We start from the raw sequence: 43,268 nt of genomic DNA on the forward strand, positions 1-43,268 counted from the left end.
CGCGCCCAGGATGGCGAAGGCCACCCGTTCCTTGCGCGACTGGGTTGAACCATGAGCCATTCTCAGCACCCTAGCGCCATCGTCGATGAGGGCGCGCAGATTGGCGAAGGCTCGCGCGTCTGGCACTTCGTGCATGTCTGTGGCGGCGCGCGCATCGGGCAGGGCGTGTCCTTGGGGCAAAACGTCTTCGTCGGCAACAAGGTCGTCATCGGCGACAACTGCAAGATCCAGAACAACGTCTCGGTCTATGACGGCGTCACCCTGGAAGAGGGTGTGTTCTGTGGCCCAAGCATGGTCTTCACCAACGTCTACAACCCGCGCTCGCTGATCGAACGTAAGAGCGAATACCGCGACACCCTGGTGAAGAAGGGAGCCACGCTCGGCGCTAACTGCACCATCATTTGCGGCGTGACCATCGGCGAGTTCGCCTTCGTCGGCGCCGGCGCGGTGATCAACAAGGACATTCCCGCTTATGCCCTGGTGGTCGGCGTGCCGGCGCGACATATTGGTTGGATGAGCGAATTCGGTGAACAGCTGGAGCTGCCTCTGCAAGGTGAGGGCAGTGCGCCCTGCATCCACACTGGGGCGCGTTACGTGCTGCGTGGCAGCATTTTGAGCAAGGAGAGCGTGGCGTGATCGAGTTCATCGACCTTAAGGCCCAGCAGGCGTTGATCAAGGAAAAAATCGACGCCGGCATCCAGTGCGTGCTGGATCACGGTCAATACATCCTGGGCCCGGAAGTAGGCGAGCTGGAAGAAAAGCTCGCGGCCTTCGTCGGCGCTAAATACTGTATTAGCGTTGCCAATGGCACTGATGCCTTGCAGATTGCGCAGATGGCATTGGGTATCGGGCCGGGGGATGAGGTCATCACGCCCGGTTTCACCTATATAGCCACTGCCGAAACCGTCGCGCTACTTGGTGCCAAGCCGGTTTACGTGGATGTGGATCCGCACACCTACAACTTGGATCCGGAGCTGCTCGAAGCAGCTATCACGCCACGTACTAAGGCGATCATCCCGGTATCGCTGTACGGTCAGTGCGCTGATTTCGACGCTATCAATGCCATTGCCGCGCGGCATGGCATCCCAGTCATTGAGGACGCCGCGCAGAGCTTCGGTGCCACCTATAAAGGCAAGCGCTCCTGCAACCTGACGACCATCGCCTGCACCAGCTTCTTCCCCAGCAAACCGCTAGGTTGTTACGGCGACGGCGGGGCGATCTTCACCAATGACGAAGAGCTGGCGAAAGTGCTGCGGCAGATCGCACGCCATGGCCAGGACCGCCGCTACCACCACATCCGCGTCGGCGTGAACAGTCGGCTGGACACTTTGCAGGCTGCCATTTTGCTGCCCAAGTTGGAGATATTTCCGTGTGAGCTGGAGCAGCGGCAGCAAGTGGCACAGCAATACCAGCGTTTGCTTGAGGCGGCCGGCATTGCGACTCCTTTTGTGGCAACGCATAACGTCAGTGCCTGGGCGCAATTTACGGTACAGGTGGATGAGCGCGATGTCGTTCAGGAAACGCTAAAGACTGCCGGTATACCAACGGCCGTGCACTATCCAATACCTTTGAACAAGCAGCCCGCCGTGGCTGATGCTCATGCGTTTCTGCCGGTCGGCGATGCTATTGCTCAGCGTGTAATGAGCCTGCCGATGCATCCATACATGAGTGTGGGTGACATAGAGAAGATTGCAGAGTCTCTGTCCTGCATATAGTTAAGGCGGTCAATGTTCGCTAGCCATAAAAATTTCTTGAACTGCTAAAGCGGAGATGCCGTGTGGGATCTATAGGTTATCGTCCTGATATTCAAGGGCTTCGCGCTATAGCAGTATTGTCTGTAATTGTATTTCATTTCAATTCATCTTGGCTTCCAGGTGGGTTTGTAGGTGTTGATATATTCCTGGTTATTTCAGGTTTTCTAATTTTTAATATACTGCTGAATGAGATAAGTAGATCAGATTGTGATTTTGCTCAAGTTTTCAAGCGCTTCTACTTGAGCCGTTTCAAGCGTATTGTGCCTGCCTATTTTGTAATGCTTGTTATTGTTTCTTGGGTTGCGGCAGTTTTTTTCTTGCCGCAGGACATGGGTGATTACAGAAAGAGCTTGAGTAGGGCGGCATACTTTAATAGTAATAACTACTTCTCTGAGTTCGGTGATTATTTCTCTTCAGCTATTTACGAACAGCCGTTATTACATACGTGGTCTCTGGCAGTAGAGGTTCAGTTTTATATTTTAGTGCCGCTGTTGGTTTTGTTTTTTTCTGCTAGAAGCCTTAAATGGTTGCTTGTTGCATTTCTTGTGTTTTTTACAGCGGTTGCAGAATATCGCCTCCGGATTCTTGGTGTTGAGCAAGAAACTTACTATAGCCTCTATTCTAGACTTCCTGAGTTTTTCGCTGGAGGCCTAGTTGCGTTGTACGTAAATTTTAAAGCAAGGGGTAGTAAGTGGTTCGGTTCTGCAGGGCTTCTGCTGATTTGCTTTGCACTCGTTTTCATGCCATTTCTAGGCCCGTTTCCAGGTATTTTGGCTCTTCTGCCTGCGTTGGCGGTTTCGCTGGTATTGCTCTTTCCATTGGAGGGTGCAGTTAAACTAGTCCTAGTTAATCCGTTGATGGAGTGGGTGGGGAAGCTTTCTTATTCTCTATATTTATGGCATTGGCCTATATTGGCTATATTGCGATATTACACGGGGGATGAGGTGCTTGATCTGTCGTTCTCATTAATCTTTTTGATTCTTACATTGTTAATGTCTATTGCTTCATATTGGTTGGTCGAGAAGTCTTTTCGTGAAAGTTCCTCTGGTTCGAACCATATTTATGCCTATGGCGCATTGTTTATTGTAGCGCTAGTGGTAGGCAAAAACGTAAAGCATCTTAATGAGTTGTTCTCACCTGAACTGGGTGTTGAATATAAACGATATGCAGATCAGGCCGTTATTTGTCATGGGAGCATGACAGGTGACTGTGCAGTTGGTGATTTGAAAAGCAATAATCAAGTATTAGTTATTGGGGACTCCCATGCAGCAATGTTGAATGTTTTTTTTGATTATTTGGGAGAGGAACTGAGTTTCAAGGCTAAGGTCGTAAGTGCCAGTAGCTGTGTGCCGATACTTAATTTTGACTATAAGCGTATCGACGAATTTTCTCGATATGATTGTCGTTCACAAATCGAAAGCGTTAAAAATTTAGTTCGAGAGTCCTCGGTTATATTCCTTGCTGCAAAATGGTCTTGGCATTTGGAGTCTTCGAGCTTTGAATATGCATTGAGCAGTTTTTTGCAAAAACAGAGCCAGATGGGTAAAAAAATCTATCTAATCGCCCAGGTGCCGCTACTCTCGCAAAATCCATTGAGAGCGTTGCGGTTCAAAGAGCTTGGTTTACCTTATGGCATTGAGGTTGATACCAGTTATCAGTTAGGTAATGAAGAACTGAGATTTTATGCTGAAAAATATGCGGGTATATATTTTTTAAAATTTGAAAATTCGGGTTTTTTCTCAAAGGTGCCTTTTTATAAAGGTGATCTAATATATCTTGATAAAGATCACCTGAATCAGGTGGGTGCTGAGAATTATGCACGTGTGGTGCTTCCTTACTTCAAACAGGCGTTGCATCGATGAAGTAAGTGCTTTTGTTTTAAAAAAAGTTAGAGAGTGTTGGTTTCATAGGCTCTAGTATCAGTGAGTAAGCTGCTTTTGGTAGCATGTCAGGATATTATGAAAATTATTAGTGAGCTATTTAGGCGAATTCTTCCCAAAAGTGCTTTTGCAAAAAGTGTAATGACGCTGATGACCGGTACGGGCTTGGCTCAGTTGTTGCCTGTTATTCTGTCCCCCATTGTTACTAGACTTTACACGCCGCAAGAGTTTGGAACATTTGCCTTATATGTATCAATATGTGCGATTTTGGCAGTTTTCGTGACGGGTAAGTATGAGTTGGCAATAGTTGTTCCAAAAAATAGCGGTGAGGCAATCAATCTTGTCGCAGTTACATTTTTTTTAAGTTTTACTGTAAGTGTTTTTCTACTTTGTGTTGTATTGGCCTGGGGGCAGGGGGTCGCTCAGCTTCTCGGCCATCCTGAATTTAGTTCATGGCTCTATCTTGTGCCGTTTGCGACTTTTATTTTGGGTTGCTACTACGCACTAAATTTCTGGACAAATCGTAGATCCAATTACACAAGCATGGCGATTAGTCGAGTGGTGCAGAGTGGGGCCGGTAGCGCTATGCAGCTTGCTGCCGGGGTTTCCAAGGTCGGACTATTGGGTTTGATCCTCGGGCAATTACTTGGGCAGCTGCTCTCGACCTTATACCTTGCGGTATCGCTGCCGCGCGAAGATCGCAATTTGTTTCGGCGTATCACATTCAAGCGCATGAAGTGCGTTGCGCGCAGACATATTGGCTATCCAAAATTTATGGTGCCAGGCCAGGCGATGAGCGTAGGTGCTACCGAGATGCCCTTGATAATGCTGACAGTTTTTTTTGGTGCAGGTGTCGCTGGGCTTTATTCGTTGGCTCAGCGCATTATGGCGGCTCCCTTAAGCCTTGTGGCGAATGCTATTGGTGATGTTTATCGTCAGCAAGCGGCAACTCAGTACGCGAATAATGGGGAATGCTTAGATGTTTTTATTGGTTCGCTCAAGCGTTTAGTGATCTTTGCTTTTCTGCCGATGCTGCCAGTTTTGTTTTTCGGCCCCTGGATTTTCGCTTTCGTGTTTGGCGATGCATGGCGTGCGGCGGGTGAAATAGCATCACTGTTATCTGTTCTTGTATTCTTTCAAACATTATCTTCCCCATTGAGCAGCACGGTATTGCTCCCAGGCTGGTTGCGTCTGGATTCTGTGTGGCAGTTTGCACGACTGTGTACTGCTGCGCTGGTTTTTTATATCAGTGACTATGCCGGGGTTAATTATAGCGTCGCTATTGGTGCGCATGTGGGGGCATTTTCATGTCTGTACTTGCTGCATTCTTATTTTCAATACCGGGCTGCGAAAGGTCGATTGTAATTAGATCTTCTGAGGAAAAGTATGATCGTTCGATTTAGTTGGCGCCTTTGGGTGGCCATTATTGCGTCTGTTGCTGCGGTGGCCTTCGTTGCAGAAATGGTTAATGTTGATCAAAAAGCGCATACGCAAAACTTGGTCTGGTTAAAGACAGATAGCTTAAAGTTAGACCGTGATTTCTCCAGTCTTCTGGTGCAGTTGCCCGGTTCGGATGAGAAAAGAGTTGGAGTCAAGATTTATGATGAGAATAATTGGCAAGTCTACCGAGCTTATCCGAGTGGACATCTGGATGTTTTCTTCAATAATGCAGAAGGTCGTACCCAGCGTTTGAGCCTATCGGCGGGATGGCGGCGCGATTCCTATCCTATGTTGATGATGTCGGTGCCGGGGCGTCTGTTTTTTGTCGGTTACGATGTCGTGCGCAATGTGCCGTCTGGACGCAGTCTTTCTGTTACTCAGCCAGGCTTTGATGTATACGAGCTTACCCAGGATACGCAGGGCGAGCCGCGTGTGTTGGCCGCAGGAGTGGATCTTGGCGGTGGGCTAGATTCTATTGTTTATGGGCGTGTACTGGGGGAGAAGATCACGCTCTGTGCTGAAAAGAAATGTGCGGATATTAATTCTCGCGATAAGGTCAAGCAGTGGTCCCTTGATGAGCTCAGTGGTTATGAGTTTGTGGAGGTTGCATTTGGAACTGATTCGGCCTACGCGCTGGTTCGCCAGCAGTGGGACGACCGCGTGAATGGCGAACTTACTGCAGATAATTCGAAACTGTTTCTAGCGACCCTTTCTGAAAAGGGAGCTGTTTTAGAGCCTTTAGCTACCAATGGCATTCCATACGCTCTTCTTGTTGGCGAAAACAACGCTTCATGGAAAGTAGCCAGCTCGCCAAGCGAGTTGAGTGAGCTGCTGCTGTATGAGTTTTCGCGGATGCCTAGCGGTGGTTTGATCAGCTTCGGTGACAATAACCTGGAAGGGCGTGTTGCTTGGAATCAGGTGTACTACCTCAATGGGCTGATTTCTTTAGCGCAAGATGGACTGGGAATTTCTTCTCCGGAACTAGTAGCCTACGCACGCCAGCGGGTTCGCGCGGAAGTCGATCTAATTGCCCGATTGGCTGAGAGTGATTATCCAGGTTATCGGGTAAAGCGTTATTCAATTGATCGAGAACCATTGCTATTTTCTTTGCATCTTGGTCGCATTGCCGATTTGCTCGCGCGAGCTGAACGTGCGGGTTTGGGATCTTCGGCTGTAACAAGTGCGCTGGCAAAGATCAGGAAGGAGCTGCTTTCTTTTGAGCATACAGTCGAGCATCCAGTTGCTTGTGAGTTAGCAGAAGTGAGTAATTGTCGAACTCTTTCATACCGTCAAGGATATCCATTCTGGGCTGACGGAGTAAATGTTCCGTTCAACTACGTATCAGGTTATGTTGGCGGTTTGTTGGCGGTTACCGAGGATACGGTTAGTTATAATTTTGCCGTTGATCTTATGAAGCCACTGCAGGTGGTGGAGAAATTTTCCGAATTACCGCAGAAATGGCGCTATTGGGCATTCGATGGGCAGGTGGGTTGGAGCTATTCGACAGGCAAGTCGCTAAATACGACAGATTGGGTGGGTAATCATGCGGGGTTAGATGTTGCGCATATTACGTATCGAAGTATGGATGCCGCTAGTTTAGTAACCCTGTATCAGCGCCGACCAGATGTGGCTGATGCAGTACTGGTTGCTCACATGAAGCAGTTGGTTTCTACAGGAATGCTCCTTCCGTCAGTGAATGAAGCGCTTTATGTTGCGGGTTCGGTTTCGCTTCTTGATGTGAATGTTGCCAAACGGTTTTCTAGAAGTGCTCAGGCCTGGCAGATCCAGTCGCAGGTATGGGCGCTATCTGATTTGGTAGGCATTGACAGGCGATAGTGCTCTTATGGAAAATAATATTATGAATTCCGTAATCTTGAGTCAGTTGGTGATCGAGACTCCTTCTCTCTCCATGTTCTTTCTATTCAATGTATTTTGCACATTTCTAGTCGCTGCGCTCTGTTTGTTAAGATTCTTGAAGTCTGAATATGTTCTGGCGAGGTTGTCATTCTGCTTTGCGCTATTCATTTTTGTGTTCTACCAGGTGCCCTTGGTGTTGTTCTCTGCGCAAGTTGAGGCTTCACTTCAGTATTATTGGTTTTATGCGTTTACAGTTAATGCTGGGAGTGTGCTTCTAGTTTTGTGGGGTGTCTTCAGTCGTCGATTGGATGTCAATCAAGATGTGGTTTTTTATTCTGTGCAGCAATTGCGTATTTATTTATTAACGCTTTTTATTGGTTGTGTTTGTTTAGTTGTCTATCTTTCGGGTGTCCCCTGGACTTGCACCGGCCTGTTTGCGCTGATGTTCGACCCCTGGCTTACATTGCTTGCTCGAGAGTTCGGTGTGAAACTGATCGGTTCAGGCTTTTCGACTTATCTGTTAGGGGCTTATGCAAACGCGGTTGCGCCAATTTTGGTGCTGCTTTCTGTCTGGTTGATCAGGGAGGCTTTACTCCAGCGTCGAGTGCTGAATGGTATTGTCGGAATGCTGGGGGGGGTGTTCGCAATAACTGCTGTACTTGTGAGTGGCACCAAAGGGCTTTTAATACCTTCAATGCTTATGCTGGTTGTGGGTTGTTACTTCTGGTGTAGAACTTGGTCTTCTCGCATTGTTACCATTGTCTTTGCTGTAGTCTTTGTAATATCTACTCTTGTGTCCTTCGAGCTGCTGAAAGAGCGTGGTACTAATGTGGGTGGCGCATACGATTTTGCTGCTTGTTCGGTAGAGGTCGGAACCTGTCACCAGAGTCGCGAGTTGTTGGAATCTATGACTGCTCGTGACTATTCGCTGGGATTGCCGGGCGCTTTTGTCAAGCCGCTTCAGGCGCGGCTAGATTGCTTGTGCGCTGGCGGAGACGACACAAGTTGCCCATCAGCTGTCTTGAATGGCTCAATTATGGAGCGAGTTGATAAGCATGAGCGGTCATTGACTTTCATCAGCGCGATATTCAACCGCATGTTGGTAGTGCCCTTCCAAGTCTCGATATGGAACTTTATGTATGCCGAGTCCGAGCAGGTTGATGGCCTGAAAACGCTACCTTTTGCTAGGCGTTTGCTGGGGGAGTCACTCAATATGCCGGAACTGGTTTATCAGAAGTATGGTTCTGTTTACTCTGGTGGTGACAGGACTAGCACGAGTACTGCGCCCACAAGTTTTTTCCTTGCCTACCCTGCTTATCTAGGATTTGGTGGGTTTTTACTCGCTCTGGCACTCGTCATTGCACTTGATCTATTCCTCGCGAAGTTGGCGCGCGTTGTCTGTATGTCATTAGTGCCTCTGTTAGTAGGTGCTGTTTTAATCATGTGCATGAATTTTATGACTTCAGATTTTATAACTGTACTTATTTCTCACGGTGGGGTGGCTGGAATAATAATGCTGCTGATCCATGCGCTATTGCTCAAGAGAGTTTCATGAAGAATCGTCCGCAGATAAAGAAGGTCCTGCATTTAACCCATACGGACATAGAGTTCGACTCTCGAATCCTCAAAGAAATGGGCGCATTGGCCACCGCTGGTTATACAGTCAGTGGTATTGGTGTCGTCCTGGATGAGGGGGCGCAGAAGACCGCAGTTCCCTTTGAGGCGAACATCACGGCGCTCAATCTGCGCTCGCGTAAGCTGACTTTTCTGCCTCGCACCTTGCGGCATGTCGTCACGCTGTTGGAGCTGGTCGGCAAGATGCTGCCACGTGCGGTTCGCGAGCGCCCCGATGTTATTCACTGTCACGACACCTTGGTACTCCCGCTTGGTTGCATCGTCAAATGTCTGACTGGCGCCAAGCTGGTCTACGACGCTCATGAGCTAGAGTCCAACCGCAATGGGTTGACTAAGCTGCAAGGTGCTTTGACGTTACACATGGAAAAACTCCTTTGGCGTTTTGTTGATGCTTTGATCGTGGTGAGTCCATCCATTGAGCGTTGGTACCAAGAGAACATTGGCCCAAAACGCTCGGCGGTGATTCTAAATGCGCCCTTGTTTTTTGATGCGCGACACCAGGATGAAGATTATTTGCGAAAGACGTTTTCCATACCGGTCGAGAGCAAGATTTTCATTTATGTGGGTATCCTCGGTCACGGTCGAGGTATTGATCTGCTGACCGAGGCTTTCAAAGATCCTCAGGTTTCGTCGCATGTGGTGTTCCTCGGTTACGGGGAATTGAGCGAGGAACTTAAGCGTCTAGCCGCTCAGCAACCGAACCTGCATGTGCATGACGCCGTACCGCACTCTCAGGTTGTGCCTATCGCGCAATCTGCAGACTTTGGCCTGTGCCTGGTTCGGGATGTCTCGCTCAGTGACTATTACTGTCTGCCGAACAAGCTCTTCGAATATTGCTTCGCAGGTGTTCCGGTGTTGGCCTCAGACTTTCCTGATATTCGCGCATTGCTCGCAGAGTATGGCGTAGGCGAATGCTGTAAACTCCAGGCCCACGATGTTCGCGACGCCATCTTGAGGCTTGAACGCTCGCAATCAACATTCAAGTTCGCGGATCTGGCACCGTTGAGCTGGCAGGCGCAGGAACTGAAGTTGGTGGAGCTGTACCAGCAGAGCCTGTCGGCGACCAATCACTGAAATTTTGGGGGCATGCTAGTTGTGCGTCATGCCCAGACGGATATATGCAGATTTGGGAAGGGCTGGTGCTCCGGTGCAAATTCGGTGGTTTCCAGCAGCCCCTCATAGGGCTTGGTGTTCGCCCAGACTACGACCCGCTGTGTCGGTAGCGGGAAAACCTAATTGATACGGGCTGTGTTATGTGCGGAATTTTTGGTTTTATTGCCAGGGAAAAAGTTAACAAAGAAAGTTTGATGACGTTGGCTCTACATGCTAGACAGCGTGGGCGTGATTCCAGCGGTCTGATCTATGCGGATCGTTCGGGTTATCAAGTCAAACGAGCCGACTACGACATCAAAAAGCTGATCTCCCAGGTCAAACCTTTTGAGTCTGCTTTCGTCTTTGGTCATAGCCGTTTGATCACTAACGGTCTTTCCGACAACCAGCCGGTTGTTCGTGGCGATATTTGTGTTATCCACAACGGCATCATCGTGAATGATGCTGAGGTGTGGAATCACATCAAGCCCACCCGTGCTCTCGAAATCGATAGTGAGGTGATTGCTGCCATCACCGAGCAACACCTGGATGAGTCGGGTGACGATCTCGATGGATTGGCGCAAAAAGTGCTGAATTTGTGTGTGGGGGTTGTTGCCTGTGCCATTGTTATTCCCCGTTTAGGCAAGGCACTACTGTTCTCAAACAATGGCAGCCTCTATGTTGGTACAGCTCAGGAGGGGGTCTGTTTTTCTTCGGAAATGTTTCCGCTTAGTCAGATTGGCTGCTCGGATATCAAGCAAGTCAAGCAAGACGCCGTTGTCTTGGATTTACCTATTTCCTCAGAGGTCAGTGTTTCCGACGATAATCAGCGTGTTCACAACCTGATTCCGCCTTTTCAATTTATTTCGTCTGAAGAAAAGCAACTGCTCTATCCTCAGCCGAACCTGCGTCGTTGCACCCGCTGCATTCTGCCGGAGACGATGCCGTTCATCGCTTTCGATGCGGACGGTGTGTGCAACTACTGCCACACCTACACCCCGCGCAATGTACCGAAGCCAAAGGAAGAACTGTTCAATCTCGTAGAGGGCTACCGTCGCGCCGGTGCTACCGACTGTATCGTGCCGTTCTCTGGCGGCCGTGATAGCTGCTACGGGCTGCATCTGATTGTTAAAGAGCTGAAGATGAATGCGGTCACCTATACCTATGACTGGGGGATGGTGACCGATCTTGGTCGGCGCAATATCAGCCGGATGAGCGCTGAGCTGGGTGTGGAAAACATCATCGTTGCCGACGATATCGCCAAGAAGCGCAGGAATATTGCCGTCAACCTCAAAGCTTGGTTGAAGGCTCCGCATCTAGGGATGATCAGTATCCTGACTTCCGGTGATAAGCACTTCTTCCGCCATATCGAGACGGTGAAAAAGCAGACTGGAGTGAGCCTGAACCTCTGGGGGGTTAACCCACTGGAAGTGACTCACTTTAAAGCCGGCTTTCTTGGTGTGCCGCCGGACTTCGAAGAGAAACGCGTGTATATGCACGGCTGGCAAAAGCAGATGGAATATCAGAGCTTGCGTTTCAAGGCGATGCTCAAGAGTCCCGGCTATTTTAATAGCTCGCTGTGGGACACCTTGTCGGGTGAGTACTACCGTAGTTTTACTGAGAAGAAGGACTACTACCACATCTTTGATTACTGGCGCTGGGACGAGAAGACCATCGATGACACGCTGATCAACGATTATGGTTGGGAGCTTGCAGTCGATACCAGCACCACTTGGCGTATCGGTGACGGTACTGCAGGTCTGTACAACTATATCTATTACCTCGTTGCCGGTTTCTCTGAGCACGACACTTTCCGCAGCAACCAGGTTCGTGAAGGTGAGATTACTCGCGAGCGAGCACTCGAACTAGTGCGTGAGGAAAACCGCCCGCGTTACCAGAATATTCGTTGGTACCTCGATGCACTCGGAATGGACTTCACCGAGGTGATCAAGATCGTCAATTCCATCCCGCGGCTCTACAACGATTGACGGGGTGGCGGAGCATATGAACAAGACGATCTGGTATGTAACGAAGTACTTTTCCCCCAAGACCAGTACCAGCCCAGGGGGCCGAGGCTGGTTCCTGGTGGATGAGATGAGCCGTGCCGGGCATCAGGTTGTTGTGATCAGTTCGGATTCCAATAATCTGGTGGACCTTCCTGTGCTTCGTGAAAGGGTAACGGTGCTGGATGAGGGCAGGGTCAAAATCGTTTGGCTGAAAACGATGAAGTACTCGGTCGCCAAATCACTACGTCGGATCTTGAGTTGGTTCCACTTCGAGTGGAATCTGTTCTGGCTCAACAAGAGCAAGCTGGAGCGCCCTGACGTTGTGATTGTCTCCAGCTTGTCATTGTTGACCATCCTCAACGGGTTGTTGTTGCGATTCAAATACCAGTGCCGTTTGGTGTTTGAAGTGCGCGACATTTGGCCGCTTACCATCGTCGAGGAGGGTGGCTTCAGTAACAACAATCCGTTTGTCAAAGGCTTGTCGTGGCTGGAGCGATTCGCCTACAGGAAGGCGGATGCAATCGTCGGAACTATGCCAAATCTATCCGCACATGTTCGTGCAGAGCTCGGTTATGACCGGCCAGTGTTTTGCATTCCCATGGGCGTGAGTCCAGAGCACCTTAACGACGTTGCTGAGCTTCCTAGGGAATATGTTGAACGCTACCTGTCCAGTAACAAGTTCAAAGTTGTGCACGCGGGGACCATCGGCATCACCAATGCCCTCGATGTGTTTTTTGCAACAGCAGAGGCCATGCGGGAGCAGGCAGATGTCGAATTTGTCATCGTCGGCGACGGTGCGCTGAAGGAAAGCTACGAGAAGCGGTATGGTGGCCTTCCCAACCTTGTTTTCGCGCCAAAGGTTCCGCGAAATATGGTGCACGCGGTGCTCGCAAAAGGAGACCTCCTGTACTTCTCGGTTCATGACTCGAAGGTCTGGGATTACGGACAGTCGCTGAACAAGGTCATCGATTACATGCTGGCCGCCAAGCCAGTGGTGGCCTCTTATAATGGATACCCGTCGATGATCAATGAGGCGGGTTGTGGCGTCTTCATCCCGGCCAACAGTGTCGATGCCCTGGTTTCCGCGATTTTTGAGATGAAATCGCGTAGCCAGGAGGAGCGCGAGCAAATGGGCGCTAGAGGCCGCGAATGGCTGTTGCAGAATCGTAGCTATTCGAAGCTGGCCACTGATTATCTTTCGATATTGTTCCAAGCTAACCCTAAGTAGGTCGGGTTTGTTGATATTAGGTGTGGGTTAGTTTGGGGGAAATAAAGGATATATAAAACTTAAGTGCTGTTATCTGGTTTTTCCAAAAAATTTGCATGTGTCATAGTATTTCTCATGGTTGGTAGGCCCCTCCCTCACCCCGAGGTGGCTCTAGTTTATGGTGGTAAGCCTTTACTGGCTTTAAGTGTAAGTGCATTTGGTGGCAGTATGTAGGGGATGTGTATAAAATATTTTTATACTGTTTTTTGATTTGTTTTTAAGCGAGTGGAATGGGTTAGATGATCGACTTGAATGTTAGGGGTGATAGTAAAAATAATTCGATGCTGTTGGGTTTCATTCTTTCATTCGGGTTTGTCGGTGAATGGGTTGGCATATATGGCTGGCTGCTCTGTATGTTAGCATTCGTATACGTCATTTTTTTTGCTAGGAACGATTTGTGCGTTCATCGTTCGGGGTCGTTACTTTGCTTATTCATACTAACCATTATAGTCTGGTATTTAGTTTCTCTTTTTTATTCAAGTAGTGATTTTAAATATGATGTATATAAGTCTCTGGCTGTTTCGTTCTATTTTCTTATGGTCCTTTTTTTGGCGCTTTGCTACACGAAACTTTCAAGGCGTGCTCTGATACTTGGTTTTTTATACCCGCTTGTCTTGCTGGGTGGGGTTGTTGCAGTAATTGGGTTGGTTAAATTTTTTTTGCTGGAGAACGGTTTCCTTATAGGTGTTTTGTTAGATAAGTTTTGGTCTCAAGGTTATCCTTCAGGTACCGCACTGCGTTCAGATTATAATATGAATTCGCTGCTATTATTGGTGGCTAGCATCGCTTGCGTTAGATTGTACTTTTATAAATCAAGCTCTTGGGTTTTTGCTTTTCTAGTCTTTATGCTCAGTGCAGGGCTTCTGTCTGGTTCGCGGCGGTTTATGCTTATGGCGATGTTGATTCCAGTTTACTGGATGGCTCTCATTTGGATTGAGCGCGGGAGATCTTCGGGTCGAATGCTTTCTTCGTTTGGAATTTTGTTATTGGTTGGCATCTTCACATATGCCCTTGTGGGTTTTGTGTCGAGTGCGGAAAAATTTAAACAAGTAAGAGCAGGGGAGGCATGGCAAGTTTTATCAGTGCAAGGCTTTAAGTTAAGGAGTGTTGAGTTATCTGCTGAGGATTCCCTTGTTCTCAAAGAGCCTTGGCGCACATATCCGGAAGTGTTGGCAAATACTATGTCAGCTCAAGAGCAGTATGGTTTTGAAAGCCGTATAGTTCGTTGGGTTTTTGCATGGGATTTAATAAAGGATGCTATTTGGTTTGGTAGCGGTTTTTCCTATCATGAAAAATTTTCTTGTAAATTTGTGGCGTGCAAGCATGTGGATTATCCCCACTCTCCTATTTTAAGCGCGTGGCTTGCTGGTGGAGTTGGACTGTTCTTTTTAGTTTGTGTCTTTTACTCTTTGCTTGGAATGCTACCTGTCTGGCGCTGGTATGTTGGGCTTAAATTTGCTGTTACGCCTATTGTCTTGATGATAGTGCCCTTTTCACTTTTGTCAGGCGATACGCTTTTTTCAATTCCCGCTTTTGTGGGGAGTTCTTTCATCGCTCTCCTTGTGATTCTCCATAAAAGTTGACTTTGGTAGGTGAGGTGGGAGTATGTTTAAGCGTTTTTTCGATGTGCTGGTTTCTTTTGTAACTCTTCTATTGCTGCTTCCTGTGTTTGTTTTTTTAATGATATTGGTTAGGGTGTTTTTGGGGGAGCCAATTTTTTTTCGACAAGTAAGACCAGGGCTTTCTGGTCGGCTGTTTCAAATGATTAAGTTCCGCTCCATGCGTGATATTTTCGATGCCGATGGGAAACCATTGTCAGATGGTGATCGAATGACAAAGTTGGGAAGTTTTTTGCGTACGAGTAGTTTAGACGAGCTGCCGGGGCTGTGGAACGTGCTTAAAGGCGACATGAGTCTGGTCGGGCCGAGGCCATTGTTGGTGGAATATCTCCCTCTCTACGACGAGCGCCAGAACCGCCGACATGAAGTGCGCCCCGGTATTACCGGCTGGGCTCAGGTCAACGGCCGCAATTCCCTGAGCTGGGAGGAAAAGTTCGAACTTGATGTTTGGTATGTGGACAATCGCTCGTTTTGGTTGGATATAAAGATTCTGCTGCTTACGGTCAAAAAGGTACTGTTACGTGATGGCATCAGCGCCGAAGGCGAGGTGACCATGCCTAAGTTCACGGGGAGCAAGAAGTGAGACGTTTGGCCATCCTGGGTGCCAGCGGGCATGGCAAGGTTGTGGCCGACACGGCCGAGGTCTGTGGCTGGCAATCGGTTGTGTTTTTCGATGATGCCTGGCCGGCGAAAGCGCGAAATGGGGCATGGCCAGTAGAGGGGAGCACCGCAGACCTGCTGACGCGCTTGGCGGACTTCGATGCTGTTCTGGTTGCGATTGGTGACAATCGCATTCGACTGGAAAAGCTGGCGATATTAAAAGCTGCCGAAGCTCGTTTCGCTCGCCTGGTACACCCTGCGGCGACGGTCAGCCGACACGCTGTCATTGAAGACGCTACGGTGATATTCGCGGGGGTCGTAGTCAATGCCTTTGCCACAGTGGGCATAGGTTGCATCCTGAATACTGGATGCAGTGTCGATCATGACTGTGTCCTCGAAGCTGGCGTCCATGTCAGCCCGGGCGCTCACCTGGCGGGTGGGGTGCGGGTAGGACAGGCTAGCTGGATTGGTATTGGGGCGTGTGTGCGGCAATCCCAATATATTGGTGCACGAGTTACGGTCGGCGCTGGTGCGGTGGTTGTGACCGATGTTGCCGATGGCGTTACTGTAACCGGTGTGCCTGCCCGGGCCATATAGCGTTCCCTGTACAATGCTGCGCAAAGCTTTTAATCATACTTAAACGTTTTTATCTGGGATTCTATTGTGCTGAATACACCCTTTTCTCCCTGGCCGTCTTTTACCGAAGAAGAGGCGAGTGCTGTTCGGGACGTGCTTTTATCCAATAAGGTCAATTATTGGACAGGGCAGGAGTGTCGGGAGTTTGAGCGTGAGTTCGCCGCATGGGCCGAGACCGAGCATGCAGTGGCGCTAGCGAATGGAACGGTCGCGCTGGACCTGGCGTTGAAGGCGCTCGGGGTTGGCGAGGGCGATGAGGTTATTGTTGCGTCGCGAACATTCCTCGCCTCCGCGTCGTCAATTGTCAACGCCGGGGCAGTGCCGGTATTTGCAGATGTCGACCCCGACTCCCAGGTGATCACCGCTGAATCGATTACTGCGGTCTTGACCCCCCGTACGCGAGCGATCATTTGTGTTCATCTGGCTGGCTGGCCCTGCGACATGGATCCGATCATGGCGTTGGCGAAAGAGCGCCAGCTGTTCGTCATTGAGGACTGTGCACAGGCACACGGTGCGCTCTACAAGGGGCGTCCTGTCGGCTCGATTGGCCACATCGGTGCCTGGTCCTTCTGTCAGGACAAGATCATGACAACGGGTGGGGAGGGTGGCATGGTGACCACCAATGACACCGAGCTCTGGTCAAGGATGTGGTCGTTCAAGGATCATGGGAAATCCTGGGAAGCGGTGTATGAGCGCGAGCACGCCCCCGGTTTCCGCTGGCTGCATGAAAGCTTTGGCACCAACTGGCGCATGCTTGAGGTCCAGGCGGTAATCGGGCGCATCCAGTTGAAGCGCATGCAGGCGTGGCAGTCTGCACGTATCGAGAATGCCAATCGCATCTGGCAACGAGCTCGTTTGTTGAGCGCCCTGCGTGTTCCGGTAATACCTGAGTACATTCGCCATGCAGCCTATAAATGCTATGTGTTCGTCGAGCCGTCTAGGCTCAAGCCGGATTGGAGTCGAGATCGTATTCAGGCCGAAATATCGGCGCACGGGGTTCCATGTTATTCGGGGTCTTGTTCCGAGGTTTATTTGGAGAAGGCATTCGACACTACCGAATGGCGGCCTGCACAACGCTTACCCATCGCCAAAGATCTGGGCGAAACCAGTTTGATGTTCCTAGTCCACCCGACGCTTGAACAGCGAGAAATTGAGCAGGCCTGTGATGTTCTCGCCGAAGTGATGACGTTGGCAACGGTTTGCCAGTGATGTGGTGTGTATCGATAAGGACATCGCTGTGTTGAGGACGATTGATCGGTTGCGCGAACGGTTGTTGGGGCTGCCGCGGCAAACTAAACGCGCGCTGCAAGTCTTTTCCGATGTCCTCCTGCTATGGGCGGCCCTTTGGGTGGCCTTTGTCATTCGCCTGAGCAGTTTTCAGCAGATCAACCCGCTGGGCGAATACCTGTGGTTGTTTGTCGCTGCCCCGGCCACTGCTATCCCTCTTTTCATCCGCTTCGGCTTGTACCGTGCGGTCCTACGCTATTTTGGTAGCGCCGCGCTGGTGACGATCTTCAACGCCGTCAGCCTGTCAGCGTTGCTTCTGGCTGTGGTGATATACCTGATTCGGCCCGATGAGTTGATGCCCCGCTCGGTCGTGTTTATCTACTGGGCTGTGTCGTTGTTGCTGGTGGGCGGCCTTCGCCTGCTGATGCGGCAGTATTTTATCGGTGAGCTGTTTCCTCTTCGTATACGGGCCGATGAGCAGGGGCTGCAACGTGTCGCCATCTATGGTGCCGGTGCGGCCGGCAATCAGTTGCTGACCGCTTTACGCATGGGTAAACGCATGCTCCCGGTGGCGTTCATCGATGACGACGATAGCATTGCCAATCGCGTCATCGATGGGGTGAAAGTCTACAAATCCAGGCACATCCAGCAGATGATCGAGGATACGAGCGCCCAGGAGGTATTGCTGGCGATTCCGTCGACATCGCGTTCCCGTCGCAGGGAAATCCTCAACTCGTTAGAACCTTTTCCGGTGCATGTCAGGACGATCCCCGGCTTCATGGACCTTGCTAGTGGGCGGGTCAGTGTCAGCGACTTGCAGGAAGTCGACATCGCCGACCTGCTCGGGCGGGATGCTGTGCCACCGCAGACGTCGTTATTCGAGCGCTGTATTCGCGGCCAGGTGGTAATAGTGACTGGGGCGGGAGGGTCGATTGGTTCCGAGCTGTGCCGTCAGATCGTGTCGACGGGGCCAACCACGCTGCTGCTGTTCGAACACAGCGAGTACAACCTGTACAGCATTCACAGCGAGCTGGAGCAGCGTGTTCGTCGTGATTCGCTGCCTGTGCGGTTGGTGCCGATTTTGGGATCAATCCGAAATCCTGAGCGTTTGTTTGATGTGATGCGCACCTGGAGCGTCAATACGGTCTATCACGCGGCGGCCTACAAGCACGTTCCCATGGTTGAGCACAATATTGCCGAAGGTGTGCTGAATAATGTGTTGGGCACAACATTCACCGCTCAAGCGGCGGTGAAGGCGGGCGTTGAGCATTTTGTGCTTATTTCTACTGACAAGGCGGTGCGTCCGACCAATGTGATGGGCAGCACCAAGCGTTTAGCCGAAATGGTGTTGCAGGCGTTGAGTGCTGAGCAGGCGCCTGTGTTGCTGGATGACGAGGGTGTTCACCAGGTCAATAAAACACGGTTCACCATGGTGCGTTTCGGTAATGTTTTAGGCTCTTCAGGTTCGGTTATCCCGTTGTTTCATGAGCAGATCCGTAAAGGCGGGCCTGTTACGGTCACTCATCCGAATATCACCCGCTATTTTATGACCATCCCGGAAGCGGCTCAGCTAGTAATTCAGGCTGGGGCCATGGGGCAGGGCGGCGATGTATTTGTGTTGGATATGGGGCAACCGGTGAAAATTGCCGAGCTGGCCGAGAAAATGATTCATTTGAGTGGCTTGAGTATTCGCTCCGAGAAAAATTTACAGGGTGATATAGCGATTGAGTTTTCTGGCTTGCGCCCTGGCGAGAAGCTCTACGAGGAGCTGTTGATCGGTGATAACGTCAGCCCGACGGAGCATCCGATGATCATGCGCGCCAATGAAGAGCATCTGCCATGGGAGCAGTTCAAGGTGCGCTTGAGCGAGTTGCTGGATGCTGTTGAACGTGATGACTATGAGCGTGTGCGCCAGTTGTTGCGTGAGACGGTTAGCGGCTACAAGCCAGAAGGCGAGATTGTTGACTGGATACATCTGAAGCGTCGGCTGGAACCGTAGTGTCATGCCGTAAGGTTTGGTTGAGCGCTGGGTAGGTTGGTGTTGATCCATTCAGTGATGCATAGAGTTATTTGACAAGTTCACGGCAGCAGCTAGTTTTCAGATCGTGGAGAAGGAAGTCCCACGCTCTGACAAAAACTAACGAAGGGAATCTCGTATGCTAAAAGCCAAACTGTCTTCTCTGCTGTTCGCTGTTCTTGCTTCCATGTCCTTGGCGGTTGCCGCCGCTGAAACAAAGACCCAGCCAGTCCCTGTTGTTAACACAGCTGAAGTGGCTCCTGTTGGTAAGATCAATCTCAATACGGCTGATGTTGCCACTCTGCAACGGGAGTTGTTGGGGGTTGGTGCGGTCAAAGCACAGGCGATTGTTGCTTATCGTGATGAGCACGGCGACTTTGCTTCGGTGGATGAGTTGCTAGAAGTCAAGGGTATTGGCGCAGCAACGCTGGAGAAGAATCGCGACAAGTTGAGTATTAACTGACGCGCTCAGTTGTTTTAATTTAGGCCGGTTATTAACCGGCCTTTTTGCTTTCTGCGGATGGTGTTTTTAAGCCCTCTGCGCGGTATGCAGTAAATAATAGGTTTGAGGAAGTTTATGTTCTGGGCAGCTGTTGCGGCAGATGGCGTGGTGGTTGTGCATCTGCTGTTTATTCTATTTGCGGTGTTGGGCGGAATACTGGTGTGGCGTTGGCGCGGGTTGGTCTGGTTGCATGTGCCGGCGGCCTTGTGGGGTGTGTTGGTGGAGTTGATGCATTGGCCCTGCCCGCTGACGCCACTGGAGTACAGCCTACGTGTGGCTGCGGGGCAGGCGGGCTATAGCGGAGGTTTTGTTGAGCACTATTTGCTGCCGATCATCTACCCGGCTGGGTTGACGCCGCAGATTCAGATTGGCTTGGGGCTGTTCGTCCTGCTGCTTAATGGCCTGGTTTATGGCGTGTTGCTGTGGCAGCGCTGGCGGCGGCCGTGAGTTGAGCTTAGGCCGCCTTATTCAGATGGATGATGGTATGCAGGCAAGATAATTTCCCCGGCTACACTGGCCCCATCAATCACAGCATCACAAGGCAGCTTTCCTATGCAAAATCGCATGATGATCACCGGTGCGGGTTCGGGTTTGGGGCGTGAGATTGCCCTGCGTTGGGCGCGTGATGGCTGGCAGTTGGCGCTGTCGGATGTCAACGAGCCGGGCCTGGTGGAAACCCTGCAGATGGTTCGTGAGGCGGGTGGTGATGGTTTCACCCAACGCTGCGACGTGCGTGATTACAGCCAGCTGACGGCGTTTGCCCAGGCCTGTGAGGAGAAGCTCGGCGGCATTGATGTGATCGTCAATAACGCCGGCGTTGCCTCTGGTGGTTTCTTCAGTGAACTGTCGCTGGAGGATTGGGATTGGCAGATCGCGATCAACCTGATGGGCGTGGTCAAGGGCTGCAAGGCCTTCCTGCCATTGCTGGAAAAGAGCAAAGGCAAGATCGTCAATATCGCTTCTATGGCGGCCTTGATGCAGGGCCCGGCGATGAGCAACTACAACGTGGCCAAGGCCGGCGTTGTGGCACTGTCGGAAAGCCTGCTGATCGAATTGAAGCTGCATAAGGTCAGCGTGCACGTGGTGTGCCCGTCGTTCTTCCAGACCAATCTGCTGGACTCCTTCCGCGGCCCGACACCGGCGATGAAGGCGCAAGTTGGCAAGCTGCTGGAAAGCTCACCGATCAGCGCGGCGGATATTGCCGACTACATCTACCAGGAAATCGGCAAAGGCGAATTTATGATTCTGCCCCACGAGCAGGGCCGCATGGCCTGGGCGTTGAAGCAGAAGAACCCGCAGCTGCTGTACAACGAGATGACCAGCATGGCCGACAAGATGCGTGCGCCGCGCGCCAAGTGACAGGGTGTGGCGACCTGAATTAGTTGATTTAAAGGTCAACTTAATCGCCGTTCGGGGTTGTCTGCGATGAGCGTGCGTTCTAAGGTTTGCGGTCATGTCGGCATGGCCGCGAAACTGATGGATTTACTGTGAAACCTTTCCCGCGGGCCATGCTGTTGCTGGCCCTGATCCTGGCCGCAATCAACTTGCGGCCCGGTATCACCTCCCTGGCACCGCTGATCGAGCGGATTGCCGAAGAACTGGCCTTGAGCCGCAGCCTGATTAGCCTCACCACTGCGTTGCCTGTGTTGTGCATGGGCTTGTTGGCGCCTTTTGCGCCGCGTTTGGCGATGCGTCTGGGGCTCGAACGCACTATCGCCTTGTGCATGGCGGTCATCGCGGTGGCGCTGTTGCTGCGTGCGGTGGGGCATACCAGTGCAATTTTGATTGGTAGTGCGGTGCTGCTGGGCGCGGCCATCGCGGTTGCCGGGCCATTGCTGTCTGGCTTTATCAAGCGACACTTTGCCGGGCGTATGGGCAGCGTGGTGGGCTGGTACTCGCTGAGCATGGCGATTGGTGGCGCCGGTGGTGCGGTGCTCACCATCCCGGCCACGCAGAGGCTGGGTAATGACTGGACCTATGGTCTGGCCATTTGGGCGCTGCCGGCAGTCGTTGGGCTAGTGCTATGGCTGTGTCTGCCTAACCGGGTCGAAGCCGAGAGTGAGGAGGGTGGCATGGGCCTGCCCTGGCGGCAGCCGCGTGCCTGGTTGATCAGTGCATTCTTTGCCATTCAGGCCGGTTTGTTTTATGCCCTCGCCACCTGGGCTGTGGCGCGCTATCACGAAGCGGGCTTGAGCCTGATGCACAGCAACAGCCTGTTCAGTGTGTCGATGCTGATGGGCCTGCCCAGCTCATTTCTGTTGCCCTGGTTGGCGCAGCGCTTCAAGAACCGCTACGTGCTGCTGGTGGGCTGCGGGCTGTTGTCGTCGATCAGTCTGGCGATGATCACCTTTCAGCCTGCCGTGCTGCCTGAACTGTGGGCGGTGACCATTGGTTTTGGCTTGGGCGGCTCCTTCGCCTTGTCGCTGGTCTTGCCGTTGTACGAGGCGGGCTCGCCGCTGGCGGTCAGCCGCTGGACGGCGATGATGCTGTGCATGGGTTACAGCATCGCCTGTCTGACCCCGGTGTTGACCGGCTTGGCGCGCGATCTGGCGGGTAACTATCAGTTGCCGTTTATGGTGCTCACCGGGCTTGCGGTGCTGATGACGCTGCTGGCCTGGATGATGCGCCGCGGACCGAAGCGCACGCACAGCTGACGCTTATTTGGCAGCAGTTCCTTCCTTGGCCTGGACGGCTGTGATAGAAGGCAGCCTTGATTTGCTGGAGTGCCTGCGTGGAGTCCGAATCCATCGTTTATGGTTGCATCCGTGACTGGCCGTCGAACAGTCCGGCGGAGAGCCGTCTGCGTCGTGAAATCAATCGGCAGGTGCTCGATGAGCTGCCAGCGGGCGACGCCTGGAGCTTTCTTGGCCGGGAGATGTTTGCCTGTTGCGAGCAGCCGGGTGACGGCCTGTACCAGACCCAGGTGATCCACTTCGGCGCCAGCTACCGCACGGTGGAGTATGAGTGGAGTCTGTGGATCAAACAGTTCGAGGCGCTGCTCAAGCGCCTGTACTGGGCCAGCGCGGTGGTGCATCTGGAAACCGAGCTGAACGGTACGCACACCTTTCGCTGGGAGTCGGATGGCGGCTTCCACAGCCCGCAGGAAGGTGAGTTGCGCGTGCGCTGCGCCTGGGAGCGTGAGGGCGGCCTACGCGGGTAGGTTGGGTTGAGACGCGCAGCGACGAAGCCCAACGAACATGCCGCCTTGTTGGGCTTGCTGCGCTCAGCACCAACCTACGAGGATGAGGTTACCCTGCGGCGTTTATTCCTCCAGCGCATCCAGCCACTCTTGCGGCACATCGCGCTTGAGCGCCAGCTGGCACTGCTGGCTCTCCGCATCAAACACAATCACTGCCTGGCCTTTGCTCAATGCGTGGCGTACCCGTTCGATACGGGTAGCCAGTGGGGTTTCGTCGCCATTGTCGGTGCCATCGCGGGTGACGAAGTCTTCGATCAGGCGGGTCAGGGTTTCAGCTTCAAGCAGGTGATAAGGAATCAGCACGGTAAGGCCTCCAGAGCGCAGCGCGGATGCTAGCAGGCCGTTGAAAAATTACCTACGTTGGCAATACTGCGTTAAAAACGACCTCGGAATGCTCATGTACAACTCGTACACTCCGCTTCCTCGGCCGTTTTTGCCTTGTCTTGCCTGCCTCGCCTACATTTTTCAACGGCCTGCTAACGCGCGCAGCCCTGGCTGGCCATGTTTGCTGCGCCGTTACTGCGCAGGCGGTTCAGCCGGCTGCAGGTAGGCTTCCAGGGTGCTGTACAGCTTGGCGCTGTCCAGGGGTTTGCCGAGGAAGTCATTCATCCCGGATTCGACCCCATGTTGGCGGTGCTCATCGAGAATATGCGCGGTCAGGGCAATGATCGGCACAGCCGGCAGGTTGTGTTGACGTTCCAGGCGGCGGATCTGTCGGGTGGCTTCGAAGCCATCCATCTCCGGCATTTCGCAGTCCATCAGGATCAGCTGCGTGGCGCTTGGGTCGCGCTGGTATTCATTGAGGGCGGCCAGGCCGTTGGTCACCAGGCGTACGTTGTAGCCGCGCTTTTTCAGAAAACCCTGCACCACCAGCTGATTCACCGGGTTGTCTTCGGCCACCAGGATGCAGGGTGTGCTGCTGGTGTCGTGGTAGGTTTTTGGCAGCGGTTTGATTTCTACAGCGCGCGGCTCTTCATAGAGCTCGAGCAGTGCACTGCGCAGCGCATTGATCGCCAGCGGTTGCGGCAGGCCGAGCAAGCGCAGGCCGACGGAGCTGGGCAGTTGCTGGCATTGCTCCGGCGCACAGAGCAGCAGCACGCGTTGTCCGGGTTGCAGCAGCGGGCGCAGTGAGTCCAGCCAATGCTGGATACTGCCCGGCCACGGCGCCATCAGCACCAGCAGCGGCGGGGCGGCGAAGTCTTCCAGGTAGCCGAGCAGGGTTTCCGGGTTCTGGCAGCGCTCGGTGCGCATGCCCCAGCGCCCGAGCAGGCGGCTCAGGGCATCCAGGCCGAGGCCGTCGAGGGAGGTGAGCAGGGCGGTGCGGCCCTTGAGCAGTTCGTGCAACGGGTCGGCCGGCAGGGCGTCATCACTTTGTGGCATATCAAAAGCGAAGCGCGTGCCCTGGCCTGGGGTGCTCTGCACTTCGATGCGCCCGCCCATCATTTCCACCAGCTCCTTGCTGATCGCCAGGCCCAGGCCGCTGCCGCCATAGCGGCGGGTGGTGCTGGAATCGCCCTGAGCGAAGGACTCGAACAGCTGGGTCAGGGCCTTGTCACTGATGCCGATACCGCTGTCGCTGATGGCAAACACCAGGTGCGGTTTTCCCTGGGAATCATTGCGCCGACAGACATTCAGCGCCACGTGGCCTTCGGCGGTGAATTTCAGGGCATTGCTGAGCAAGTTCATCAGCACCTGCTTGAGCCGGGTTGGGTCGCCGGTTGTGCGCCGTGGCACACCACTTTCCAGGCTGACGTAGAGGCGCAGGCGCTTGTCCAGAGCCTGCCCGGTGAACAGGCTGAGGGTGTCGGAAATCAGCTCTTCCAGGTCGAACTCGATATGTTCCAGGCTGAGCTTGCCGGATTCGATGCGCGCGTAATCGAGGATGTCGTTGATCACCGCCATCAGCGAGCTGCCGGAGCTGGAAATGGTGTCGACGTAGAAGCGCTGGCTGCGGTCCAGCGCGGTTTCCTTGAGCAACTGCAGCATGCCCAGCACCCCGTTGAGCGGGGTGCGGATCTCGTGGCTCATCTTGGCCAGAAAGCGGCTCTTGGCCAGGTTCTCGATTTCCGCTTGTTCGGCGGCGCGGCGCGACTGGAAACCTTCTTCCTTGAGCATATTGATGCGGTCGGCCAGGCCGATGGACAGGGTGATCAGTTCCACGGTAACGCCAACCTTCACCACGGCCGCGCCATACAAGCCAAACAGCTCGATACCCAGTGAGCCCGAGGTGGCGATGATGAACGAGGCCAGCAGGATGCCCCAGGCCAGGATGTAATAGGAGCCGTAGCGCAGCCCCTTGCGCCACACATAGGCGCCGCTGAGCAGCAGTACCAGCGACACCGCCAGCACAGTCAGGCTGGCCAGGATATTCCAGGCCTGCAGGCCGATCAGCGGCACCGACACCAGGCAGCCGCCCACCAGCAGCATAAATAGACGCAGGCCCAGGTCCAGGCGCGGGAAATGCTGCGCGGTATGCAGGAAGTGGCGGCTGAACTGGGTGGCTGTCAGGCAGTGGATGTACATCAGGATATAGATGCTCACCGACTGCAGGCCGATGTGCTCGGGCAGCAGCTTGAACAGCATGCCGTCGAAGCTGGCGGCGAACAGGCCCATATTCAGGTTGTACACCAGGTACCAGAAGTAGGCCGACTCGCGCAGCGAGATAAACAGAAACAGGTTGTAGCAGAACATCGCAAACAGCACGCCATAGAACGCGCCGTTGATGCCCATCAGGTTTTCCTGGGCAGCGGCGCTGGCCTGGTAGGTGCTGAAGAACAGCGGAATAAAGATCGTGCTGGTGGTCTCGACTCTTACCAGTAGGGTGCTTTCGCCAGGTGCCAACTCAAGCGGGAACCAGAAGTTGCGCACCTGTACCGGGCGCTGCGAGAAGGCGTAGCGGTCACCGCTTTCTTGCATCAGCCACTGGCCGTCGGCGCTGCTCAGAAATACCTGCAGGTGATCAAGCAGTGGGTAGTTGACCTCTAGGTAGCCGGCCAGATTCTGCGCCAGGCTGTTGTTCAGCCGTACCTTGAACCACCAGACCGACTCATTCTTGCCGAGGTTGGCGTGTTCGCCCAAGACTGCTGTAAAACGCTCATCGCTCAGGGCGCTGACCTGCTCGACGCTCAGTTTTCCCTGCGGGTCTTCCAGGTAGGCCATGGACGGGCCGAGTGACAGGCGCAGGTCGGTGTTGTCCAGCGTCGCAGGCAACAGCGCCCACGCTGGCCCACACAGCCAGAACAGCAGCACCGCCAGCCAAATCCGAGGCATTCACCGACCTCAATATTATTATTTGAGGCCTGATCCGGCCTCGCGTCATGCCGTCACTTTGCCCGGATGCGCGCGGCCCTTCAAGCGTCCTGATCGCGGGGGCGCAGCAGGCTGTCGACAGTGGGCACGCGGGTATCACTTTCCATCTGCGCGTCATGCTCCAGTTGGTGGCTGAAGCGCTCTAGCGAGCCCTGTGCCGGCTGGGCGTCACTGGCAAATACCGGTGGGCTGAGCAGGTAGGCGGCGAGCAGGCGGCTAAGGGAGTTGAGACTGTCGATATGCGTGCGTTCATAGCCGTGGGTGGCATCGCAGCCGAAGGCCAGCAGGGCGGTACGGATATCGTGGCCGGCGGTGACTGCCGATTGCGCATCGCTGTGGTAATAGCGGAACAGGTCGCGGCGCACCGGGATTTCATTTTCGCTGGCCAGGCGCAGTAGTTGGCGCGACAGGTGATAGTCATAGGGACCGCCGGAGTCCTGCATCGCCACGCTGACGGTGTGTTCGCTGGACTGCTGGCCCGGGGCGACCGGGGCGATGTCGATGCCGACGAACTCGCTGACATCCCAGGGCAGGGCGGCGGCAGCGCCGGAGCCGACTTCCTCGGTGATGGTAAACAGCGGGTGGCAGTCTATTTCTGGCTCCAGGCCGCTTTCCTGGATGGCCTTGAGCGCGGTGAGCAGGGCGGCGACGCCCGCTTTGTCGTCCAGATGGCGGGCGCTGATATGGCCACTTTCGGTAAACTCCGGCAGCGGATCGAAGGCGACGAAATCGCCCACCGAGATGCCCAGCGACTCGCAGTCGGCGCGGGTGCTGCAGTAAGCATCCAAGCGCAGTTCGACGTGGTCCCAGCTGATCGGCAGCTGATCCACGGCGGTGTTGAAGGCGTGCCCTGAGGCCATCAGCGGCAGTACGCTGCCGCGAATCACGCCGTGATCGGTAAACACGCTGACACGGCTGCCCTCGGCGAAACGGCTCGACCAGCAGCCGACTGCGGCCAGGCCCAGGCGGCCGTTGTCCTGCAGTTCGCGGACGATCGCGCCAATGGTATCCAAGTGCGCCGAAACCGCGCGGTCCGGGCTGCTTTGCTTGCCCTTGAGAGTGCCGCGAATGGTGCCGCGGCGGGTCATCTCGAAGGGAATACCGATCTCCTCCAGGCGCTCGGCGACGTAACGCACGATGGTGTCGGTAAAGCCGGTGGGGCTGGGAATGGCGAGCATTTCCAGCAGCACCTTTTGCAGATAGACGAGGTCGGGTTCGGGGAGTTGCTGCATGGTGTCTCCTTGCGAAAAGTGTCTGAGTGGCCACCTGGTCGGCTAGCTACGCGGTTCTTGCTTCCCGGACTGCGCTGCGCTTGTCCGGGCTACGGTGAGCTGTAGCCCGGACAAGCCTTGGCGCAATCCGGGAACAGGCAGCGCGGCGCTGGTTCAATCCACCTGGCTAAGCGGAAACAGCAGGTCGATAAAGCGCTCGGCCGTGGGTTGCGGCTGGTGGTTGGCCAGGCCGGCGCGCTCGTTGGCTTCGATAAACACGTACTCGGGCTGATCGGCTGCGGGCACCAACAGGTCGAGGCCGACCACCGGAATATCCAGGGCGCGGGCGGCTTTTACCGCGGCATCGGCCAGCACCGGGTGGAGAATCTCGGTGACGTCCTCCAGACTGCCGCCGGTGTGCAGATTGGCTGTCTTGCGCACGGCCAGGCGCTGGCCGGCCGGCAGCACGCTGCTGTAGTCGACGCCGGCGGTGTGCAGGGTGCGCAGGGTTTCGGCGTCTTTGGGGATGCGGCTCTCGCCCTCGGTGGCAGCCTGCCGGCGGCGGCTCTGGGCGTCGATCAGCTCGCCGATGCTGTGCTGGCCATCGCCGATTACCTCGGCCGGGCGGCGAATGGCGGCGGCGACCACGGCAAAGCCGATCACCAGAATGCGCAGGTCATGGCCTGGGTGAAAGCTTTCCAGCAGCACACGGCTGTCGAAGGCGCTGGCGCGCTCAATGGCGTCCTGCACGTCCAGCGGGGTGCGCAGGTCCACCGCCACGCCCTGGCCTTGTTCGCCATCCACCGGCTTGACCACCAGGCTGCCGTGCTCGGCGAGAAAGGCGGCGTTGTCCTCGGCGTTGCCGGCCAGGCGTTGGGCTGGCAGGTGCAAACCGGCGTTGGCCAGGGCGCGGTGGGTCAGGCGCTTGTCCTGGCAGAGGGTCATGCTTACGGCGCTGGTCAGGTCGCTCAGCGATTCCCGGCAGCGGATGCGTCGACCGCCGTGGCTGAGGGTGAACAGCCCAGCGTCGGCATCGTCGACCTGCACGTCGATACCGCGGCGCAGCGCTTCATCGACGATGATCCGCGCATAGGGATTCATCGGAGTATGCGGGCCAGGGCCGAGGAACAGTGCTTCGTTGATGCCGTTCTTGCGCTTGATGCTAAAGGTCTGCAGCGCGCGAAAGCCCAGCTTGGCGTACAGCTCCTTGGCCTGTTGATTGTCATGCAGTACGGACAGGTCCAGGTGACTCAGGCCGCGGCTCATAAAGTGTTCGACCAGGTGGCGCACCAGCACTTCGCCGACGCCCGGCCGGCTGCAGCGCGGATCGACCGCCAGACACCACAGGCTGCTGCCGTGGTCCGGGTCCTGGTAGGCCTTGTGGTGGTTAAGGCCCATAACGCTGCCGATTACCGCGCCGCTGTCCTCATCCTCGGCCAGCCAATACACCGGCCCGCCCAGGTGGCGCGGGGTAAGTTTGCCGGGCTCGATCGGCAGCATGCCGCGCAGTTGATACAGGGTGTTGATCGCCTGCCAGTCCTCGGCATTCTGCGCGCGGCGTACCCGGTAACCGCGAAAGCCCCGGCGCGCTGGGCGGTAGTCGGTAAACCACAGACGCAGCGTATCGGAGGGATCGAGAAACAGCTGCTGCGGGGCCTGCGCGAGCACCTGGTGCGGCGCGGCCACATACAGGGCGATATCACGCTCGCCGTGCTGCTCGGTCAGCAGGTCGCTGGCCAGGGCGGCTGCATCCGGGTAGGTATGACCGAGCAGCAGGCGGCCCCAGCCGCAGTGCACGGCTTGCGGTTCGCTGGGCGGGGCATTGTGATCCTCGGCCAGGCGCGCCTGCAGGCGCTCGTAGGAGGGTGCTTGGCCGCGCAGCAGGCGTTGGTTAAAGGCAGTGGCACGCATGGGATAGTCCTTTGCTCATTCGCTTGGCCTGGGTTGTGCCAGGTTGTGGGTTTGAGCCGCGACACCCCCGGATTGCATCCGGGCTACGGCGGTGTTGCCGAGGTCTACAGGCCGTGTTCGTTCAGCCACAGATTCAGCGCCGCGAGCTGCCACAGCTTGGAGCCGCGCAGGGGCGTCAGCTGGCCGTGCGGGTCACTCAACAGGCGATCCAGCATGGCCGGGTTGAACAGGCCGCGATCCTGACTGGGATCGAGCAGCAGATCGCGTACCCAGCCCAGAGTTGCACCTTGCAGATGCTTGAGGCCGGGCACCGGGAAATAACCCTTGGGCCGGTCGATCACTGCGCTGGGGATTACCTGGCGCGCGGCTTCCTTGAGCACATGCTTGCCGCCATCGGGCAGCTTGAAGCGCCCTGGGATACGCGCCGAAAGCTCGGCCAGGCGGTAGTCGAGGAAGGGCGTGCGCGCCTCCAGGCCCCACGCCATGGTCATGTTGTCGACCCGTTTGACCGGGTCATCGACCAGCATCACCGTGCTGTCCAGGCGCAGCGCCTTGTCCACCGCCGCCACGGCGCCAGGCTGGGCGAAATGCTCACGGACGAAGTCGCCGGCCATGTCGCCGGTCAGCCAGGCGGGCTGCACGCAGGCGGCGTACTCGGCGTAATCACGGTCGAAGAACGCCGCGCGGTAAGCGCCGAAGGCATCTTCGGCGGCGTCCACCTGCGGGTACCAGTGGTAGCCGGCGAACAGCTCATCGGCGCCCTGGCCGCTCTGCACCACTTTGCAGTGCTTGGCCACCTCGCGTGACAGCAGGTAGAAAGCGATGCAGTCGTGGCTGACCATCGGCTCGCTCATGGCGCGAAAGGCCGCGGGCAGCTGTTCGAGAATTTCGTGCTCGCCGATGCGCAACTGATGGTGACGGGTGGCAAAGTGCTCGGCGATTAGGTCGGAATACTGAAACTCGTCGCCGCGCTCGCCGCCGGCATCCTGAAAGCCTATGGAGAAGGTCGAGAGGTTTTCCACCCCGGCTTCACGCAGCAGGCCGACCAGCAGGCTCGAATCGACGCCGCCGGATAGCAGCACGCCGACATCCACGGCGGCGCGCTGGCGGATCGACACCGCCTCACGCATGCCGTCGAGCACGCGCTCGCGCCATTCGTCCAAGCCGAAGGCGATTTCCTCGCGCTGCGGGCCGAAGGTCAGGCTCCACCAAGTCTGCTGTTCACAGTTGCCCTGGGCGTCGATGCGCATCCAGCTGGCCGGGGGCAGTTTTTCCACGCCAGCCAGCAGGGTGCGCGGCGCGGGCACTACGGCGTGGAAGTTCAGGTAGTGGTTGAGGGCGACGGGGTCGAGGGTCTTGCCGATATCGCCACCGGCCATCAGTGCGGGCAGGCTGGAGGCAAAACGCAGGCGCTCGCCGGTGCGTGACACATACAGCGGCTTGACCCCGAGGCGGTCGCGGGCGATGAACAGCTGCTGGCTGTCGCGCTCCCAGATGGCGAAGGCGAACATGCCATTGAGCTTGGGCAGCAGGTCGGTGCCCCAGGCGTGGTAGCCCTTGAGCAGTACTTCGCTGTCGCCATCTGAGAAGAAACGATAGCCGAGGGCTTTTAGCTCCTCGCGCAGTTCCGGGTAGTTGTAGATGGCGCCGTTAAACACCAGCGTCAGGCCCAGATCGCTGTCGATCATCGGCTGACCGGACGCTTCGGCCAGGTCCATGATCTTCAGGCGGCGATGGCCGAGGGCTAGCGGTCCCTGACTGAAGAAGCCGTGGGCATCGGGGCCGCGGGCGGCCATGTGGTGGGTGATTCGCTCGACTGCAGCCAGGTCGGCCGGTCGTTGATCAAAACGTAGTTCTCCAGCGATTGCGCACATAATTCCTTACCGGTATTGCCGTTGGGGAGTGGTTCGGGGCTGCCGAACCTTTTACACCAAAACAAAATAATGCTTTCATGTCAAAGTTTTATATCGAATTTAAAGGCATATATGGCTGATAAAAAGGTTTCTACTGAAATAGATTTGTCATCTGTTTCGGCCTTCGAGCTGCCGCTGTTTCAGGCCTTGCGGCGTTTACAGCAGGCCGGTGAGGTGCATGCCAAACGCCTCGGCCGCTTTGGTGGGTTGACGCCGATGCAGCTGCTGATTCTGCAGGTGCTGGCGGGGGAGAAACGTCTGACGGCCAGTGACCTCAGTGGCCGGGTCAGCCTGACGGCTGCGACCCTGTCCGGCATGCTCGACCGGCTGGAGGAAAAGGGCCTGCTGCAACGCCAGCGCGACGATCAGGATCGGCGCCGCCAGTGGCTGCTGCTCAGCGAGCAGGGCCGCACGCTGCTGCAACAGGCGCCGAGCCTGCTGCCGCCAGAGTTTGTCGCGCGCTTTGCCGATCTGGACGAGTGGGAGCGCCACAGCCTGACTGCCGCGCTGTTACGCGCGGCGCAGTTGTGTGGGGAGATGGAGTAGAGCCGCCGCGCCGGGAGTGGCGCGGGGTCGAGCGAGCAGTTAGCGCTGGGCGCTGAGCTTGGGCTGCTTGTACAGATCGATCAGCACCTGATCGAGAATCGACGAGGCGCCCCACGGGCGTGGGTCGTTGAGGATGGCCACCACGGCCCAGCTATTGCCGTTGCTGTCGCGGCTGAAACCGGCGATGGCGCGCACATTGTTCAGCGTGCCGGTCTTGATCCGCGCCTCGCCCACCAGCGGGGTGCGGTGCAGACGTTTGCGCATGGTGCCGTCCATCGCCACCAGCGGCAGCGAGGCCATAAATTCGGCGGCGTAGGGGCTCTTCCAAGCGGCCTGCAATAGGGTGGCCATTTCCCGCGCGCTGACGCGCTCGGCGCGTGACAAACCGGAGCCGTTCTCCATCACCAGGTGCGGCGCGGTAATGCCTTTACGCGCCAGCCAGCTGCGGATCACCCGCTGTGCGGCCTTGCTGTCGTCCTGGTCGGCGGAGTTGCGAAACTGCGCGCCGAGGCTCAGGAACAGCTGCCGGGCCATGGTGTTGTTACTGTATTTGTTGATATCGCGGATGATCTCGGTCAGGTCCGGCGAGTAGGCGCGGGCCAGCAGCCGGGCTTTCTCCGGCACCGGGGCGAGGCGGTCCTTGCCCATGATGCTGCCGCCCAGTTCCTGCCAGATGGCGCGGATGGCGCCGGCGGCGTAACTCGGGTGATCAAGCAGCGACAGGTAGGTCTGCGAGCTGCAGCCTTCGGCCAACTGGCCGCTGACAATCACCGTGGTGCCGTCGAACTCGGTTACCGGGTTGTAGCGCACATCTGGCCAGCCCGGGCATTTGGCAGCGGGTAGGGCTTTGACGCGGTTGTCGATACGGATATTGGCAATCGGCGGTTCGGCGGCGATATGCACCTTGCCACCCTCGGTTCGAGCGATAAACCGCAGTGCCTTAAGGTTGACCAGCAGCGAGTCGGGGGCCACCAGGAATGGCTTGTTGGCGTCGCCGCCGTCGTCATTGAAGCTGGGCAGCTGCGGCTGCACGAAGTGGCTGCGGTCGAGCACCAGATCGCCGTTGACCTGCAGTACGCCGTTGGCACGCAGATCGCGCATCATCAGCCAGAGCTTTTCCATGTTCAGCTTGGGGTCGCCGCCGCCCTTGAGGTACAGGTTGCCGTTGAGTACGCCATTCTTCAGTTGGCCGTCGGTGAAAAATTCGGTTTTCCACTGATGGGTCGGGCCCAGCAGCTCAAGCGCGGCGTAGGTGGTGACCAGCTTCATGGTGGAGGCCGGGTTGACCGATATATCGGCATTGAAAAAGGTGCTGCTGCCGGGGCCGTTGAGCGGCACGGTGACCACGGACAGCGACTGGCTGCTGATCTTGTTGGCTTTCAGCGATTGCTCAACCTTGCTCGATAAGCCGCTCGTGGCGGCGGCCAGCGGCAGGCAAACAGGCAGCAGTAGGCCGGCGATGGCCAGTTGGCGTAGGGTTTTGATCATGGGCGCTTACCCTCCAGATGAGGGACAAAGGTGACGCGAGGCATGTAAAGAGGTTCCGTCGCGGGTTGGGATAATGTTGGCAATTATGCCCCAATAGCGGGCCGGCTGAGTGGCAGTAAATGCCGTCGGTTGGGCTTTTTTGCGGGCTATCGGTTGACCTGTCGTCTTCCAGGCGGGCGCGCAGGCCGCGAAACTGCTAGAGTGCCGCGCGTTATCACTTTTGAGGATTGTTCCATGGCTACTAACCGTTCCCGCCGTCTGCGCAAAAAACTCTGCGTGGATGAATTCCAGGAGCTGGGTTTTGAGCTGAACCTGAACTTCAAGCAAGACCTGGCTGATGAGGCCATCGACAGCTTTCTTGAGCAGTTCCTGCGTGACGCCATGACCGTTAACGGCCTGGGCTATGTCGGCGGCGATGACTTCGGTCTGGTATGTCTGTCCAAGCGTGGCTCGGTCAACGAAGAGCAGCGCGCTGCGGTTGAAGCCTGGCTGAAAGGCCGTGACGAGCTGGTGGATTTCACCGCCAGCCCGCTGATCGACGTCTGGTACCCAGACAACGCGATCAATCAGGCCTGAGACCTGTAAACAGGGCATGCATCGCGCATGCCCTGTTGCTTTTCCCTTCTGTACGTCTTCGTTAGTCGCTCAGGCCAGCCTTGGCCAGCAGCGCAGCGTTATCGACCTGATCAATCTGCTCGCGGCGTAAAAAGCGTTCGGCGTAGCTGAGGTAGATCTTTTCCCGCACAAACAGCCCAAACAACCCGGGGTCGATGTGCGCGCCTTTGCACATGCCCGCCATGATGTTGAGTGATTCGGACAACAGCTTGCCTTTCTTGTAGGGGCGGTCCACGGCAGTTAGTGCCTCGAAAATATCGGCAATCGCCATCATTCTGGCCGGCAGGCTCATGTCCTCGCGCTTCAGGCGTTTCGGGTAGCCGGTGCCGTCCATTTTTTCATGGTGGCCGCCGGCGATCTCGGCGACGTTGGCCAAGTGTGGCGGGAAGGGCAGGTGGCTGAGCATGCGGATGGTCTGCACCATATGGCCATTGATGATAAAGCGCTCTTCGTTGGTCAGGGTGCCGCGACCGATGCCGAGGTTATAGAGCTCGCCGCGATTGTGTTTGTAGTGCGGCACTTCCAGCTTGAAGCCCCAGGGGTTGTCCTCGGCGATCAGCTCGCTTTCGGGGCGCTCAATCAGGTGCTCGGCTTTGTCGCTGAGAAGCGTTTCCTGCACCGGCAACGGCTGCGCCGGGGTGCGCGACTGGCGCAGGTTCTCTTCCCAGGAAACCCCTATGCGATCATCCAGGGTCCGCGTCCAGGTGCGCGCGGCGATGCTGCGCAGACGGTCGAGGTCAGCCTCAGCCATCGCTTCGCCACCCAGGTTGCAGCGGGCGATAAAGGCGAACTCATCATCCAGGGTGGCGAGCATTGCATCGCGCACCTGAGCCAGGCTGGACGCTTCACCACCCTGGCTGAGGTTTTCCCAGTAACTGATCCAGGCATCGCGCTTGAGCACCTCAAAGCGCATGCGCACTTCATGGATGCGGTCGCAGATGGTTTCCAGTTTGGTGGCCTTGTCCACCACGTACTCGGGCACCGTGACCTTGCCGCAGTCATGCAACCAGGCGGCGATATGCAGGGCTTCCCACTCCTCGTCAGTTGGCTGGTAATCACGGAACGGCGCTTCGTCGCTGGCGGCAGCGGCGCGGGCGAGCATCAGGGTGACTTCCGGCACGCGCTGGCAGTGGCCGCCGGTATAGGGGCTCTTGGCATCGATGGCGCCGGCAATCAGCTGGATAAAGGCATCCAGCAGTTTTTTCTGCTGATCGAGCAAACGCTGGCTTTCGATGCACAGCGCCGCCACGCCGGATACCGCCTCGACATAGGCAATGCGTTCAGGACGCAGCATGGCCAGGTCGGCTTCATCACCGGTGTCGCGGTGCAGCAGCACCAGCACGCCCAACGTCTGGCCCTGGCGGTTATGCAGGCCGGTGCAGACCAGGTGCGCGCGTGGGCTGTCGAGGGTGTGCAGCAAGCTCTGGAAACCCTGCGCATGCTCGAAACCGAGCGCCACGGTGACACTGGGGCCGCCGGTTGCCGTTTGCGCGAGCCAGCTGGGCAGTGCCGGATCATTTGCGTCGAAGCTGGGGATGCGATGTTCTTCCAGGTTGTGTTGCAGCTCGTTGATAAACAGCCCGTGCGGTTCGAGGCGGCCGCTGCTGCTGTCGCGCAGATAGAGCAAACCGCCGCTGGCTTCGCTGAGGTCGACGGTTTCGCGCAGTACCCGGCGCAGTAGGGCATCGAAGCGGGTTTCGGCCGAGAGCGTGGCGGCAATGTCGAGGAAGCTGGAGATGGTCTCCTTCATCCGGGCCATCGAAACCGCGAGCTGATCGACCTCCTTGACGAAGGAGCGACCGCTGGCCGGGTAGTCGAAATTGAAGCTGCGGATGGCTTCGGCTTCACCCACCAGTAGGCGCAGCGGTTTGACCAGGATATTGGAGAGCAGCCAACCCAGCGGGATGCACAGCAGCAGGATGCCCAGGGTTAATATCGCCCCCTGCCAACGGATACGGTAGGCATCGGCGAGCAGCTCGCTTTCCGGCGCCAGCAGGGCCAGGCGCAGCCCTTGCGGACCGCCCTCACTGAATTGGCTGTAAGCGATTTGCCAGCGCTGCTTGTTCAGGCGCACGGCGCCCTGACGATCCTCATCGAGACCAAGGCTGAGGAAGTCGGCGAGCACCGGGCTGAGATCCTTGACCTGCGCCAGTTGCAGCTTTTCCCCGGGGATAACCAGGCGCGAGCTGTCCGGGTAGGCCACTGCGCTGCCATCGGGGCTGTACAGCACTACTTCGGTGGAGGGCGTTAGGCGGTGTTCAGCCAGGGTGGCGGACAGGTCGTCGAGGGTCAGGTCGGCGCCCACCACCGTGGTTTCGCTGCTCTTGCGGGCAATGGTGGTGCCGATTTCCTGGGTGGAGAAGAAGGCGTAGGGCGCGGTGGTGAAGTGCTTCTCGCTCTGCAATGCGCTGTTGTACCAGGGGCGGTTACGCGGATCGTAGGTTTCCTTGAGGTTCTGCCGGCGGCTGATCGGTTGTAGCTGCGCGTCGAAGAACAGGTATTCGGAATCCAGGCGTTGTTCGCTGATGCGGTCGATGCTCCATACCTGATACGCCGCACCTGCGGGGGCAAAGAAAATCTGCCGCAGTTTCTCGCTGCGCAGCGGTCGCACCATAAAGAAACTGCCATCGCCATAGCCGACATAGATCGACGCCAGCTTGGGGTTGTCACGTAACGCCTGGCTGAAAATCGGCAGCATGATCATGCGTTCATGGCGGTCACGGCCGTTGATCTGCTCGTTGCGCGCCAGCAGATTGACCATGTTGCGAATCGGTTGGTAGGTATTGCGCAGATCCGCCTGGACTTCCTTGCGCATCTGGCTGAACAACTGATCGCTGCTGCTAAGGATGATGTTGCTGGTCTGCTGGTAGTTGAAATACCCCAGCACCACCCCTGAACCCAGCAGCAGCAGGGTGAACAGCACGCTGATATGGATATGGAGCGGAAAACGGCGTTCCTTAGACCTTGCTTGGGACTTTACTGTCTGCTGCATCCGCGCATGCCCTTGTATGCCTTGGCTAAGCGCCAAGCATAGTGGAGCGTTGCGCGTTTTGCGCGTGGTGCGGATGCAGGTTTTTGCGTCTCAGCTGCTCTATATTGGGCCTGCGCTGTGCTTGGCTTGTTGCAGATTGTGGCGATGTTTCAGCCAGCGCTCCAGGCCATACACCAGCAGCGCCACCAGCAAGGCCAGGGCGACGCCAAGTAGGCTGTTGAACAGGCGCACCTGCGGCAGTTGCCAGTCATGCGCCAGGCTTTCGGCCAGCAATACGAAACACACCGTGGTCTGCAGCACAAACAGGCCGTAATGGTTGGCCTGCAGGGCACGGCTAAGGGCGATCAGCGGTAGCAATGTGGCGACCATCAGCGCCGGATTCTGCAGGCTATGACCGAGCAAAATCAGCAATCCGGCCGCACCCAGGCTGGCGAGGATCGATTGTACGGCGCGTACCAGGCTGCCCTGGAAATCCAGCTGCAAGGTGGTGACCACGGTCAGCGTCAGCCAGTAGCCGCGGTGTAACTCGGCCAGGTTGACGATAAGTCCGGAGAGGGCGAACGCCAGGGTGCAGCCCAGCGCATGCAAGCGCCATTTCTGTTGTGGCAGGCGTTTGGCGTGACGTTTCAGCACCTTGAAGATGCTGATAAAGCGCGGCATGTACGGCCACATGCGCAGGCCATGCATGCCGCGCAGGCCGAAGGCCAGCAGCATCACCCAGAGCCCACCGAGGATAAACAGCATGGCGATGGCATAGGGATTGTTCAGCGAGCCCAGGCCCTGCTGGCCTTGGCCCAGGCACAGGCAGATGGCCAGGCCGATGCCCAGCTTGCCCGCTTCACTGCCAAAGCGCTGCAACCAGGCGAGCAGGAAACCGAACAATGCGAAGACCAGCAAGCTGGCATAGGGATGGCTGGCTGACCAGAAACCCAATCCTGCGCTGCAGGCACCCAGACCGCAGAGCATCAGCATACGCAGCATGCCCAGGCGGTGCAGCGGGTTGGCCTGGGCGGCCTGGAAGGCACCGGCCGAGGCCCAGAGAAAGCCCGGGTGAGCGCTGAACAGCCCGAGCAGCAGCGGCAGCGCGCAGCCGAAGCCGGCAACCATCGCCGGGCCCCAGGCGGGCGGGCCGGCATGCCAGCTGAAGGTTTGTCGCAGTAGGCTATTCATGGCTTATACCGGGCTTGAACGGCCCGTCATCTCGCGGGCCATTTCAGTAGCGTAGCTGTCAGTCATGCCGGCGATAAAATCGATCATGCGCAGGAATGAGCGGTACAGCGGCCAGTTGGGGTCGGGTGCGTTATTGCCGAGCAGGTCGAGGATGCGCCGGTTCTTGAAGGACGGCGTGCGCCCGCCATGCTGCTCCAGCGCTGCGCCGCAAAAGGCATTCAGCAGAATTTCCAGGGTGGTGTAGGCGCCGATCTCATGCAGCGTCTTGCGCTTGTCCTGGAAGATCTTCTGCCGGGCCATGTCCTTGGCGCTCTGCACACAACGCTTGGCGGTGCCGTGCATATGCTCGACCAGATCGCCCTGCAAGGTGCCGGCAAGCAAGGCATCCTGCTGCTCGACAAAGGCCTCGGCGGCGGCATTGGTCAGGTGTTCGATGGCTTTACCGCGCAGGATCGCCAGCTTGCGCCGCCGGGAGTCGTCTGGGCCGAGCTGGCGGTAGGTTTCCGGCAGGTCATCGCCGACCAGATCAAGCAGCAGTGCTTCAACCTCGCTGTAATCGAGCAGCTCCATTTCCAGGCCGTCTTCCAGGTCGATCAGGCCGTAGCAGATGTCGTCTGCCGCCTCCATCAGGTAGACCAGCGGATGACGCGCCCAGCGTTGTTCTTCCAGTTGCGGCAGGCCGAGTTTGCTGGCGATCTGCTCAAGCAGCGGCAATTCGCTCTGGTAGCAACCGAACTTGTGCTTCTTGTAGCCCAGGGCCTCGGCGTGGCGCGCGGTCCAGGGGTACTTGAGGTAGGTGCCGAGGGTCGCGTAAGTCAGCCGGGTGCCGCCATCAAACTGGTGGTATTCCAGCTGGGTGAGCACGCGAAAGCCCTGGGCATTGCCCTCGAAACTGAGAAAGTCGCCGCGCTCGGCCGCGCTCATCGAATCCAGCCAGCCGCGCCCGGCGGCCTGCTGAAACCAGTGGCGAATGGCGTCTTCACCGGAGTGACCAAAGGGTGGATTGCCGATGTCGTGGGCCAGGCAGGCGGACTGCACGACCATGCCCAGGTCGCTTGGCTCGCACCAGGCCGGCAGGGCATCGCGAATCATCTCGCCGACGCGCATACCCAGGGAGCGGCCCACGCAGCTGACTTCCAGCGAGTGGGTCAGGCGGGTGTGGATATGGTCGTTGCTCGACACCGGGTGCACCTGGGTCTTGCGGCCCAGGCGGCGAAAGGCGCCGGAGAAGATGATGCGGTCATGGTCTTTATGAAACGGGGTGCGGCCCAGTTCGGCGACGCTGTGCGTCGGCTTGCCGAGTCGCTCACGGTTGAGCAGGGTTTGCCAATCCAAGATAGATCCTCGCCGTTACCTGGCAGTGGCGGCTAGCTTCGGGGTTCTATGCCGCTGATGCAAGGCGTGCGGCCCTATGCAGTCAAAACCCAGCAGCGTCTATATCGATCAGCAGCAGGCGTTTGCCGTTGTCGATAAATTGTCCGGCGGTCAGGCAGTACTGATTGGTGGTGGCGTCACGGTAGGTGCTGGAGAGAATCAGTCGGCGTTCTTCCCAGCCTTCGGCCAGCAGTTGGTAGAAGTACGGCCGCCACGACCAGTTATGCCCCACATAACGCGCATCGCTGTGCCAGCTGTGCTCGCGCCACTCCAGATTGGCGGTCAGCTGGGTGCCGTGACGGTCGCATTGGTAGATGCGCAGCAGCCAGGGGGTGGCGTGCGGTTGCGGCAGTTGCTCGGCTTGTGCGCCGCCTTCGCTCCAGGCCTTGAAGCTGTTCATCAGCTCGCCGAGTTGCTGGCGCAGGGTCATCAGTCGCGCGCGCTCGGCGAGTTTTTGCTGCACGTAGTGATCGCGCAGTTGGGCGAAGCGTTTGACGAAGGCGTGGCTGCTGAAGAAGGCCTCTTCGGGTTTGGCAAACAGGTAGCCCTGTACATAACGTGCCCCGCACTCCAGGGCGAAATCCAGCTCGGCTTCGGTTTCCACACCTTCGGCGATAATCCAGCAGCCGGTCTTTTCCGCCATCTGCGCCAGGGCTTTGACCACTTCGCTGCTCGGCCCGCCACGGGCGGCCTGCTGAAACAGGCGCATGTCGAGCTTGAGGATGTCCGGTTGCAGGGCCAGCACACGGTCGAGCTGCGAGTAGCCGGCGCCGAAGTCGTCGATGGCAATCCGTGCGCCGGCCTCTCGATAGCGTTCCACCACACCAGGCAGACGCGCGCTGGCGCCGCCCAGTTCGGTGATTTCAAAGACGATACGTGCCGGATCAATGCCGCTGCGTTGCAGCTGCTTGAGGCTGGGCAAGGCTTGTTCGGGGCGCAGCCGGCTGATCCAGCGTGGCGAGATATTCAGGCTAAGAAACCAGTCCTGCGGGGCTTCATGAAAGCGCGTCAGGGCTTGTTCGCGCACTGCGCGGTCGAGGCGGCGCAGGGCCGTCGGTGGGGTTTTCGGGTCACTGAACAGCGGGCCTGCCGAGTGCAGGCGGCCATCGGCGCTGCGCAGGCGCGCTAATGCCTCGACACCGGCAATACGTCCGGTGGCGGTATCGATAAAAGGTTGGAAAACAGCAAGCGGTTGACCGTTGAACACTGCGCAGTTCCTTAGCCAGGCAAGACGCCCCGGTGGGCGGCGTAGCCAGGTGACTAAGCAAGATCGTGGCCAGCTTAATCCCCTGCGCGGGTATCTTTAGTTGTGTCGGCAGATGGCTCGGGGCGTCGCGGCGGATTGCGCCGCAGCAGCGGGAAGGCGATCAGCGCAATGCGCAGCCAGCGTCGCCAGTGGCCACGGCGGATGCCTATGGTTGCCAACAGCAGTGCGCCGCCAGCGACCCAAAGTGGTGCGTTGCTGTTGCCCAGTTCTTCACGCCAGTGGTTGCGCCAGTACTGTGCCTGTCGCAGTGGTTGCAGCATGACCAGGGTTTCGTGGCGCAGTTCCTGGCGGTGCATTTCAAGGCGCATGCGCAGTAGGGTTTTGCGCAGCTCGCGGCGCGAGGCCTTGGCGGGTAGTTCGGGCATGGTCATGGCAGCAGTTGCTCACGGTCGCGGGCCAGTTCTTCAAGGCTGGCGCTGAAAGGCGCAGGGGCATTGCGTACACGCTGCAACAGCGTGATCAGGGCGCCCAGCAGGCCGAATGCATAGAAGGCGCAGAGGGCGCCGATAACCAGCAAGCGATGCGTCTCCCAGAAGGCAATCAGCAGCGCAGCCGAGAGGCCGATAATCAGCAGCAGGCCAAACAGCAGGCTCAGGCTGGTCAGTACCAGCAGGCTGAGGGTATGGCTTTGCTGTTCTTTGAGCTCTTCGCCAAACAGCGCGATATGGCCCTGCAGTAACCCCAGCAAGGCGCTGGCAAATCGCCGCGGCGAACTGCCGCGACTTGGCGGGGTGGGCGGTGTTGCATCCATTTAGGTTTCTCTTTAGCGCCGGGTAATCAGCATGCCTAGCAGCAAGCCAATGGCGGCGGCAATGCCGAGGGTTTGCCACGGGTGAGTCTGCACATAGCCTTCGGTGGCTTCAAGGGCAGCCTTGCCGCGTGCATGCAGGGCGTCTTCGGCGTTGTGCAGGGTGCTGCGCGCGCGACCCAGGCTGCTGCGGATCTGCTCGCGCAGCTCCTCGGCCTGCTCACCTGCGAGGCTGGCGGAATGCTGCAGCAGGCTTTCGGTGTCGCGCACCAGGGCTTGGAATTCGTCGAGTAACTGATCCGAGCTGGACGATACGGGGGTCTTACGAGCCATGGTGTCTCTCCTTTTGACGGGGCAGTGTAGGGGGTTCGAGTCCTCTGCGGGGCAGTGGTTCCTTTTTTCTTCGGTGTGCTGCGGGCGGCTGGTTGATCGGCTGGTACAGCGCTTGCATTGCGCTGGTGCGCGCTCTTGCCAATACGCTCCTTTATGGGGCTGCAAGGGTTCTGGCCAGGACGCCGTGGTGCATCAATAACTTATTAATAACTATGGAATAAGTACTTCGATGCAAGGTTTAGTCAGCACCGGCTTGGTGCTGTACAGGCTCTGCTTCGGCAAGGTGGCTCGTGATAAATGCCGCTATATGGTGCGCATTTATTGCTGCGTGATCCGCTTTGGTGCTTTTTCCCCGCGACGGAGTTTTCTTCGCAGATGGAAAACATCAACAGTGCTGTGGAAACCCTGATTCACGGCTCCAATACCCTGTTTATCCTGCTCGGCGCCGTGATGGTGCTGGCCATGCACGCCGGTTTTGCCTTTCTTGAAGTGGGCACGGTGCGGCAGAAGAACCAGGTCAACGCCTTGTCGAAGATCATTTCCGACTTTGCCGTGTCGGCCCTGGCCTATTTCTTTGTTGGCTACTGGATCGCTTATGGCGTGACCTTCCTTGAACCAGCCAGCGTGCTGACGGAGGGCCACGGCTATGAGCTGGTGAAGTTCTTCTTTCTGCTGACCTTTGCCGCGGCCATCCCAGCGATCATTTCCGGTGGCATCGCCGAGCGCGCCAAGTTCGGCCCGCAGCTGTGTGCCACGGTGCTGATCGTGGCCTTTATCTACCCCTTCTTCGAGGGGATGATCTGGAACGGCAACTACGGCGTACAGGCCTGGCTGGAGGCGCAGTTTGGTGCCGCCTTCCATGACTTTGCCGGCTCGGTGGTGGTGCACGCGATGGGCGGCTGGCTGGCCTTTGGCGCGGTGATTCTGCTGGGGCGTCGCAATGGGCGCTACCGCGATGGCCGTCTGGTGGCTTTTGCCCCGTCGAATATTCCGTTCCTGGCGCTGGGCTCGTGGATTCTGATCATCGGCTGGTTCGGCTTTAACGTGATGAGCGCGCAGACCCTGGGCAGCGTCAGCGGCTTGGTGGCGGTCAACACCCTGATGGCGATGGTCGGCGGTACGGTGGCGGCCCTGGTTGTTGGGCGCAATGACCCAGGCTTCCTGCACAACGGCCCGCTCGCTGGCCTGGTGGCGGTGTGCGCCGGTTCTGACCTGATGCATCCGGTGGGGGCGCTGGTGACTGGCGCGATTGCCGGTGCGTTGTTCGTCTGGGCGTTTACTGCAACCCAGGTGAAGTGGAAGATCGACGACGTGCTCGGCGTATGGCCGCTGCACGGTCTGTGCGGCGTGTGGGGCGGTATCGCTTGCGGCATTTTCGGCCAAGAGGCGCTGGGCGGTCTGGGCGGTGTAAGCCTGGCCAGCCAGTTTATCGGCACCGCGCTGGGCGTGGTGGTGGCCTTGCTTGGCGGCGTGCTGGTGTACGGTGTGCTGAAGGCTACCGTGGGTATCCGCCTGAGCCAGGAGCAGGAGTACTACGGCGCTGACCTCTCGGTGCATAAGATTGGCGCGGTTAGCCAAGACTAATTGCAGCGTTTGCATAAAAAAGGCCCGGACAGTGTCCGGGCCTTTTTTATGGTTCTGTACCAAAACTGTGTTGCAGGCT

36 protein-coding genes (1 of these 36 cut by a window edge) are annotated in these 43,268 nt (G+C 56.8%); 23 read left to right on the forward strand and 13 right to left on the reverse strand.

The features are described from left to right. From Q8M42_RS12425 to Q8M42_RS12520, 20 genes are all read left to right on the forward strand, one after another. Positions 1 to 48, forward strand: partial view of a Gfo/Idh/MocA family protein gene (locus tag Q8M42_RS12425; protein WP_304862750.1) — the 3' portion only. Its footprint begins 900 nt before the window's first position; the window shows 48 of its 948 coding nt (coding positions 901-948); its start codon lies beyond the left edge, outside the window; it ends in the stop codon at positions 46 to 48. 3 nt (positions 49 to 51) lie between these two features. Then, positions 52 to 636: a UDP-2-acetamido-3-amino-2,3-dideoxy-D-glucuronate N-acetyltransferase gene (gene wbpD, locus Q8M42_RS12430; protein WP_304862753.1), complete on the forward strand. Its 585-nt coding sequence runs from the start codon at positions 52 to 54 to the stop codon at positions 634 to 636. After that, a complete protein-coding gene (locus tag Q8M42_RS12435) occupies positions 633 to 1,715 on the forward strand; it encodes a DegT/DnrJ/EryC1/StrS aminotransferase family protein (protein ID WP_304862755.1) in 1,083 nt (360 codons plus the stop codon). Before wbpD ends, Q8M42_RS12435 begins: the two co-directional genes overlap by 4 nt. A gap of 62 nt (positions 1,716 to 1,777) precedes the next feature. Then, entirely contained in the window at positions 1,778 to 3,616 is a 1,839-nt protein-coding gene (locus Q8M42_RS12440) for an acyltransferase family protein (protein ID WP_304862758.1), read from the forward strand. Positions 3,617 to 3,712: 96 nt separating this feature from the next. After that, complete coding sequence (locus Q8M42_RS12445; RefSeq protein ID WP_304862761.1) at positions 3,713 to 4,999, forward strand: lipopolysaccharide biosynthesis protein; 1,287 nt, start codon at positions 3,713 to 3,715, stop codon at positions 4,997 to 4,999. 21 nt (positions 5,000 to 5,020) lie between these two features. Continuing rightward, positions 5,021 to 6,910, forward strand: coding sequence for a hypothetical protein (locus Q8M42_RS12450; protein ID WP_304862764.1), 1,890 nt, complete (start codon positions 5,021 to 5,023; stop codon positions 6,908 to 6,910). A 22-nt stretch (positions 6,911 to 6,932) separates the two neighbouring features. Beyond that, complete coding sequence (locus tag Q8M42_RS12455) at positions 6,933 to 8,486, forward strand: hypothetical protein (protein ID WP_304862767.1); 1,554 nt, start codon at positions 6,933 to 6,935, stop codon at positions 8,484 to 8,486. Further along, on the forward strand, positions 8,483 to 9,640 hold the full coding sequence (locus tag Q8M42_RS12460) for a glycosyltransferase (protein ID WP_304862770.1): 1,158 nt from the start codon (positions 8,483 to 8,485) through the stop codon (positions 9,638 to 9,640). The genes Q8M42_RS12455 and Q8M42_RS12460 overlap by 4 nt, the downstream gene beginning before the upstream one ends. Positions 9,641 to 9,819: 179 nt before the next feature. Continuing rightward, entirely contained in the window at positions 9,820 to 11,643 is a 1,824-nt protein-coding gene (locus tag Q8M42_RS12465; protein WP_304862773.1) for a hypothetical protein, read from the forward strand. Between the two features lie 16 nt (positions 11,644 to 11,659). After that, positions 11,660 to 12,889 (forward strand): glycosyltransferase family 4 protein, encoded by a 1,230-nt coding sequence (locus Q8M42_RS12470; protein ID WP_304862776.1) that lies wholly within the window; start codon positions 11,660 to 11,662, stop codon positions 12,887 to 12,889. A gap of 278 nt (positions 12,890 to 13,167) precedes the next feature. Then, on the forward strand, positions 13,168 to 14,511 hold the full coding sequence (locus tag Q8M42_RS12475) for an O-antigen ligase family protein (protein WP_304862779.1): 1,344 nt from the start codon (positions 13,168 to 13,170) through the stop codon (positions 14,509 to 14,511). 22 nt (positions 14,512 to 14,533) lie between these two features. After that, positions 14,534 to 15,130 carry a sugar transferase gene (locus Q8M42_RS12480; protein ID WP_304862782.1) on the forward strand — a complete coding sequence of 199 codons (597 nt, stop codon included), beginning with the start codon at positions 14,534 to 14,536 and terminating at the stop codon, positions 15,128 to 15,130. After that, positions 15,127 to 15,744: an acetyltransferase gene (locus Q8M42_RS12485; RefSeq protein ID WP_304862785.1), complete on the forward strand. Its 618-nt coding sequence runs from the start codon at positions 15,127 to 15,129 to the stop codon at positions 15,742 to 15,744. Before Q8M42_RS12480 ends, Q8M42_RS12485 begins: the two co-directional genes overlap by 4 nt. A 66-nt stretch (positions 15,745 to 15,810) precedes the next feature. After that, complete coding sequence (locus Q8M42_RS12490; RefSeq protein WP_304862787.1) at positions 15,811 to 16,992, forward strand: DegT/DnrJ/EryC1/StrS aminotransferase family protein; 1,182 nt, start codon at positions 15,811 to 15,813, stop codon at positions 16,990 to 16,992. A 40-nt stretch (positions 16,993 to 17,032) separates the two neighbouring features. Further along, a complete protein-coding gene (locus Q8M42_RS12495; RefSeq protein ID WP_304863030.1) occupies positions 17,033 to 19,009 on the forward strand; it encodes a nucleoside-diphosphate sugar epimerase/dehydratase in 1,977 nt (658 codons plus the stop codon). A 157-nt stretch (positions 19,010 to 19,166) separates the two neighbouring features. Further along, the gene (locus tag Q8M42_RS12500; RefSeq protein ID WP_304862789.1) at positions 19,167 to 19,490 is read left to right on the forward strand and encodes a helix-hairpin-helix domain-containing protein; all 324 of its coding nucleotides are present in this window, start codon (positions 19,167 to 19,169) and stop codon (positions 19,488 to 19,490) included. A 114-nt stretch (positions 19,491 to 19,604) separates the two neighbouring features. Beyond that, positions 19,605 to 19,976, forward strand: coding sequence for a DUF2784 domain-containing protein (locus tag Q8M42_RS12505; RefSeq protein WP_304862791.1), 372 nt, complete (start codon positions 19,605 to 19,607; stop codon positions 19,974 to 19,976). A gap of 105 nt (positions 19,977 to 20,081) precedes the next feature. After that, entirely contained in the window at positions 20,082 to 20,888 is an 807-nt protein-coding gene (locus Q8M42_RS12510) for an SDR family oxidoreductase (protein ID WP_304862793.1), read from the forward strand. Positions 20,889 to 21,016: 128 nt separating this feature from the next. Beyond that, positions 21,017 to 22,183: a CynX/NimT family MFS transporter gene (locus tag Q8M42_RS12515; RefSeq protein WP_304862795.1), complete on the forward strand. Its 1,167-nt coding sequence runs from the start codon at positions 21,017 to 21,019 to the stop codon at positions 22,181 to 22,183. 77 nt (positions 22,184 to 22,260) lie between these two features. Next, positions 22,261 to 22,689 carry a hypothetical protein gene (locus Q8M42_RS12520; RefSeq protein ID WP_304862797.1) on the forward strand — a complete coding sequence of 143 codons (429 nt, stop codon included), beginning with the start codon at positions 22,261 to 22,263 and terminating at the stop codon, positions 22,687 to 22,689. Positions 22,690 to 22,791: 102 nt separating this feature from the next. Here the strand turns inward: Q8M42_RS12520 and Q8M42_RS12525 are convergent, their stop codons facing one another. The 5 genes from Q8M42_RS12525 to Q8M42_RS12545 form a co-directional block, all read right to left on the reverse strand. Continuing rightward, positions 22,792 to 23,031 (reverse strand): YheU family protein, encoded by a 240-nt coding sequence (locus Q8M42_RS12525; RefSeq protein WP_304862799.1) that lies wholly within the window; start codon positions 23,029 to 23,031, stop codon positions 22,792 to 22,794. Positions 23,032 to 23,244: 213 nt separating this feature from the next. After that, entirely contained in the window at positions 23,245 to 25,998 is a 2,754-nt protein-coding gene (locus Q8M42_RS12530; protein WP_304862802.1) for a hybrid sensor histidine kinase/response regulator, read from the reverse strand. 80 nt (positions 25,999 to 26,078) lie between these two features. Beyond that, positions 26,079 to 27,269, reverse strand: coding sequence for an osmoprotectant NAGGN system M42 family peptidase (locus tag Q8M42_RS12535; RefSeq protein ID WP_304862804.1), 1,191 nt, complete (start codon positions 27,267 to 27,269; stop codon positions 26,079 to 26,081). A 153-nt stretch (positions 27,270 to 27,422) separates the two neighbouring features. Then, a complete protein-coding gene (gene ngg, locus Q8M42_RS12540; RefSeq protein ID WP_304862806.1) occupies positions 27,423 to 29,159 on the reverse strand; it encodes an N-acetylglutaminylglutamine synthetase in 1,737 nt (578 codons plus the stop codon). A gap of 104 nt (positions 29,160 to 29,263) precedes the next feature. After that, a complete protein-coding gene (locus Q8M42_RS12545; protein ID WP_304862808.1) occupies positions 29,264 to 31,033 on the reverse strand; it encodes an N-acetylglutaminylglutamine amidotransferase in 1,770 nt (589 codons plus the stop codon). A 111-nt stretch (positions 31,034 to 31,144) separates the two neighbouring features. On the opposite strand from Q8M42_RS12545, the gene Q8M42_RS12550 reads away from it, so the two are divergent. Then, on the forward strand, positions 31,145 to 31,618 hold the full coding sequence (locus Q8M42_RS12550) for a MarR family winged helix-turn-helix transcriptional regulator (RefSeq protein ID WP_304862810.1): 474 nt from the start codon (positions 31,145 to 31,147) through the stop codon (positions 31,616 to 31,618). Between the two features lie 39 nt (positions 31,619 to 31,657). On the opposite strand, the gene dacB is transcribed toward Q8M42_RS12550, so the two are convergent. Continuing rightward, the gene (gene dacB, locus Q8M42_RS12555) at positions 31,658 to 33,106 is read right to left on the reverse strand and encodes a D-alanyl-D-alanine carboxypeptidase/D-alanyl-D-alanine-endopeptidase (protein ID WP_304862812.1); all 1,449 of its coding nucleotides are present in this window, start codon (positions 33,104 to 33,106) and stop codon (positions 31,658 to 31,660) included. Between the two features lie 234 nt (positions 33,107 to 33,340). Between dacB and Q8M42_RS12560 the strand changes: the two genes are divergently transcribed. Continuing rightward, positions 33,341 to 33,682: a YggL family protein gene (locus Q8M42_RS12560; protein ID WP_275961376.1), complete on the forward strand. Its 342-nt coding sequence runs from the start codon at positions 33,341 to 33,343 to the stop codon at positions 33,680 to 33,682. Positions 33,683 to 33,743: 61 nt separating this feature from the next. Here Q8M42_RS12560 and Q8M42_RS12565 read toward each other — a convergent pair whose 3' ends face one another. From Q8M42_RS12565 to Q8M42_RS12595, 7 genes are all read right to left on the reverse strand, one after another. Beyond that, entirely contained in the window at positions 33,744 to 36,713 is a 2,970-nt protein-coding gene (locus tag Q8M42_RS12565; protein WP_304862818.1) for an HD domain-containing phosphohydrolase, read from the reverse strand. A 99-nt stretch (positions 36,714 to 36,812) separates the two neighbouring features. Continuing rightward, positions 36,813 to 37,883 (reverse strand): FUSC family protein, encoded by a 1,071-nt coding sequence (locus Q8M42_RS12570; RefSeq protein ID WP_304862821.1) that lies wholly within the window; start codon positions 37,881 to 37,883, stop codon positions 36,813 to 36,815. Between the two features lie 3 nt (positions 37,884 to 37,886). Further along, the gene (locus tag Q8M42_RS12575; RefSeq protein WP_275961379.1) at positions 37,887 to 39,218 is read right to left on the reverse strand and encodes a deoxyguanosinetriphosphate triphosphohydrolase; all 1,332 of its coding nucleotides are present in this window, start codon (positions 39,216 to 39,218) and stop codon (positions 37,887 to 37,889) included. Between the two features lie 82 nt (positions 39,219 to 39,300). Next, entirely contained in the window at positions 39,301 to 40,464 is a 1,164-nt protein-coding gene (locus Q8M42_RS12580; protein WP_304862825.1) for an EAL domain-containing protein, read from the reverse strand. A 74-nt stretch (positions 40,465 to 40,538) separates the two neighbouring features. Further along, positions 40,539 to 40,895 (reverse strand): hypothetical protein, encoded by a 357-nt coding sequence (locus Q8M42_RS12585; RefSeq protein ID WP_304862826.1) that lies wholly within the window; start codon positions 40,893 to 40,895, stop codon positions 40,539 to 40,541. Next, positions 40,892 to 41,275, reverse strand: a complete 384-nt coding sequence (locus tag Q8M42_RS12590; RefSeq protein WP_304862829.1) for a phage holin family protein — start codon at positions 41,273 to 41,275, stop codon at positions 40,892 to 40,894. The genes Q8M42_RS12585 and Q8M42_RS12590 overlap by 4 nt, the downstream gene beginning before the upstream one ends. A 12-nt stretch (positions 41,276 to 41,287) precedes the next feature. Then, on the reverse strand, positions 41,288 to 41,605 hold the full coding sequence (locus Q8M42_RS12595; protein ID WP_267808548.1) for a YqjD family protein: 318 nt from the start codon (positions 41,603 to 41,605) through the stop codon (positions 41,288 to 41,290). A 375-nt stretch (positions 41,606 to 41,980) separates the two neighbouring features. On the opposite strand from Q8M42_RS12595, the gene Q8M42_RS12600 reads away from it, so the two are divergent. Further along, positions 41,981 to 43,189 (forward strand): ammonium transporter, encoded by a 1,209-nt coding sequence (locus Q8M42_RS12600; RefSeq protein ID WP_304862835.1) that lies wholly within the window; start codon positions 41,981 to 41,983, stop codon positions 43,187 to 43,189. Positions 43,190 to 43,268 lie beyond the last annotated feature (79 nt).

This window comes from Pseudomonas sp., from assembly GCF_030684895.1.
Classification (GTDB): domain Bacteria; phylum Pseudomonadota; class Gammaproteobacteria; order Pseudomonadales; family Pseudomonadaceae; genus Aquipseudomonas.

Bases quoted from the DNA above. Each gene is read 5' to 3' on its own strand.
- Q8M42_RS12585 (WP_304862826.1), bottom strand. From the start codon at position 40,895: ATGACCATGCCCGAACTACCCGCCAAGGCCTCGCGCCGCGAGCTGCGC.
- Q8M42_RS12500 (WP_304862789.1), top strand. From the start codon at position 19,167: ATGCTAAAAGCCAAACTGTCTTCTCTGCTGTTCGCTGTTCTTGCTTCC.
- Q8M42_RS12545 (WP_304862808.1), bottom strand. From the start codon at position 31,033: ATGTGCGCAATCGCTGGAGAACTACGTTTTGATCAACGACCGGCCGAC.
- Q8M42_RS12455 (WP_304862767.1), top strand. From the start codon at position 6,933: ATGAATTCCGTAATCTTGAGTCAGTTGGTGATCGAGACTCCTTCTCTC.
- Q8M42_RS12570 (WP_304862821.1), bottom strand. From the start codon at position 37,883: ATGAATAGCCTACTGCGACAAACCTTCAGCTGGCATGCCGGCCCGCCC.
- Q8M42_RS12480 (WP_304862782.1), top strand. From the start codon at position 14,534: ATGTTTAAGCGTTTTTTCGATGTGCTGGTTTCTTTTGTAACTCTTCTA.
- ngg (WP_304862806.1), bottom strand. From the start codon at position 29,159: ATGCGTGCCACTGCCTTTAACCAACGCCTGCTGCGCGGCCAAGCACCC.
- Q8M42_RS12565 (WP_304862818.1), bottom strand. From the start codon at position 36,713: ATGCAGCAGACAGTAAAGTCCCAAGCAAGGTCTAAGGAACGCCGTTTT.
- Q8M42_RS12560 (WP_275961376.1), top strand. From the start codon at position 33,341: ATGGCTACTAACCGTTCCCGCCGTCTGCGCAAAAAACTCTGCGTGGAT.
- dacB (WP_304862812.1), bottom strand. From the start codon at position 33,106: ATGATCAAAACCCTACGCCAACTGGCCATCGCCGGCCTACTGCTGCCT.
- Q8M42_RS12450 (WP_304862764.1), top strand. From the start codon at position 5,021: ATGATCGTTCGATTTAGTTGGCGCCTTTGGGTGGCCATTATTGCGTCT.
- Q8M42_RS12465 (WP_304862773.1), top strand. From the start codon at position 9,820: ATGTGCGGAATTTTTGGTTTTATTGCCAGGGAAAAAGTTAACAAAGAA.
- wbpD (WP_304862753.1), top strand. From the start codon at position 52: ATGAGCCATTCTCAGCACCCTAGCGCCATCGTCGATGAGGGCGCGCAG.
- Q8M42_RS12510 (WP_304862793.1), top strand. From the start codon at position 20,082: ATGCAAAATCGCATGATGATCACCGGTGCGGGTTCGGGTTTGGGGCGT.
- Q8M42_RS12530 (WP_304862802.1), bottom strand. From the start codon at position 25,998: ATGCCTCGGATTTGGCTGGCGGTGCTGCTGTTCTGGCTGTGTGGGCCA.
- Q8M42_RS12595 (WP_267808548.1), bottom strand. From the start codon at position 41,605: ATGGCTCGTAAGACCCCCGTATCGTCCAGCTCGGATCAGTTACTCGAC.
- Q8M42_RS12505 (WP_304862791.1), top strand. From the start codon at position 19,605: ATGTTCTGGGCAGCTGTTGCGGCAGATGGCGTGGTGGTTGTGCATCTG.
- Q8M42_RS12600 (WP_304862835.1), top strand. From the start codon at position 41,981: ATGGAAAACATCAACAGTGCTGTGGAAACCCTGATTCACGGCTCCAAT.
- Q8M42_RS12475 (WP_304862779.1), top strand. From the start codon at position 13,168: ATGATCGACTTGAATGTTAGGGGTGATAGTAAAAATAATTCGATGCTG.
- Q8M42_RS12590 (WP_304862829.1), bottom strand. From the start codon at position 41,275: ATGGATGCAACACCGCCCACCCCGCCAAGTCGCGGCAGTTCGCCGCGG.
- Q8M42_RS12460 (WP_304862770.1), top strand. From the start codon at position 8,483: ATGAAGAATCGTCCGCAGATAAAGAAGGTCCTGCATTTAACCCATACG.
- Q8M42_RS12445 (WP_304862761.1), top strand. From the start codon at position 3,713: ATGAAAATTATTAGTGAGCTATTTAGGCGAATTCTTCCCAAAAGTGCT.
- Q8M42_RS12535 (WP_304862804.1), bottom strand. From the start codon at position 27,269: ATGCAGCAACTCCCCGAACCCGACCTCGTCTATCTGCAAAAGGTGCTG.
- Q8M42_RS12470 (WP_304862776.1), top strand. From the start codon at position 11,660: ATGAACAAGACGATCTGGTATGTAACGAAGTACTTTTCCCCCAAGACC.
- Q8M42_RS12550 (WP_304862810.1), top strand. From the start codon at position 31,145: ATGGCTGATAAAAAGGTTTCTACTGAAATAGATTTGTCATCTGTTTCG.